This window comes from Sinomicrobium oceani (assembly GCF_900119185.1).
Lineage (GTDB): Bacteria > Bacteroidota > Bacteroidia > Flavobacteriales > Flavobacteriaceae > Sinomicrobium > Sinomicrobium oceani.
In genome coordinates this window covers 1-40753 of the sequence record NZ_FPJE01000037.1, presented here as the reverse complement: position 1 = coordinate 40753, position 40753 = coordinate 1, and the positions used below count along the sequence as shown (strand labels likewise).

Annotated in this window: 29 protein-coding genes; 11 read left to right on the top strand and 18 right to left on the bottom strand. The window is 42.9% G+C overall.

Going from position 1 to position 40753, the window contains the following annotated elements; all coding sequences use genetic code 11:
• The 14 genes from BT112_RS20450 to BT112_RS20375 all read right to left on the bottom strand — a co-directional run.
• Positions 1 to 2726 (bottom strand): DUF6443 domain-containing protein (locus BT112_RS20450; RefSeq protein WP_245777081.1); only part of this gene is annotated, 2726 nt, incomplete at its 3' end.
• Positions 2727 to 2747: 21 nt separating this feature from the next.
• Positions 2748 to 3611 carry a DUF6443 domain-containing protein gene (locus BT112_RS21705; RefSeq protein ID WP_175545840.1) on the bottom strand — a complete coding sequence of 288 codons (864 nt, stop codon included), beginning with the start codon at positions 3609 to 3611 and terminating at the stop codon, positions 2748 to 2750.
• A 688-nt stretch (positions 3612 to 4299) separates the two neighbouring features.
• Positions 4300 to 8130 carry a DUF5977 domain-containing protein gene (locus BT112_RS20440; RefSeq protein ID WP_139276326.1) on the bottom strand — a complete coding sequence of 1277 codons (3831 nt, stop codon included), beginning with the start codon at positions 8128 to 8130 and terminating at the stop codon, positions 4300 to 4302.
• A gap of 238 nt (positions 8131 to 8368) precedes the next feature.
• Positions 8369 to 9238: a coiled-coil domain-containing protein gene (locus BT112_RS20435; protein ID WP_072319319.1), complete on the bottom strand. Its 870-nt coding sequence runs from the start codon at positions 9236 to 9238 to the stop codon at positions 8369 to 8371.
• Between the two features lie 2 nt (positions 9239 to 9240).
• Positions 9241 to 10131, bottom strand: coding sequence for a hypothetical protein (locus tag BT112_RS20430; RefSeq protein WP_072319318.1), 891 nt, complete (start codon positions 10129 to 10131; stop codon positions 9241 to 9243).
• 1478 nt (positions 10132 to 11609) lie between these two features.
• Positions 11610 to 11972, bottom strand: coding sequence for a hypothetical protein (locus BT112_RS20415; protein ID WP_072319315.1), 363 nt, complete (start codon positions 11970 to 11972; stop codon positions 11610 to 11612).
• Between the two features lie 3 nt (positions 11973 to 11975).
• A complete protein-coding gene (locus BT112_RS20410) occupies positions 11976 to 15572 on the bottom strand; it encodes a DUF6443 domain-containing protein (RefSeq protein ID WP_072319314.1) in 3597 nt (1198 codons plus the stop codon).
• Between the two features lie 6 nt (positions 15573 to 15578).
• Positions 15579 to 19088 (bottom strand): RHS repeat domain-containing protein, encoded by a 3510-nt coding sequence (locus tag BT112_RS20405; RefSeq protein ID WP_072319313.1) that lies wholly within the window; start codon positions 19086 to 19088, stop codon positions 15579 to 15581.
• A 277-nt stretch (positions 19089 to 19365) separates the two neighbouring features.
• Positions 19366 to 19569 (bottom strand): hypothetical protein, encoded by a 204-nt coding sequence (locus BT112_RS20400; protein WP_072319312.1) that lies wholly within the window; start codon positions 19567 to 19569, stop codon positions 19366 to 19368.
• A 1356-nt stretch (positions 19570 to 20925) separates the two neighbouring features.
• On the bottom strand, positions 20926 to 21471 hold the full coding sequence (locus BT112_RS20395; protein ID WP_072319311.1) for a hypothetical protein: 546 nt from the start codon (positions 21469 to 21471) through the stop codon (positions 20926 to 20928).
• Between the two features lie 2 nt (positions 21472 to 21473).
• Entirely contained in the window at positions 21474 to 22112 is a 639-nt protein-coding gene (locus BT112_RS20390; protein WP_072319310.1) for a fibronectin type III domain-containing protein, read from the bottom strand.
• A gap of 210 nt (positions 22113 to 22322) precedes the next feature.
• Positions 22323 to 22841 carry a C40 family peptidase gene (locus tag BT112_RS20385; RefSeq protein WP_139276325.1) on the bottom strand — a complete coding sequence of 173 codons (519 nt, stop codon included), beginning with the start codon at positions 22839 to 22841 and terminating at the stop codon, positions 22323 to 22325.
• The gene (locus BT112_RS20380; protein WP_072319309.1) at positions 22760 to 23224 is read right to left on the bottom strand and encodes a hypothetical protein; all 465 of its coding nucleotides are present in this window, start codon (positions 23222 to 23224) and stop codon (positions 22760 to 22762) included. Before BT112_RS20380 ends, BT112_RS20385 begins: the two co-directional genes overlap by 82 nt.
• Before the next feature lie 552 nt (positions 23225 to 23776).
• Positions 23777 to 24040: a hypothetical protein gene (locus BT112_RS20375; RefSeq protein WP_072319308.1), complete on the bottom strand. Its 264-nt coding sequence runs from the start codon at positions 24038 to 24040 to the stop codon at positions 23777 to 23779.
• A gap of 517 nt (positions 24041 to 24557) precedes the next feature.
• Between BT112_RS20375 and BT112_RS20365 the strand changes: the two genes are divergently transcribed.
• The 5 genes from BT112_RS20365 to BT112_RS20345 all read left to right on the top strand — a co-directional run bounded on the left by BT112_RS20365 (position 24558) and on the right by BT112_RS20345 (position 29362).
• Positions 24558 to 25967 (top strand): helix-turn-helix transcriptional regulator, encoded by a 1410-nt coding sequence (locus tag BT112_RS20365; protein ID WP_072319306.1) that lies wholly within the window; start codon positions 24558 to 24560, stop codon positions 25965 to 25967.
• 315 nt (positions 25968 to 26282) lie between these two features.
• Positions 26283 to 27323, top strand: a complete 1041-nt coding sequence (locus BT112_RS20360) for a helix-turn-helix transcriptional regulator (RefSeq protein WP_083565012.1) — start codon at positions 26283 to 26285, stop codon at positions 27321 to 27323.
• 163 nt (positions 27324 to 27486) lie between these two features.
• Positions 27487 to 27933, top strand: coding sequence for a MauE/DoxX family redox-associated membrane protein (locus tag BT112_RS20355; protein ID WP_072319304.1), 447 nt, complete (start codon positions 27487 to 27489; stop codon positions 27931 to 27933).
• A gap of 78 nt (positions 27934 to 28011) precedes the next feature.
• Positions 28012 to 28251, top strand: coding sequence for a DUF6520 family protein (locus BT112_RS20350; RefSeq protein ID WP_139276324.1), 240 nt, complete (start codon positions 28012 to 28014; stop codon positions 28249 to 28251).
• Positions 28252 to 28309: 58 nt separating this feature from the next.
• Positions 28310 to 29362: a hypothetical protein gene (locus tag BT112_RS20345; protein ID WP_072319302.1), complete on the top strand. Its 1053-nt coding sequence runs from the start codon at positions 28310 to 28312 to the stop codon at positions 29360 to 29362.
• Here the strand turns inward: BT112_RS20345 and BT112_RS20340 are convergent, their stop codons facing one another.
• From BT112_RS20340 to BT112_RS21940, 4 genes are all read right to left on the bottom strand, one after another.
• Positions 29363 to 30904 carry a peroxiredoxin family protein gene (locus tag BT112_RS20340; RefSeq protein ID WP_072319301.1) on the bottom strand — a complete coding sequence of 514 codons (1542 nt, stop codon included), beginning with the start codon at positions 30902 to 30904 and terminating at the stop codon, positions 29363 to 29365.
• A gap of 39 nt (positions 30905 to 30943) precedes the next feature.
• A complete protein-coding gene (locus BT112_RS20335) occupies positions 30944 to 32344 on the bottom strand; it encodes a RagB/SusD family nutrient uptake outer membrane protein (RefSeq protein ID WP_175545839.1) in 1401 nt (466 codons plus the stop codon).
• A gap of 18 nt (positions 32345 to 32362) precedes the next feature.
• On the bottom strand, positions 32363 to 35383 hold the full coding sequence (locus tag BT112_RS20330) for a SusC/RagA family TonB-linked outer membrane protein (protein WP_072319300.1): 3021 nt from the start codon (positions 35381 to 35383) through the stop codon (positions 32363 to 32365).
• A 107-nt stretch (positions 35384 to 35490) separates the two neighbouring features.
• Complete coding sequence (locus BT112_RS21940) at positions 35491 to 35655, bottom strand: hypothetical protein (RefSeq protein ID WP_175545838.1); 165 nt, start codon at positions 35653 to 35655, stop codon at positions 35491 to 35493.
• A 362-nt stretch (positions 35656 to 36017) separates the two neighbouring features.
• Between BT112_RS21940 and BT112_RS20325 the strand changes: the two genes are divergently transcribed.
• The 6 genes from BT112_RS20325 to BT112_RS22130 all read left to right on the top strand — a co-directional run.
• A complete protein-coding gene (locus BT112_RS20325) occupies positions 36018 to 36545 on the top strand; it encodes a hypothetical protein (protein ID WP_072319299.1) in 528 nt (175 codons plus the stop codon).
• Positions 36484 to 37491 (top strand): MrcB family domain-containing protein, encoded by a 1008-nt coding sequence (locus BT112_RS20320; protein WP_175545837.1) that lies wholly within the window; start codon positions 36484 to 36486, stop codon positions 37489 to 37491. The genes BT112_RS20325 and BT112_RS20320 overlap by 62 nt, the downstream gene beginning before the upstream one ends.
• Positions 37492 to 37763: 272 nt before the next feature.
• Positions 37764 to 38612 (top strand): DNA adenine methylase, encoded by an 849-nt coding sequence (locus tag BT112_RS20315; RefSeq protein ID WP_175545836.1) that lies wholly within the window; start codon positions 37764 to 37766, stop codon positions 38610 to 38612.
• A 6-nt stretch (positions 38613 to 38618) separates the two neighbouring features.
• Complete coding sequence (locus BT112_RS20310) at positions 38619 to 39068, top strand: hypothetical protein (RefSeq protein WP_072319297.1); 450 nt, start codon at positions 38619 to 38621, stop codon at positions 39066 to 39068.
• Between the two features lie 4 nt (positions 39069 to 39072).
• Positions 39073 to 40191: a DGQHR domain-containing protein gene (locus tag BT112_RS20305; protein ID WP_072319296.1), complete on the top strand. Its 1119-nt coding sequence runs from the start codon at positions 39073 to 39075 to the stop codon at positions 40189 to 40191.
• 377 nt (positions 40192 to 40568) lie between these two features.
• A partial coding sequence (locus BT112_RS22130) for a helix-turn-helix domain-containing protein (protein WP_217652453.1) occupies positions 40569 to 40753 on the top strand: 185 nt, incomplete at its 3' end.

Sequence of the window (40753 nt, the reverse complement as noted above, 5' to 3'; positions counted from 1 at the left end):
TACACATTTTCGGCGATAAGTTCGCCGGGAATGCTGATCGAAGCACTAAAGCTGGCGCTACTGGTGGCCTTAAAATGGAAACCGGGTTTTAATACAACAGAACTGCTGGCTATTTTACTCTGATGCCCTGTAAGCTGTTCGTTCAATTCGATATTCGCAGCCGAGGCTTCTTCCGTACCGCAATCGCCTCCCAGGCATTGTAACTGCCGTAAAAGCCGGCCTGCATGGTCGTATTCGAAAATATCGGTAGTCACTACAGGGGCATTACTGCCTTTGGTATGGGTGGTCCGGGTTTTTAGTACCTTACCGGTAAAGTCCAGCAGGCTTTCCACCACATCGGTAGTGTTCAGGTAAGGGTTCCTGCTGGCCGTATAGATCAATCGGCCCTTGCTGTCATAGGCATTCAGGGTGGTGATCCAGTGATCGGTACCCAACACACGGACCTTACTTCCCGTGGCCATTGTTTTGGTTCTTTTGTCCACAGCCTGTCCCAATACATTCGTGGGTTTGGTTAACCCGGCCAGGTCAAAGGTATAATCGTCGTAATAGTTGATCGTAAGGATCGTATCGTTCAATCCTTTAGGAGCCGCTCTATTACTGTAGTATACCGGGGTCTGTTGGTCGGTATAAAGTACCGGGGAGCCCAGACGTTCTTCAAACTGCCAATAGGCCGTGGTATCATTTGCCGTACCTTGCAGCGATTTTCGCTCTGCACTATTCTTAACTGTTCCCGTATAGGCGACACGACCAAAGGCATCATACTTGGTGAAAAGCCATTGCCCCTGGGAATCCAAATAGGCATCCTGAGTTAGTATAGGTTGGTCCAGCGTATTGTAAACGATAGACTCCCAGGCTTTACCAGGAAGCTTCTTCTCGACCAAACGGTTCCTGCCGTCATATACGTACTGGTAGCACAACTCGTTGCGCTTTGTAGCATCAGGAAGGGTGGTATGGGCCTCTGCCTTGGGAGGCAATACATAGGTCAGGTTCCCGTAATCATCGTAAACGTAATACGTGTCATGAGCCAGATCTGTATTGCCCGATACCGTATAGCTCCGTTTTAAGACCACACGGCCCTGCTTGTCCTTAAACTCCTCTGTGGTATGGGCCTTGCCCGTTCCGCTATGGTTCTCATCGCGGGTTATTGTTTTATACAATTGTCCCGCTCCGTAATACCCGTTGTTTGCCGAAAACAATACCAGGGCGGGGATATAGGTAAATACTCCGGCAGGTGCCTGGGTCTCGGTAATAGTTACCTCGTAAAGGCGTACTTCCTGCCCGGTATTGGTATCGTAGTCAAACTCCACCTCATGGCCTCCGCCCTGTCGCCAGTCCTTACCCGGGGCCGCCTGCTTTTCTACCCTGTTCAGCGGGGAAGCCTCTAACTGCTTCTGGGCATACGCATTGACCTGCGAAACCGTAAGCCCCGTAAAATCTGCAGGGTATTTTGACTGGTAATACGCCTGGGTACTCCCTGCTACATCCCCGCTACGGAAACTACCGTAGCTGTCCGGTGCGGGATCAGGCACAAAGGGTAGGTATTCCTTGTCCTGACGGCCAAAGGCATCATAACCGATATGCGTGACTATATCCTGCATCCCCGGGGACTGACGTATCGCTACGCCCTGCTTGGGACGACCCAGACCGTCGTAATACACAATGGATTCCTGAACATCCCCGCTTTCTTCAATACCATCCGCTGTGGTCATGGCTTTCTGATAGGTACGGGTAAAAACATAGTTCTCATTACTGAAAGCCACTTCCTGGTAGCTCTCATCCGGACAACCACCGGCTTCTCCGTACACATCAGGGCAGAGATCGTCTCCATGGGCTACATAACCTTCCTGTTCCGTACAAGCGACGATCGTATCGTTAGGATCTCCGAATCCGTCACCATCTTTATCTGCATACCAGGTTTTTTCTTGTGTTACCGTGTACGGTATCGTCCGGGAAGCACTCCAGCAACCCGAGCTGTTATGCCGTGCCCGGAGGTAATACACCGTCCCCGTGGTGCGGGTGATGCTTCCCGAAGTATTCGAAGTACTCGTTCCTGTTGCACTACTCTGCCAGTACCACGTAATCCCGCTCGGAGGCGTGCCCCGGGTGAGTACCGTATTGCCGCAGTTGTTGGTTACTGAAGGCGATGAAGGTACTCCCAAAAGATCATTCGGAATGGTCACGTATACAGCTCCCGAGCCTTCGCTCCACACTCCATTACTGTTTCTGGCCTTGATATAATAAACGCCACTGCCTTGCTGCGCCGTATACGTACTACCCGAACCCAGGTTCGTGCTCGTACCATTACCGTTCTTGCCCTGCCAGTACCAGGTGACCCCGCTGGGAGGGGTGCCACTACGTGAAAGGGTTGCTTTGTCGCAATCCGTACTGGTGATCACAGGATGGGCTGGTGTTTTTGGAGGAACCCCGGTGATCTGCACTGCCAGGGTCAGGGTACCGGTAGATGAGGAATTAAAATATACCGTACCGCTACTGCTATCCCCATGCCACTTAACCGAAGCACTGGTCGACGTATAACTTTGTACTGTACCGCCCTGGGCACTCCATTGCGCATCGGAAGTATTACCTGCCCGCATTACCGTATAAGTACTCGTGTTTTTGTAAGGAACCTGTGTAGGTCCCTTTACATAGGCGTTCTGCCCAAACACCGGAAATACAACAAAAGAGGACAGTATACTTAAAACTAATAGTATCGTATTTTTTTGCATAACTACATATGATCAGAAAAGTTAGTCTTTATAATGGTATCGGAACTGCTCTAACAAGGAATTGGTCTCATCACGGATAAACTCCAAACGGTTAAAATCGTCATAGCTATACCGCATGGTCACACCACGGGGGTCGGTAATACTGGTAACCCCTACTAACGGATCGTATGTATAGGTTGTAACCATCGCGGCGGAGGAAGCCTCTAACTGCTTCTGGGCATACGCATTGACCTGCGAAACCGTAAGCCCCGTAAAATCTGCAGGGTATTTTGACTGGTAATACGCCTGGGTACTCCCTGCTACATCCCCGCTACGGAAACTACCGTAGCTGTCCGGTGCGGGATCAGGCACAAAGGGTAGGTATTCCTTGTCCTGACGGCCAAAGGCATCATAACCGATATGCGTGACTATATCCTGCATCCCCGGGGACTGACGTATCGCTACGCCCTGCTTGGGACGACCCAGACCGTCGTAATACACAATGGATTCCTGAACATCCCCGCTTTCTTCAATACCATCCGCTGTGGTCATGGCTTTCTGATAGGTACGGGTAAAAAGATAATTTTCATCGCTATACGAAATATTTTCATAATCAACAGGACATCCATTATTATCCAAAGGTCCGGAAGCAAAAGGGCACTTATCATCATTATTCAATATATAACTATTGGGTCTAAAGCATCCTTTTTTTGTATCATTCGGATCACCAAGTCCATTTCTATCTTGATCTGTACACCCAATAGTTTCAGGGTTAATGGCTTCATTACTATCATCACAATCTTCATTATTCTCTACCCAATCCGGATTAGGAAGAGTTTCCAGATGAGGAGTAGCATACATATCTCCATAACCGTCACCATCATTAACTGGATAAAATTCAGCCAAAATTTTTTGCTCCTGAACTACTGATAATGTTGCCTGAGCAAGCTTACCATTTACTGAAAATTGAACAGTAAAATTTCTTTTTACTATTGAAGAATTAGACTTGCAGACGATCTCCATCGAAGTACTTCTGACAATATTTATTTCTATCCATTCGGGCAGTGCATTATATACCGTAATGTTCGCATTAATACACGATGTTCCCGGCCGCAGAATTGTTAGGTTTTGAGAACCTCCTTTTGCTTCAAAAATCACCTCTCTTTCCCTTAGAGAGACTACATCCTGACACTTTTTAATAAGATCTTTTTGCCCATATAAATAACCTTTACATGTACTCAACATACAGAGTATACTAATAATATATATGCTTTTCATATTTATTCTCCTTTATAGTGATATTTATATTCTTCTAACAGTTTTCCTTCTTCTTCCAGGATAAAATTCAATCGATTAAAATCATCGAATTCGAAATAGGTAGCATTCCCTTAAGGATCCTATTTACTGATCATCCTGACCAAAGGGATATAGGTAAATATTGTTATCTGAACTTGAGGCAACAACACCCGCAAAATACTGATTTTAAAAATGTTATTTTTATCACACTCTTTCAAAACGGCTATAGTGGTTTACGGCACCTGCACTTTTTTCATAGTTTCTTTTCCTGTTTTGACAATTCATCAAAATATGCCTCCTAGTTTAACATGCCCATTGATTTTTCACTTGGAAAACCTACATTAAAAACATTTACATTACTGAATTGTACATAGGTGCCCACAATTGCCGTTCGGGCTCCCACATATATTTGACGATTAATATTCGAACTGATATTCTGAACCGTTATGGTATAGACCCCTTCCGGCAATACCAGCGAAGAATATCCCGGAGGACAGGTATAACTTTTTATGACGCCATAATTATCCTTGAAAGATACTCCGAAACTATCCGATGTAGAATTCGAAAACGAGAAACTCACCGCCTGGCGGCATGTACCATTGGTATTGGCATAGGCCTGTCCATTGGCATCAATATCAGCCTGTGCCATTGCATCTACCGTTTCTTGAGAAATCCGAGAATAGTACCTCTTAGCTGGAACTTTATATACTTCTTCACTCGGTATCTCACCGGCAGGACAGTTATTTTTTGTGAAAATTTTATGTACAGCTACGTTGTAAAACCCACAAGCACCATTAGCATTGGCATTGGCTTGTCCGTTAGCGTCAATTTCAGCCTGTGCCATAGCATCGGCATCTGCTTGTGACATAGTGGATGTATATTTTCCAAGAGGAACAGTATATGTAACCTTTGACCCATTCACCCCGACAGGACAGTCATCCTTTGTAAAGGTTTGCTGCTTTTTGGCATTCCTGTAAAAACATTCCCCGTGCTGGTTGGCATAGTTCTGCCCATTTGCCTGCATATCAGCCTTGGCCTTAGCATCTGCATCTGCTTGCGATATGGTAGAAAAATACTTTTTTGCCGGCACCCGATAGGTTACGCTGGTACCGTAACCACTGGTACAGTTTGTCTTTGTATAACTTTGGCTTACATAACTATTAAAATACACGCCTGACGAAACTCCACTACCATAGTTGTATTTATAATTCTTAACAACGTTCCTATTATGGTCTTTCACACTAATCAATCGTTGATAGTTATCGTACTCATAATACATCGTCATTCCCTTTGCATCGGTCTGACTCGTCATTCCGACTAAGGGTTTATAGCTAAAAGTAGTAACCTGAATATCTTTTAGTCCTTCTGCTCTAAGAGGATTAAGAAAATCGTTGACAGCATTGGCACTTGGCGGAATGCTCGCAGAAAAGGTTCTAACTGCTGTCGCACCTCCTAATAGGGTCTCTATTGTATTATAATTTGCATTTAATACCTTCGCAACAGGATATTGATTTTTATAACTCCATACATAGCTCTCCGTGGGGCCATTCTCCTTGGCTACACTAAGCAAATTACCAAAATTGTCATAGTCGTAAAAACGGATCTTTGTTTCATAGGGTAGCGACCCGGTCCTGGTTTGTATTATCTGGGGATAAATCTGGGGAACTGATGCCCCCCAGTTGAAGTAATTTATCTTAGTTGCATTGATTACTACATTATTTTTTAACTGAATTTCTTCTACAGGATAATTCAACATATTGGTTTCAGGCCTTACCATCTGGGACAGCACCGTGTTGCCCGAATAGTCAAAAGGATATTTAGTCTGCATCCCCAAGCTCCCTCCGTCAGAGGCGCTACTTGTAACAGAACTGACATACCCCCGGGAATTATAAATATACGAGGTAAGAGTGGAATTGCTCATACCATCTTCATTATAGACTGTTTCGGATGAACTACTCAAATACTTGTATCCAGCCGTAATTTGATATTTACCGAAAGCATAGGGAAGATTAGTGGGACTCCCGGTTCTCAGTACAGCCCACGGTTCTACATATTTACCTGAAAAATCGGGATCAGGATCAGGAGCAGGAGCCCTCTGTGGAAAAATATTAACCCGATCAATATGTAATCCATAAATTTTTTCTGTTATCTTAGTACCGTAATTGTTCACGGTTTCTTTTACCAGCTGGTACGGACGATTGTTAGCTATATTCTTATATTCTTTCCTATTAATCAAAGAAGGTTTATTCCAATAGTTATAATTCACAATATGTTGTCCGCGAATTGTCAGTTCATTCCTGCTGTTTTGAAAACTCTGCGGGGTCCAAGGTTGATAATCATAAGTATATACTATTTTTCCGGTATTGTCCTCTGGTGTACCAAGATATTCGGTTACCATCTTATAAGTTACCGGCCTGGTGGCAAGCTCTTTTAACTGAGGAATAAAATCATCATAAAAAACCCGTTCGCGGTAAGAGCTGTTACCATAAGGATTCAAAGGATTTATATCACCATTTGGCATAAAGTAGTAATAATGCGATTCCTTTGCCATATTACTAATATCTGGTACCAGATCTATAGTGCCGTAACCGTTTCCATCCTCTCCATAAACGAAGGTACGGTAGCTTGTTGTCCCGTTTCTATCATTGGTTTTGATCTGTTGTATGCGAATTCCGGGGCCATCCTTTACTTGAGAGGATGAGTAATGTTTATACCGGTTATTCTGATAAACAAACTCTGAACTACCTCCCGTGGGATACGTTATTTTTTTCAGCACACCTGACAGGAGCCCTGTAAGCTTTGGGGTTCGGTTGGCAGAAGTACTCCCTATACTATGATCGAACGAAATTGATGCAGAGGTGACCCATTCCAGATTCGTATATCTTGGAACCATATCATCCCGCCCTGATACATTATAGTAGCCCCACCAATCACGATGGTGAAGATTTAAAACACCTGATGTCGCTGCTGTCGGGTAATATTCAAACGCATAATTTTCTATGGCCGAACCTGTAGCGTCCTTAAAAACAATATTATCAAGTTTATTGGTGATATTGCTGGACGTTCCCGCAGAAGAAGCATCTAATCTGGAACGGTTAAACTGGATGCTCTTGATAGGTTTATTACTACTGTCGAACACCTGAATATTATCAATCTTATCGCTGCCGGAAACAAGGTTAAAGACAACCTTGCCATGCCTAAAATTAATTTGTTGTAATCTTGGAACAGCATAAAAGTCATAGTTAGTTGAAAATAATGAATTTTCGCCTACTATATCTTGATCACCATTATTTACCTTATCGATAGCGGTAATTGTATGGCTTATCCTTGTCCTTGTTTGATTAACCGAGGTATAGGTAAACGAAATGGTATCGGCCTTATCCGCAGAAATAATTTTAGTCAGGCAGTATTCATTTTCAATGACAGATCCATCGCTTCCATTATAATGTCCCATAGGGGTGAATTGGTAAAGAACTCCTTTATCGTCCAGGATGTCAATTCTCTCCAATATACCATAGGGACTGTCTTCCGCTCTGTAAACCGGTGTTATGACATAGGGTTTAGAGGTTGTTAACAGGATCGGGGTTTTTACATTGTTTATATCCTTGAAAATGAATTTGCCACTGTTGTTGCCAAAATAATAGGAAAAGATGTCGTACTCACTGTCTTTCCAATTACTTGGAAACACTTCTGTAGGGTTAAGCTTATAGTGGACAATCTGCTCTAAATAAGCACAGTCATTTTTATTTGTGAGTCCATCTGTTTTAAAGGGGTACGGAAATTTATACGCTCCAAAATCTGCTGACCCCTTTACAGTTCTGGAGATCGTCCCGCCTGCATTTAGCGTCCAACCAAGCGATATGGCTCCGTCCTGGTCATCTACCCTCCTACCAGACGCATGATAACTCAGTTCAAGAGGCACCCTTAAACTGCCGCTCTTGATCTCGTATAATGGTATATTTATTTGGGGAAGCCCTGTTGAATAATCGACCGGATAGGTCTGATATCTAAAGAGCGAAACAGCATCCGGGGAGGGTGGAATGGTTTTCGGTATTTCTTGTGCAAAACAATGTGACGGGTTGATGATCTGCCATACAAACAACAATACATATGTGATTACCCTTACCACACTATGCATTTTTGCTCTAAAAGACAACCGGGATAAGCTCGCGGAGACATCAGGTATTCTGTCCGGATTAAACGTCTCCTTTAAAGATATCGGGGACCGGACCGTTTGATCGTTGTTGTGAATTTTGGTGGTTATGAACATTTCGTTTTTTTTAATAAACTTTGAACTTTAAATTTGGATATTAAGTCTCTTTTAGAGTATGTTTAAATACATAAATTTCAGTTTCATAATGCAATTTTTATTTTTCACTTTCTTTAAGTGCATCGATTTCTTTACGGAGCTGTTGGTTTTCTTTCTTTAGCTCTATCATGTACAAAGTCAATTCCTCGATCTTCTGCAACAATTTGGCATCCATCTCCCCTAACAAAATGCCCCGGGCCTTTACTTCCTCAGCACTTGGGATCCCCTTTAAATGCCCTTTTTCCCTAATATGCTGTTCTACTTCTTCCAAGGTGGGAAGGCCATAACCTTCTTCAAATACAAAATCGCTCCAGCCGTTCAGATCTACTTTGACTTCCTTGCTGTGTACGACGCCATTTACCGATAGTTTGGCATCGGGAGTAGTGGTATTGATACCTACATTACCGTTATATCCCAGATAAAAGGCTCCTTCTCCGTAATTTACCCGGCCTACCGTGGCCGAAACCACAATATTGCCACCGCCGCCGGGTAATGTTCCTTCTATAATACTCCCTCCACTCCATACAGATTGATCCTGGTAAACGGATAATACCGGAATAGCTGTGGTAAAATAAACTTCGAGATAAGAATTAGTTCCATCGTAAGTAATTCGAACTTTAGACCAAAGCCCCCCATTACTCAATGAAACCACATTTAGTCCTCCATAATCCGTAGACCATCCTTTAAACCAGGAAATTTTCACAACCCTCGGCGTTGTAGCTCCTCCTTTAGTGAATAATACTATTTCATTGTATCCCCGGCCCGCTGATGCATCCAACAGGGCCACCCTTTTCCACCCGGCAGCATCAACGGTAACATTTTTAGTGACTTCCGCTTGGGCATTTCCCTTAAAAAAAACGATGAATAGCAGCCCGACCCATAAAATCTTGCTCGTTATTGTACGGGACCTAAAACATATTCTTTTCATTCTTATTTCTTTTTAAGCTGGTTAATTTCCTGCTGTTGTTTCCTGGTTTTTTCTGCTAAACTGTCAATCCTGGTATGCTGCTGTCGGTTTTCTTTTTTCAGTTCCAGGACATACAGGGTTAACTCCTCGATCTTCTGCAACAATTTGGCATCCATTTCCCCCAGGAATATCCCGTTTTCCTCAACCTCCTTTGCACTGGGAATATCTTTTAAATGGCCTTTTTCTTTAATATGCAACTCCACTTCCTCCAGGGTAGGAAGCTCATAATCTTCCGCAAATACAAAATCGCTCCAGCCGGCCAGGTCTACCTTGACTTCCTTACTGTGTACTACACCATTTACTGCTAACCTGGCGTCCGGACTGGTTGTCCCGATACCCAAATTTCCATTCTGAATGTAATGATCCCCTGAGCCGGTCAACTGAAGCTTTCCGGATGAAGCGACATCACTCCGGGAATCCAATAGTGTCCGCCAATTGTGGAACCCGCCGGTTTCCCCGGTTTCTGAGGCCCCTCCCCTCCAGGCACTTGTCCTGAAATACATTCGTTTATTAGCGCCAATATAAATATCACTTTGCCAATGACTACTCTTTCCATACATAGCCAATAATGTCCCATAATGGTTATTGTCCGGTGAAGTTCCCCCTGGACGGTACGTATGATAATCATCAAATAACCGGATACTCATAAAGGGTAATTGGGTCCTTGGAGCAAGCGAAAAGTCATATGGTGTAGGAGGGAAACTATAAGTTTCAGCACGTACCTCACCGACTACATCCAGTTTTTTAGCCGGAGCCGTCGTTCCGATTCCCACATTCCCGGAGCCCGGAAATGTATTGGTCTGCGCATAAAAGGTCATAGGGATCCCTAAAAGAAAAAGTACAATTCTTTTCATAGAAATGCAGGTTTTATAGCATCATTTTATTACAGTCGAAAAAAAACATAAAAGGTCCGAACCCGCTTTGCACGGGGAAAACCTTTCTAACGTATATGAGGGGGGGTAAAACAGCAGCTTATCGCCACAGTACTATTAAAAAAGAGGTAATTTTATTTCATTCGCTTTTATGTTTTGTTTACAAGATTGTTATTCATCCTTAAAAGGATCGTTCTTTGGTACGGTAATATTATAGAAAAACAAAATAAACACCAAAAACTTCTGCACCGCATTTATAAATGAAGACTACTATTTTCTCCTGATGGAACTACATCATGAAGTTTATTAAAATATTGATTATACATACTTTAAATCCAAAAAAGAATACATCGTCATACTATGCTAAAATATTTCTTATGCCCGTGTTATTTATTTGAACTCAAAAGAAAGAAATACTTCATAATACCTGTTACGGAAATCCACAACTGGACTGTTAAAGTTTTTCAGATCCAATCCGATGTACGGTTATCTCTCCGGCGAGCTCCCCCGGTTTTTACTTTAGAAAACAGAAAAACGACTGGTTACCACGCTCAGCGAAGATTTTGCAACTTCGCTGCCCAAACCTTCACTGAAAAGAAAAAAATGAAAAATGCCTCTCCGGGGTGTATCCCGGTTACTCACAAGTCGTACTTCATTTATTTCCGCAATGACCTGATCAATTAAAAGACTTTAAACAAAACTATCATTAATGCTCACAAACATAGGTTTGGGAGCTCCTCAGAGACCTGTACGGAGCACTTGCCAAAGTAGGAGTGCGATGTATTGGCCTGTCATGGATGTGTAGTGAGCTGCGAAGTCGGAGACGTTCGCAGAGCACGGAACATTTCGTAGAGCGGGGTGAGCTGCGAAGTCGGAGACGTTCGCAGAGCCAGCAACACTTCGTTGAGCAGGGTGTATCCCGGTTACTCACAAGTCTTACTTTATTTATCGCTGCAATGATTTGGTTAATCAAAAGGCTTTAAACAAGTTACAAAAATGTGGTTCAACATCATTTTGGAAGCCCCTCAGAGAGGAGCATGACGTTTTGGCCTGTCCTTGATGTGCAGTGAGCTGCGAAGTCGGAGACGTTCGCAGAGCTCGGAACATTTTGTAGAGCGGGGAACAGACAACACTTTGTAGAGCGGAAATAGAATCTCCGATTTGGAATTTGGATTCCCATTCTGACTCCACTTGAAAAATACAATTTTCAGTTCTCAGTGTTAATATATTGTGGTTCATTTTCTGCCTATAGATAGAGTCCACACGACCTACACAATTTATTTCCTTTCTGGAGCTTAAAAATATTTCTCCACCCGTCCTATCATCTGTTATTACTCCCCAAAATATCCAACCAAAGAGGCCAATGATCGGAAAAACCATCATAAAAATCAAAAAATACTTTACTTTATTATCCCATTCAAGATCACTCACAATCTAAAAATCATCATAATCTATTTTATTTAAAGTTTCACCTTTAAAATATCCATTAAAGTCCCGTTCCGATAATGTTCTATAATCAATTCTCCTCTTTTCTTGGATATAGAGTCTCCTACCTGAAATTTGTTTTCCCACAAAGGAGTAATTTCATAAATACATTGATTAACCTTAAGTGTTAAAATGTTATGATTTTTTTTCTGATGGTAGATAGAGTCTATTATTCCTATACACTCTTTCTTTCGTTCTCGTTCTAAAAATCGTTCTTCAAAACTTCGATTATCAAAAAGATTAGGAACAAGAATACTGGAAAATAAAAGTACTAAAGGTGTAAGACATACTAAAATTAGTAGCATTTTTAACCAAATTGAAAGTTGAACCTTCTTCATAACCTATTTAAAAACTGTTGTAGTTCCATAAGAATACATCGCAGACAATCTAAGTCCTCTACCTATTCCAAGGCCTCCTTGATTCGTTCTATAACCAGACCGATGATCTCCAAATTTTGAAGTGTTCATTTTATCATTAGTATGCCAACTGTCATGTATACTTCCTCCTACATGTCTGCTGGCATCAATTCCCATAACTGTTATTCCAGCATTATAACTGCTACTATTCCCTGCAAAATTACTGGTTAAAAACTGATTTGTCCCCGTGGGCGTCGTAGTTCCGCTATCCAAACTCACCCCCAAACCAAGCCCAATATTCCCGTCAAAATTAAAATAAAAGTTACTATTTCCTACGGCATCATTTACTATTCCAAAAGCAATACCAAAGCCACCTAAAAATGCAAAACCGGCTGAAATCTGAAGATAGTCTCCTCCTGTTTGTTTTGGCTTAAATGTAGAGCCATAAGCATTTGCAATAACCTGTTTTGAATTAACTCCTAAGGTTGCTTCCCCTTGAGTAACGCTCCCATCATTATTTAAAGTAACCGAATCAACGGTTTCTCCGTTCTTCACTGTAGACACTGTAGCATTAGCCCCCACATACTTTGCATCTTCTCCCTGATACTGCTCTGCTGTAGCCTGATCTGTTACCCTATCATCCCAAATATATTCGTTTTTTACTTTTACCCATTCTAATGCAGATTTTCCTGTAGGATCCACAAAAAAAACAGGATTATTATTTTGAAATGAATAAGAAGATAAAGTATAAAAATCTTCAGCAAGAGGATCTAATGTGAGAGTTCTGCCAATATCAGGCATATAATTTCTGGCGTGAAAATCATAAACATTCAGATTGAGTTCTTCTTCAAGCTCTTTTCCGTTATATTTCCATTTCTGCGCCACACTGTTTCCAACGGAAGAGGTTTCACCGTTATATCCTTTATGTTTGAACCCAAATGGGTAATAATTATTCTCTTCTATCATTTCCAGTTGCGGAGTGCTTGTCGTTCCTGTGTTTGCATAGGACAATCGCACGTTCCCTAAATGATCCTTATACTGGTAAATATATGTATAAGTACCACTCTCTTTGGTTACATAACCTTCCGGGTGACTGAAAAACTGCAACTGCCCGTTTTCATAGATATAGTTCCCGGCATACTCCGTTGCTGTCACAGAACTTCCCTGGGTAACCTCCTTCTTTAATTTAGTGCCCAAGGCATCGTAAATATACACAATTTTATTGCTGCCGAAGCTGACCTGTGTTGGTAAATTCAGATAGTTGTAGGTAATACCCGTGATACCCTTGTTCCGATCTCGGGTTGTGTTACCATTAGCATCCCGGGCATAATCGTTATCCGTATTGGTGCCGTCTTTAAAACCATAAACCGTGTTGGCAGCATCACTTACTTTTACCAGAAAGTTGCCCCCGTTATGGTAGGTATAGCTCAGGTCATCCATCAACCCGAAGGAAGTGGCACCGGCATTGACATGACCATTGCGCTTTAAAGCTATGATATTACCATTCTTATCATAATTCACATTTAAGAGACTGTAATTATTATTGCTATGAATGGCTGTCTTTATCCGGTTTAAGGCATCATAGGTGTAATTGTAGGTCTTTAACCCCTGGTCCTGGTTTTTGGTCTTCCATTGGGTCAACGCTATATTACCATTGTACAAGGGGTTACTGCCTTCGTTATAGCCTATTCTAAAGGCAAACAAGGAATTGCCCAAAGTAGCCGGATTGTTCATGCCTTTTAGCCAGCCTCGTATATTATAGGTATAATCTATAGTCTGCAAAGGCTTACTTTTGGTATTTCCTACTTTCTTCTGCTCCAACTGCCCTAATTCATCATATACATTTTCTGCAATAAGCTCCTCCGCCTGGTTATTGATTTTTTGGGTTTGGATCAAAAGCCTGCCCATATGGTCGTATTCGAACTTGTCTATCGTAACTATAGCGGCATTGCTCCCCTTGGTATGGGTGGTTCTGGTTTCCAGCACCTTCCCGGCAAAGTCCAGCTTGCTTTCTACAATATCGGCAGTATTCAGGTAAGGGTTTTTGGTCGCCGTGTAGATCAGCCTCCCTTTTTTATCATAGGCGCTGATCGTGGTGATCCAATGGTTGGTATCCAATACTCTTGTCTTACTCCCTGTAGCCAGGGTTTTGGTCTGCGTATCTACCGTTTGTCCCAGTACCGTAGTGGGTACCGTTAACCCGGCAAGATCAAAAGTGTAGTTGTCATAATAATTAACAGTATGGATCTCTGCCATACCTTGCGGAATAGCCGCATTGTTATAATACACCGGGGTGCCGGCATACGTGGTGGGGGTTCCGGTTTTGGAGACATATTGCTCATAGGTATCCGTATCATTGGCCGTGTTTTGCAGGGCGGCCCTGGTGCTCTCGCTATGGTGAAAACCCGTATAAGCTACCCTCCCAAAAGCATCATACTTGGTAAAAAGCCATTTTTTATCGGCTTGTAGTTTGGCATCCTGGGTCATCACAGGCTGGTCCAGGAGATTATACACGATATACTCCCAACCCTTTCCTGGTATCTTCTTCTCCACCAGGCGGTTTCGCTCATCATATTTATACTGGTAGCACAACTCGTTGAGCACTGTGGCGGTGATACTGCTCCCGGTATTGACCTTGGGCGGGAGCACATAGGTTAAATTGCCGTAATCGTCATAGACATAATAGGTGTCGTGAGCCCCGCTGTTATAGGTCCGTTTTAAGACTATACGGCCCTGTTTGTCTTTATATTCTTTGGTTGTGCGGTTGTCCCCATCCGCCGGTTGCCAGTTTTCATCCTTGGTTATTGTAACATAGAGCTCTCTTGAGGTATAATACCCCGAAGCCACCAGAGATGGGGTAAAATCGGATGTCAGCGATACCTCATACAAGCGGACTTCTTCATTAGCATTCGTGGTATGCTTATATTTAATGGTATGATCACTATCCCTGGAAGGATCGGCCTTCCAGGGAACTCCCGGAGGGGCTATTTCCTCTACCACGTTCAAAGGGGAAGGCTCAAAAACCTTTTCCGTATATGGATTAGTCGTGTTTTCGTATTTTGTTGTATCGTAAAAACTGTTAGTCTGTGATAAGGCGCTACCATTGAACTGTCCTTTATTCTGACCGGCCCGGTAGGGAAGATACTCTTTGACTTGCCTGCCATACGAATCGTATTCAATATGGGTAATTATGTCATGTTTATCATTAGAGGCCCTGACAGCCACTTCTTGTTTAGGTCTTCCAAGACCATCATAATATATCACTTTATCGATGACGTCCTTATTCTCCGTGATACCTGCGCTACTGGTCAATCCCATCTGGTAACTTCGGGTCAAAATATAGTTCTCCGTATTACTGATGGCTAAAGGAATATAGGCATCCGATATTACTTTTGCCGAAAAGGTACTCCCCGCCCTTAGCCAGGTATTTGGTTTTAAGGTAATGCTCTGCGTAACGATATAATTCCGGGTTTGACCTGACTGTAGGGTATCATCCTGTATTACTATCGTTGCCGGTGGGTCCTGGGCAAACAACCATGACACACTAAAAACAAAATACAGAAATAGTAATTTAGTTTTCATGTCCTGTTAGTTTTTATAGTGATATGTATATTCTTCCACCAGTTTTCCTTCAGCATCTTTTATGTATAATAATCGTCCAAAAGTGTCGTAATGATACGTGGTTTTCAACCCTTTGGCATCAATAATACCAGTAATTCCCACCAAAGGTTTATAAGTATAGGTGGTAAGTAAAGCATCCTCCATAGCTTCATGGTTTCTTAAATCCTCAAACAAAGAAAATAATGAAGTTTCACTGGTTGTGTTTCGTATAGCAGATCCCAGATCAGAGGGAATACTAACATAAGCCTTGCCTTCTATCTTGGCTACGAGGTATTGATCAAAATATCCCCACAAGTAACTGGTTGAGGGGCCGCCCTTTTCACTTATTTCAATAGGATTTCCGTATTGATTATGTAATTTGAAATTAATCAACTCATAAAAGGACTTGTCCCCTTTAGATTCTTGAATGATCTTAGGCAAAACCATTGTAAAATCGTCCAGCCCTTCTTTAATATAGTAGTTCGTTAATTTCTTATTATTCGATAGCACTTCATTCGTATTAGGGTCGATGGTTGCGGTCTTAGTAAGAACAGGACTGTCCAGGTACCGATGAAACTCCTTTAACGATTCTATAGCGGCAATTTGAGATTGCTCTTGCAGGGTAATACCTCCTATCGAAGCCCCATTAAGATCGTGGGGGTAGTAATATTCCGTTTCGAAAAGATCTCCTGAACCTGTAGAAGTTCGTATTTTCCTTAAATGCCTATATCCGGAAGCAAGTAGCTCATACTGATAGTCCTCAACTTTTTCCACATAATAACCCGGATTATCCTGATCATAAGTTTTGGTTATTATTTTTGTTACTTTTGCCCCTGCATTTACTACATGATGGTATTTCGCCCATGCTATTTCACTTTGATTAAAAGAATTCCCATGTAATGTTTCATATGCTTTATACATTAAACCGTACACTAATTCATTATCATCCCTAAAACCATCATATAAAAAAGTCTTCTCTACTTTTTTCCTGCTGTTTTCCGTAAAGTCTGTTATTTTCCATATCAACCCGTGGTTAAATGAACGGCTTGAAGGCGGATGGCTATTCGGTGGATAGGGAATTATTCCGGCATTTCCTGTCTGAATGTTTCCTTTAAATGATCCGAAAGGCGAATTATTATCAGCAAAATTTCCATCGTCTCTAAAAATGCTTTGTACATATGAAAGGGGAGGATGAACATATATATTTCCATACAGATTACCCATGGAAACCCCCTGTTGAACTGGTGTACCAAACGATCCCCTGTAAACTTCAGGATTGGAAAATTCATATTCCCTCCTGCCCACACCGGATATTGATTCTGTAATTTTTGTATAGAGAACAGTATTTCCCTTCTCATTGGTTATTTTATTGTAAGGATGTGAGCTGCGTTTTGTATACTTGTTCCATCGGTCGAATTCGGTTTGGACATACTGATTATGCAGTTGATCAAATGGCCAATTAAATCCTTCCGGAGTGTAATAAGCTGTCTCCCGATACGTGCTAAAATAACTTTTCATCACATTACCCCCCGGTCTAAAAAAATAATTCGTTCCCTCCGCAAATAGAGGAGCACTATATAACTGTCCCGATGAGCGTTGATTTCCATTGACAACCTTCGTATACGAATAGTTTTTGACTATTTCGCCGCCTTCGCCATCATTGTGTTTGATCTGTTTCAGCCTTAATCCACCCCCATAATTAGTCTTATAAGCGTACTCGTCGTAATATTGATTGGGTTCAAAAACATATTCCCGATATCCTTGGGTAGCAAATGTGATTTTTTGGAGCATTCCTGCCAGAATTTTAGACGGACTTACATTCCTGTTCGCTCCGGGCAAAACAAATTGATTTTGAGCCAGACCTGGAATAGGGTAAATTCTATACCTCCCAAAACCCGAATTCGTCGGGTATACATAAAGCCTGGGGATCAGGCTCTGCGCTCCATTGCCATTGTAATATCCCCAAAAATCCTGTTCATACGAAAATCGGTGAGGTAATGTATTCGAATTATAATCGAAATCATATAAGTTGATTTTTTCTGAACTCCCTGCGGATTCTTTTTCCACTTTGTCCAAAAAAAGGCGTTTACACCATCGGGGATCTTCGACATTGGACGGACATATATTTGCATCCTGATAATAGTGATAAAGCTTGTATTTATACAAAAGATTATTAGTACCTGTTTTTACCTGTATTTCAGCCAATCTTTTCCCTCCGTCTGAATCCAGCCGGGTTCCACTGTTAATAAAATCGATTCCGACAACACCAGGAATACTAACTCTTAACAGGGATTTTTCACTTACTTCATAGCTGGTCCTACGATCAATATTGGGATTGAAGTCCAGCAGTTGAAATTTATTCCGGTTTGTATCAGTGACACAGCTTCCTGTTTCACAATGTCCCTTATACACGGGGATTCTTGGTTTCTCCTTTATGGTTTGGGTTTCATAATCAAAATTGACTTGTCTTCCGGTTGGAGAAATTATTTTTGACAAATGCCAGGCGGATATGTACGATGGATACGTTTCATCCAACACAAAAAAGTTTTCTCCAACGATAAAAGGGTCATCCGGATCATCTGAAACGCCTTCCAGATAGAATCTTTTATGGGTTGCCGTTGTTCGTTCGGTGTCCTGATCGTAAAATATATACCGATACCCCTCTGTATCGGTAATGGTAAAGTTCTCTATGTACTTTTTGAAATCTATAGATTCAAATTCTGAATGCGGACAAAAATTAGCATTCTGTTGGGGATCGGTTTGAACATTCGGTTGATCTATAATAGAATATTCAATTTTGTATTTCTCATTTCCTAAAATCTTGGGAGTCCCCTCCTGTGTAAATACAAAATCAAAGGATTTTCCGTTGACATTAAAATGGAAAATATCTGGCTCAAAATCCCCTACCATACTATTATCAGGCCCTTTCAGAGAATTAATAGCTGTTCCTGCATATTGTTTTTCAAAATAACGTTCCGAATAGTTATTGCTACTACCTGTATAGGCTCCATCTACATCCGGAAAATTACGAATGTTACAATTGGGATATATTTCCGGGATATGTAACCAGCCCACCGTTTCCAACCCCGTAGCAGGACAAATATTAACCGGAGTTTGAAAATAATAAGCATCATCCGGTATATCTCTTACTGTTCGTGTAATAGCCCCTCCACACATTAAATTCCATCCTGTTCCTACATTAGATGCTCTACCATCAATACGTATCCCACCAGTGTTATAGACCAGATTTATGCCCAATTTCAAATCATAACCATTGATTTCATACAAAGGCAAAGAAATATGTATTTTTCCACTATTATTAACATCCGGATACGCTATATAATTTTCGAAAAAAGATGCTGTAGGTGTGTCTACGGAAAAATCAACATTGTCAGACCCAAGGCCTCCCTGGTTGGTTCCCAAATAATAACTATTTACCTGGGACACAACAAAAAAAGGAGAAAGGAAAAGACATAAAATGATAAGACCATGTTTCATGTTTAAAAAGTATTTATTTTTCTTCTTAGTTGTTAATTCATCTATACTTCTGCATTATTTTTTACAGAGAATTTTAAAGTACTAACCCATAGATCTAAAAAACACCTCCCAGACAAGTGCTATCTGAAAACTATTCGTCTCAAGATTCCATGGAGAAATCAAAATTTGCATTACTGATTATTTTTAAGTTTTTTATTTCATTTTTAAGCTCCGTCAGGGAAACTATGTCCGGAAAGATTTATCGTTTACCGTAGATTTCAGAGTGAAGTCCGTAGCCTCACTGGTTCCGGTTTGAATGAATTCCCATGCACGTTTGGTCTCTAACCGCAATACGAATGCCCATCTCTTTATTGGAAATCTCCAGCTTACCTCCCGGGTTGGCTATCCTTATCCCTACATTGTCGGAAGCCGGGAAAGTATTGATTCGGGCATAAAGAATAACAGGAGTAATCAAAAAAAGGAATAGTAATATTCTTTCCATAAGTATACAGGTTTATAATTAAAGCCTATGCAAGCCATACCTGTTCCTAAGCCAGGAAAGGCTTCCTTTTTTGTTAGGGGGAGGGGGTAAAAAAAGTCCTGATAATTAAATACAGGTTTAAGGGGATAGGTCGTTTTATTTCATACACTATGGTAATTTTGGTTTAAAGCGATGGAAAGATATTTGATTTTATCTTCAACAGAAACGGAGGTACGTTATCTTTTGGTTAATGGTTTGTTGTTTTTATGAAAAGAACTGGTTTTTTCCCCTAAAATTGTGAAGTTTTACAAAGAAAGTTGAAATGGCTACACCCCTTGAATAACCTCTCATCTCTCACCACTTTTGTGAAGTTAAATATAAACCAAGGCTGCGAAACATCGTTTTGGAAGCCCCTCAGAGACCTGTACGGAGCACTGGGTACACTTCATAGCCTGAGGTATATCCTTCGAGCGTCTACTTATTATTTCTAAATCTCAATAAACAAGCGTCTCCCGATCCCGATACACATCGGGATTATCGGGAACGAACCCTGCCTAAAGCAGGGTGTAGCAATCTTATGAGGTAAGCGCATACCAGCTACCAGATCGCCGACGCCTTAGTTTATCCCGGGCACAGCCGAAGGGCTGGCGAAGACGCTTTCCGTCGGGTTTGGCCATTTCTTAAATCTTATATACAAACTGTGATTGGCATCATGTACAGGGCCTATCCGGATGCGGAAAGCCGTTAAAAATCCCCGGCTTAAAGTCCGAAAAACAGCCATTAAAGCAATCTCTTTGACACCGGAAGTAGTTGGTTGAGCGGCTAAACCATTCCCTTTAGCCGCTAACCGGTTTGCTTTCGATGCCATACACCACTACGTTGACGGTAAACCCAGTTACGTTAACCGTTAACCCGTTTACTTCTGATGTCATACCCAACTGCTTTGACGGTAAACCCGATTACGTTAACCGCTTACCGGGTTGCTTCTGATGTCATACCCAACTACTTTGACGGTAAACCGGGTTACATTAACCGCTAACGGGTTTACTTCTGAGGCCATACCCAACTGCTTTGACGGCAAACCCAGTTACGTCAACCGCTAACGGGTTTACTTCAGACGTCATACCCAATTGCTTTGACGGCAAACCGGGTTACGTCAACCGCTTAAGGGAATGGGTTTACGGTGCCATGAAGCCCTTTAGCGGTAAAAGGGAAAGGGAAGGAATGCGTAAGCAATCGGGTTAGCAGTTAACCCGGTTGCTTATGAATGCATACCCAAACACAAAAGCGGCGAACTTCATCAAGTCCGCCGCTAAACAGGTTGCTTTAGCCGCTAACCCATCCTGGTCCGGTGTTAACATAACCTCTTACATGGCACTATCCGGGCCTGCCGGGGAATAAAAACCCCAGTAGTTTCCGCCACCCGAAATACTTCCGGGTGACCCGGGCAAGAACGATAAAGAGCAGGACCGCGATGGCGATCCACCACCGGCTGGCGCGGCGGGTGCCGGTACGTGCTACGGTCTTTACCTCGTGCTGCTGCATTTCCCGGGTATCGCTGCTGTCCCTCAGGTTGTGTTTTTCCTGCCGGGTATGGCTGTGGTGTTCATTTTGCAACGCGTCGTAAGCCATCTTACGCCGGTTGTAGATCACCACCTTTTCGGCCTGCCCGCTAAAGCCCGAATCGCGGTGATAGCTAAACCGGCCTACAGGATGGATAGCCACGGCTTCCAGTTCCTGCCAGGCCTGGTGTACCTGTACCACCCACACGCTGTCGAACTGTTCGACGGACATGGCGCGGAAGTCAAGTATACGTGCTTCCGAACGCTGTTTGATTTCGCTTTGCCGGTGGTGCCGGATACTGCTACAGGCCACCACACAGCAACCTGCCCACAGGATACATAGCTTTTGCAGGGTGTCCATAATTATTCCTTTACCGTGGCACGCATGGAGGATACCGGGCTCCAGGCGCTTACGCCGTTCTTGTTGCGCGCCCGTACCCGGAAATAATACGTCACTCCGTCCTGTACGGGGGCATGGAAATTACCTCGTGAACTGGACGTCCGCCCGGCAGGCTGCCATAGGGGCTGCCCGTTCTCGTCCAGCGTATCGGCGATCTGTTTCTCGTATTCATAGGCTTCCCGGATAGCCGGGAACTCCAGCAAGATCTCGTCCGGTCTCCGCGATGCGCGGATACGGGTCCATTCACAGGAAGAAGGGACACGGATACTCCTGGGGCTGGCTACGGGATAGAAGCCTGAACTGAGCTGTACGGAAGCCAGGCCGGTAACATTATTGATATACGTCGTTACCCGGCGCATCATCGTCACCAGGGCGGCGCGGGCTTCGTCCTTTTCCTTGGTCTCCCGCAGGTTGCCCCCCGCGGCGGTAACCGCCTGCTTCTCCAGGTAATCCTGCGCTACGGGCTGGTATTCCTCCAATGGCGGGTCCAGGTCCGGAAAATTCGTATTCGTGCTCAACGCATCTAAAGTACGTGTGGCCAGTACGGCCAGTTCGCCATCCGTGAGATGGGCATAGTTCGTGATTAATTTTGGTCGTCTCATTTTTTTAAATTTTTAAATGTTAAACATTTGGGTTTTTAGTTGATGAGTTGGGGAGTTTTGGAGGAGGTCCTTCTTAACTCCCGAAATCTTTACAAGTATGCGTCTTTGCGAGGGCTTTGCCCGTGGCAATCTCTTCAGGCTGGCAGCAACTCCCAATGGCAGGCGCATACCAGCTACCAGACTGCCGACGCTTCGCTGGCAGTGACGGGGCTAATCCGCCGTCCACCGGGCAATAACGCTAAGGGTACGTACGGGACGGCGTTTGCGTACTACCGCATTGTTGACGTTGCCTTCTACGGTACAGGCCCAGTTGCCCGACCACCGGTCGATAAAACCGGCGTGGGCGATACGGTCCAGGCTGGTATTGTAAAGGCCGAAGACATCGCCGACACGGGGCGTTTTCCGGGCCTTCCCTCCTTTTCTGACCGTCCATATCACCTTGCGCTGCGGGAACAGCGAAGGGCTCCAGGGCGTGCGGGGTGCGGTGTAGCCTGCCTGGCCAAAGCAGAAACTGACGAATGCGGCGCACCAGTCGTAGCCCTCATCCAGACCGGTATAGCGGAGGTATTCCGCCACCCGCCTGCCATCGTTATGCCCGGTGGCTTCCCTGACCCCCACTTCGGCCGTGTATACCCGGCGCAGGGTGCTTACATCATTCGCGAAAGCCAGGTGGCCATACCCCAGAACAAGGAGATATAACCACCCAGGTACATACCTACGTGTTGCCATGGGGTTAGTGTTATGGAATGTGTGATAAAGGAGCTATCCAGCAGCCTTATAAAGCTGCGGTACAGTTGTGCGGCCAACAGGCCCGCCAGCAGGTGGCAGGCGGCTGCGCCCAGTAGTACCAAGAGCAGCAGGCTCAGCGTGCCGGCGTCTACTACGGCCGCCATGGGGTCTGCCAGCCGCAGCAGCGGGCCGGCATACAGGAAGGCCGAAAGCAGGGCAAGGATCAGGACCGCCTGCCTGCCCCAGCTTCGCAGGTGCCGGTATCGCGGGCCCTGGGCCTGGTCGTGCAGGAAATCGACATAGTCGTCTTCCCACGTTACTTTCCGCAGCCGGAACCGTTCCGGATGCGGGGGTCTTTGGGTTTCTTTTGGTGTGTGCATCATTGTATATGTTTTATGGTTATTATATTGACTCACACAAACATAACAGGGCCATAACGGGTATCAAAATTCGCGGACAACTACGAACAGGTACGAACAACTACGGACAGTACTGTTCGCGAAAAGCAGGGGATTTTTAGTTGGGGAGTCTTGGAGTCCTGGAGTTGGGGAGTTTTGGAATTGATGAGAAGTAACGTTTGGCAAAGAATCACAAATCAAAACAATGCAATGCGCCTCCCGATAATTATCGGGAGCCAGCCTTTCGGCCGGGCTCAGGATACCCACCTGCCGGACAGGCAGGAACTAAAGCGTCGGCGATCTCCTGGCGGGTATGCGCCTGCCATCGGAGTATGTTGTTAGCCTCCATGAGATTGCCGCGTCACCTCCCTCCGGTCGGCTCCTCGCAAAGACGTGTACTTGTTATGGTTTTAAGCGTTGAGAAGTAAACCCCTCCAAAACTCCGGGACTCCCCAACTCCAAAACTAAAAAAAACCGCCCTGCACCATGCAGAACGGTTGTATTCAGAGGCTCTTCGCCCGGTCAAGTGGTTTTGTCTTATTTGTTTTGCAAGTCCTGTACGGCCTTGCGGTCGAAGTAATCGCGGTTGCCGATACGGAATTTGGGGAACAGGAGTTTGTTCTTGACGTGTTTGTAGAAGGTCGTCCGGCCGATGCCCAGCTCCCGGAGTATCCAGGTAATCTCCACCAGTTCGGGCAGGTCCGCCTCTTTCGGGGAACGGGGCCCGAAGTGGTCCCGGAGCAACGTCCGGATCTCGCACAGTTCACGCAAAATCAAATGGGATATATCGGTAGTTTCCATAGGTCAGATGTTGGTGATATTCAAATTCCGGCATTGCTGTGCTACCGTGGCAGCATGCTTTCACCGGGACAGGTTCGGGCTATGTTTCAGCCCTTTACAGTGCATTATGATCGTGTAATGAAGTCTAAGAGACCGTATCTAAACTATAAAAAACGGTTAAATAAACCGGCAAAACCCCGTTTTCGTCCTTAAAATAATCCCTCCTGCGCCTTTTTACTACCCGATTGCACCATATTTTTCCCCGAAAACATACGGAAAAACGGGACTGCAGCACGGAGGCTGTAGGAAAGCTTATGTTTTTATGACTGATTTTTAGTACTTTGGCAGCTTGTTGCCTGGTATACGACAACATTTATTTTATGCCGACATATCGGTAAACCCGTTTGACCCTAACTCCAGATCCTGCCGGCCAGGCAGGGGAATCTGATTTTCCGCTCCCGAGAGCTTTCGGGAGCGGAAGATCTACCCGGACCGAAATTTGTCATGTACTAAAAATTGCTGTTGAAAAAACGCAAAAATGCCCGAGTTCCTGGAAAATAAATATGCGCGTTTGTGGATAGACCAGGGTATCCTGTTTGTAACCTATAAGCCGGATACCGTCCTGGACCTTCGTGCTGCCATACGTTTAACTTCGGACCGGCTTTCTCTTCAGGGGGAAAAGGCATATCCTGTTTTTGTAGATTTCCGCGGGGTAAAAGACCTTACCCGGCAGGCCAGGAACTACCTTGCGGGCGAAGGTGCCCTGTATATCCATGTTCTGGGTGTTTATACCCCCTCTCCCCTGGGCAGGCTAATGGCTTATTTTTACATAAAAGCCAATGCCCCGGCCATTCCTACCGGGATATTTCCCCGCAAAAAAGAGGCTTTGCACTATGTAAAAACCACCGTCCGGGGCGAAAACGACCCCGGGGCTATCCGAGAACAGCACCGTATACACCGGGTGTACCCGGATAATTTCAAAGCACAGATAGCACACGTAGAGGATATGTTCCTGGCCCTGGCTACGGGAAATTTTCAATGCCGGATAGAACGCTCCTATAAAGACGACCTTTCGGAATATATTACGGTATTGCTGAATATGACCGCCGAAGAACTGGATGCCGCCTTTGTGCCCAGGACACATGCCCAACAACTGTGCGGGGATTATCTTTGGGGCCGTACGGCTTTTGTCCTGGACAGGCACCTGCAAATCCGGGAATTTCACCCGGAAGTGATCAAAGCCCTGGGGCTGGATACCGGTACGATGGCGGGCTTGTCGTTTCCTTCTTTACTGGCCAAAGATTCCCGCCATACCTGGAATGATGTGGTAAGCCGGCTGCAACAGGAAACAGACCGGACCGTTGTTTTATATGTAAAGACCGGCGGCGGGTTGTTGCTACCGGTATCCTGCCGGGTTTCTGTCCTTTACGGTACCGATCCGGAATCGGGGCAGGCCCTTTCGGTAAGCTTCCTGAACACGGCCTACGACCGGGACGAGAAAAACCAGCCCTTACCCGGTTCCCGGGCTGAGCCGGGGGGCAACGCCCCTGCCGTAAAAAAGAAGGAAACCCGCGATACTATTGCGCTGACCGCTGCCGACCGGCTACTCATCGCCAGGGCCCGAATCTACATCCTGCACCATGTAGATGAGCCCTTGTTGTCCTTAAAGGAACTGGCCCATATTTTTGCTACGAATGAGTTTAAACTGAAATACGGCTTCCGGAGTATCCTCGGCACTACGGTTTTCCGCTTCCAGAGAGCAGAACGCCTGAAAAGGGCAAAGCTGCTTGTACTGAACACCAATGTGCCGCTAAAAGATATTGCCGGGAGTATAGGTTATGCCAGTACCTCTCATTTCTATAAAGCGTTTAAAAAAGTATACGGAGAAACCCCGCATAAGTTCAGGAAACACCTCGGAGCCAGGGAAATTAGCGAGGGTTTGGGGTAAGGTTATTCGGAGATCATCAAACGCAGTAACTTAACCACCCATACCGGGGCTTCGGTACATTCCGTACTTTGACAGGCTCAGCAACCTACGCCGGAACACGCAGCCACCTCTATGGCGTTAAAATTCATATTTTCAGCGATCTACATCCATTTATAACCCGTTAACCACGAACTACAAAACTACCCCACTAAAAAACCACCCCCAAATACTCCTTTTCGCACCACAAATAATCCCTGCCCGGCCACGAAGATGTTTTAATTTTATAGTCTGAAATCAAAGGAGGATACCTGGTCTTCCTCTTTTTATGGGAATTCCATGAACGCCTGGCCGGATATTCCCGGTTTGTGCGTAAACCAGCTAACGATTGCCCCCGTCATTACCAAACAACCCCTAAACCCCAATGCCATGACCACACCATACGACCTGATCTTTGAACCCCAAGAATTAGTATCCGCCGGTCCCGTCGAAAGACTGCCCGGGTGGTGCCGTTTCGTCATCGCTTTTGCCAAACAGCGCCATTACTACCGTTTGCAGGATATGGAGATCGTAAGCCAGCACATGCCTTACGCTCCTTTTGATATAAACCTGACAGAACTTAAGGTGAGCAAAAGCACCCCGGTTCGTTTTAATATTCGAAAAAGGGCCCTGTTCCTCTTTTTTATAGTACAGGGTGGGTATTTTCTCTCTACGGGAAATGATATTCCCATGACACGCATCAACAGCAATACGTTTTTTATGCTCTACTATGACCCGGGGCGTTATGTAGCGCACATGGACAAAGGGCTCCATAGTATCGTATTGGTCAAAACAGACCCGGAGTGGATAGACCGCAGTTGTACGGGCCTTCACCACATACGGCAACTGCTGGAAGGGTTCCGGGAAAGCAACATGCCGTACGATATCCTGTACCCCTCCCGCATGGACCGTAAAGTGCACCGCTGGCTTTATAAACTTTATCATTATTCCGGGGACAATTTTGGGGTATTGGAAGGGAATATCCGAAAATATATTTCCCATATACTCGGCCACTACGATGCCATACTGAAAAATAATCCATACGACCTCGCCTACCGGGTAAAATCTTACCTGGACGACCACTACCGGGATCGTGAGCTGAACATGACATTGCTGGCTTCACATTTCTGTGCGACCAAGCGGACACTACGCAATAACTTCAAACAGGAATATACCATGACACCCCATCAATATTACAGCAGGCTACGGGTTACTCATGGGCTGGCCCTTATGCAACAGTATCACTACACGACACGCCAGGTCTATGATAAAATAGGTTATGGCGATGAAAGTTCGTTCCGGTATGCGTTAAAACAGTTCCGAAAAAACAAGGAGCAGTAAGGCCTCGTTTATATTTTAAAATAAATGCGGGGAAAACGGAAAGATCTGTGCAGAGGTTGCACGATTTTTACCGTTTTCTCCTTTAAAACCCCAAATCCCCCCTTTAATTTTACAGTAGCAAAAGGGACTGTTAGCAGTATAAGTCTCGTAAAACTAAAGGATTATGCGTTTTATTTTGAGATATAGGCCTTGGATTGTAGAGACCATCTGCTTGTTGTTTGTTGTCCTGTTTACCTATGCAGCGGTGAGCAAATTGTTGGAATTTGAGAAATTCCGCGCACAACTGGGGCAGTCGCCTTTGCTCACGGCTTTTGCAGACATGGTGGTATGGACCATACCGGCCGTGGAACTCGCCATTTCGCTTTTGCTTTTTGTGCCACGGTTCCGGCTGGGGGCCCTCTATGCCTCGCTGAGCCTGATGACCCTCTTTACGGCCTATATCGTAGCCGTACTGTACTTTTCGCCCTATGTCCCCTGCTCCTGCGGGGGTATCCTGGAAAACCTGGGGTGGACGGAACACCTGGTGTTTAACCTGGTTTTTATAGCCCTGGCCATTGCAGGGATAGTACTCTACACCACACCCGAAAAAACGAATACTACCCGAGTATAATATATGTATTGCGCAATACAGGCGGGGGAAGCCGAAAACCCGGAAGACAGAGTAGGCACTAATCTAAATTTTTCAATGATGAAGAAATTCAAATTTCTTTTAGGAAGCGCAGCTTTTCTCGTAGCTGTTGGCGGGGCATTTGCCAGTAAAACCATAAATAATGCTCCTTCGCTACAACAATTGTACGAAGAAATAGGCGATGATTGTGATCCATCAAATTGTGCAGCGACCAATACCGGTCCGCAATGTGATGCTGTTTATTTCGATGATGAATGTACCGATCCCGTAGGTTTTGATACATTCAGACCGTTGCCATAATCTTTATCACCAGGGGATTTTGGGCCTTGTTCCGAGATCCCCTTTTAACCAAATCCTCATGAGAAAAAAACTGCTGACCATTATCACTTGTATATTTCTGAGTATACTTTCCATGTATGTATTTCACCGAGAGTCCAACCAAGTATTTTCCAGGAAAGGCGATTTTGCCCGTTTTTTCCCTCCACATTTTATTACCTCCCGGAAAGTGTTTCATATAGAAAACATCTTCCAACCTATTATTTTGGGTATTACCCGGGAATATATTTATATAGGAACTTCCACAAATCCCGAATCCTTTAAAGAAATTAATTATAAAACGGGAGACATCACTTCATTGGAATTAAATGTAAATAAAGATCAGAAAATTGCCTGGAGGGCGCTGCGTATAAAGATTAATTCTCAAGGCATATATCTAAGCGAGGGGATCACTCCAAGCATATTGTACAGTGATTTAAAAACGCTTCGTCCGGTACGCCTACCCATTGACAGTGTCCATTTCAGCCAATGTCTGCCCTTATCTCCGTCTTCATTTGTCTTAAAAACCTATGACGCCAAACTTCAGCAGAATATACTGGCTAAAGAAACACTACACCCGATAACCGTTAAACGAATGCCAAATATCCTGGAAAAACAAGTAGATGGTATTTTCTGTACAGACGGGGAGCTTCATTATAACCGGAAAAACAATCATCTGATTTATGTATACCACTATCGCAACCAGTTTATCGGAATGGACACCGATATGAATATTCTCTATAAGGGAAAAACCATAGACACCGTTAGTCATGCTAAAATAAAAGTAACCAAAATAAGGGCTGAAGGTAGTGATCGCTTTATCCTGGCAGCACCTCCTTTAATCGTAAACAAAAAAAGCTATGCTGACGGAAACCACTTATTTATTCATTCTAATTTCATAGCTAAAAACGAGGAGATTACCGATTCCCGGCACAAATCCGTCATTGATGTATATTCACTAAAGAACCAGCGATATATCTATAGTTTTTACATTCCCGGATATGACGGGAAACAAATCAGGGATTTTGCAGTATACGACAATGCCCTGATTGCTTTATATGACAACGACATCATAGCTTTTGGGATAGCTATTTAATCATTCTATTAAAGCTTCCTCTATGAGTGCTATGAGTGCTTTCATTTTTTTATCATCGCCTTGTTTTGGCGGGGCTGCGGAATATATGTTCCCTTCTTTATCTATCAACATGGTTGTTGGTCCGCCACGAATGCCATAATATTTCATAAACGGATGATCAAAACCTTCTCCGTTAGTATATAAATTAACATATTCTTTTAGCCCATACTTCTCCCCTTCTACACTCTTAAGCCACCGTTCCTTGTTCTTGTCCCCTGAAATGGAGACAAACACAACCTCAGGATTATCCCTGAACTTCGGGTAAACCAGTTTGTCCACTTTTTCGGCAAGGGACGCACATCCCCCGCATCCCGTAAACCATATATCGATATACACTACTTTCCCCCTGAAATCGCTTAAGCGTACCATACGACCCGTCGTATCCGGCAAGGCAAAATCAAAAGCTGCCACCCCTTTCGTCTTCTTTCCATACCAATCTTCAATGATCTTTCTCAAAGAAGGCGTTTGAAACAGCACATAACTTTCCTTTAAGCATGCATTTAAACCATCCGTATCCTGTACTTTCAAATTTTGCAGGTTAAAAAGAAGTAATTTTTCCCGCAGTATTCCCTCATATTGGTTCTTCCATACTGCACATAAATCCCCGAACCGTTTGACATATATATTCTTGAATTCATATTCTTTTTGTTCCGGGTGGGTAATACAGAGTTCTGCAATAGTTTTTAACGACAAAAAGCGAATATAAAACGGCGACATCGCCAACAAATCATTATCAATACCGGAAATTCCGGACTGATCGATCATTTTACGCAATTCCGATATTTCATCTTCACCAACATTTTCGTTACTTAAACGCAAATACCAAAAATCTTTCAGGTGACTATTCGTATCCCCGATGATATCCGCTTTTATGATTTGGTATATTTCCCTACTTAAACCTTTCCTGTGTTTATTCAATTCACCGATTTGAACATCTATAATGGAATCGGCCAACTCTACTCTTCTCCTGTACCTGTCCAGCACATTCAGATCATAGGTTTTTCTCCTTTCGTCATACATCCTTGGATTGGCCGTATATCCGTGTTGGTCTACGGACCATCTGCATTTGAATTTTTCAGCTCCTCTGCCGGAAAAGGAGAACGAGGTCTCTTCTTTGGTCTTGTCAATGACCATATGAATACTGTCTCCAGGTGCTATAAGATAATTTCTCAAGGCATCATTGAACCGGGAGCCCATTTCCCCGGGTCTTTTGCGAAAGGCGAACAATGTTATTCTTCCGGGTTTGTCGATGACCGGAGACCTATACTTAAATTTTCCATCACCGTCTGTTTCAACAATAATTTCATTTCCTCCTATTTTGGGATTAAAAGGGATTTCTCCTTCCAGTATGAATTTTACACTATCTTTTGGTATACTACCGATTATCTTTCCCGAAATATAAACTGTTCCCGGACCGGAAATAGTTGACGATACGTGTTTTTTACAGGAAATCGCAGTGAGCAACAGGAACAGTAAAACGAATAAAAACTTATATTTTTTCATATACAGACACATTTATAATTGGTGAGTTCGAATGATGGACTAATATCCCGGGTTCTGGGTAATTGAAGAGTTTCTAAGGATTTCATCTAAAGGTATGGGGTAAAATATATCGGTGGTTTCCCAATGCGGTTTTACAGCTCCCAAAACAGTATCGGAATTTTCCGAACGCTTAAGGTCCAACCAGCGATGGCTCCATTCGGTAAAAAGCTCTACCCGCCGTTCGCGCAGGATAGCCTCCAAAAGTCCGGACTTACCAATACCGGGGTCGGTATCTGCAATAAGGTCAAGATTTGCCCGCTTACGAAGGGCATCCACATCTTTAACAGCGCCCTCAATCTTATTTTGCTGAGCCCGTGCTTCTGCCCGGATCAGGTATTGCTCCGCAACACGCAACACCATGGAATATTCTGACAGTACAGTCCCCAATCGTATTTTATATTTATGAGGATAATACCAGGTATCACCATCTTTGGTTATACTTCCCACCCACTTATTTTGTCTTTCATCCCCGGCCTCAAAGGCATGCACCATGCTCTCACTCAACCCTTGTGTGGACGGAGGAGCGGAAACCAGGATAAACCTGAATCCCTCCCAGGTATTTATTCCGGGTTGTACCGGCATTAACTGCCAGATGGCTTCCCTGCTGTTTTTCAGGAACACCTCGTTCAGGTTTTCCGGTAATTCATAAAGCGGATTATCAATAACCCTTGTTGCCTGTATCTCTGCATTTTCCCAGTCCTCCATATAGAGGTATGTTCTTGCCAGCAAAGCCGTAGCGGCCCATTGGTTAGGCCTTATACGTTCGCCTTCCGAAAAGGCATAGTCTGCCGGTAACAGCTTTTGCGCTTCTTTTAAATCAGCAACAATCTGTTGGTATACTTCGGCAGCCGGCATCCTGGAGCGCACTGAATTTTCACGATAATCTGAAGTGAGATGAAGCGGAACATCCCCGAAAAAATTAACCAGGTAGAAATAACAGAAGGCACGAATAAACCGGGCTTCTCCTTCTAATTGCCGTTTCACTACCGGTGTAATAGCTGTTGTTTCCAACAGGCCTTCCAAAACCACATTGGCAGTGTAGATATACTGATAAGGTTCATTCCAGCAAAACAGGCGGACGGTCTGGTCTGTAGATTGCAAGGTGTTTTCAAAAAAATCATCAGAAAAACCATAACTCACCAATTCATCGGCAGACAACCCGCCCAAAACACTTATGCTGTTGGCGAAACCGCTGGCAAAACCGGAGCTGGCCATCATCCTGGCATATATCCCGGTAAGTACGGCGGTAGCGGTTCTGTCATCTTCAAATACTGTCTTGCTCACTAATTCGGTCTTTGGGGCATCTGCTTCTACAAGGTCTTCACACGAACACAAGAACATCAACAGCACGGTTATTGTGAACAAAACCCTATACTCAGCAATATTGTCGATTCTCATCATAAAACAGTTCATTATGGGTTAGAATATAAATTGAACGCCTCCTGTTATTACACGTAAAGGAGGGAGGGTGGTATATGAATGATTTTCCGGGTCCAGCCCCGCAAAGCGAGTCAGCGTCAAAAGGTTTTGCCCCTGCATATAGATACGCACCATCTGAAATGGCGTGTTGACCACTGGCAATTGATAGGAAATAGCCAGGTTTTTCAAGCGAACGAATGAGGCATCTCCAAAAAGATAATCTCCCTGCAACCTGGCAGTTCTGTATGCTTGTCCCGCTTCGCCCGATTGTTGTGTAAACTTCTGGATTCCTGTTCTGTCTCCTTCGTGTTGCCAGCGTTCCAGAACCTCTGTCGGTTGGTTGCCTAAAAAGCCCGGGGCAGAAGAAAACATGTTCAAATAATTTCTGCCCGTCTGTTTTACAAACTGGAAAAAAACATCCAACTGCCAGTTTTTATAGGTTATACTGTTGTTTAACCCACCGTAAAAATCCTGTGTGATTTCATAGATGGCCCGCAAATCATCAGGGGACGAAACCACACCATCCTGGTTTACATCTTCAAACTGATACACCCCGGTCCCGGGGTCTACCTCGGTATAGTGAAGTTTTTTCTGGATAAACAAGGATTTACCGATCTCATATTGCCTGGCGTGCACGGAAGATTCAAAACCCGGGTACTCTAAGAGTTTGTTGCGGGGAACCGTGAAGTTTGCCGATGTTCTCCATTGGAGATGATGCGTTTGGATATTTGTGGTGTTCAATTCCACTTCCCAGCCCGTATTTTCCACCAAAGCAGAGAGGTTAGACCGTATGGCAGCAAAACCGGTACTTGGTGGTAAAGGCAGATTTATGAGCTGGTTACCCGACCGATTCCTGTAATACCCAATACTCAAAAAAATATGATCTTTGAAAAATCCTAACTCCAGGGTCCCTTCCAGTTTTCGGTTCTGTTCCCAGGCAAAATCCGGATTAAACAAACGGGTAGGATACAATCCTATATCGGCATGGTATGGGAAAGAAGCAAGGGAATACGTATCCAGGAATTCATAATCACCGATCTGGTCGTTCCCCGTAACTCCATAGCTGGCCCGTAGTTTTCCGAAACTCAAAAAAGGAATACCTTTCCGGATAAAATTCTCTTCGGAGAACACCCATGCTACGCCTACCGCCCCAAAATTGGAAAACTGCTTCCCCGGGCCAAAACGACTGCTCCCGTCCCTGCGACCGGTAAGGTTGACCAGGTATTTGCCTTTCCAGTTATAATTGATACGTCCGAAAAAAGCATTATAACGATATTTATTATATTCGGTAGTTTCAACCCTAATATCCGAAGCTGCCGCCATGTTCTCTATCAGGGCATCACTGGTAAACCCTGTAGCTGTTACCCCCTTTCGATCCCTGGTATTCTCCTGAAAAGTACACCCGAACAATATATTTAAAGTTCCCTGACCCCATGTTCTTGTATATTCCAATTGCGGTTCCATGATCCAGCTTTGGTACTTTCCATCTGCAAAACCAGCACTGGCTACAGGATCAAGAACAGGGTTCTGAGAGCTTGCAGGCGCTGTAGAGCGTTCATCATTCGTCATATTGGTATAGCCCAGGCTGATTTTAGTACGTAACCCGGGCCACAGATCATAATACAGCACGGCATTCGTCATAAAATTTAGTGCTTCCTTCCTATATTTTCTTTTTATAAAAGTATAGGGGTTATTCATTCCTGTCCCCTCCAGGGGAAACATCAGGTTCCCTTTTTCATTTATAAATGCCGGGACATTTGGCGGGGTCATCAGGGCATCCCGGGTTAAATCCTGGTTCAACAAATCACTCTCCTCCCTCGTAAACCCCATCGTCAGCGAAATCCCGAATTTTTCATTGGTAGAAGTATGGTTAAGGTTAGACTGTAACGACATCCTTTGGTAATCGAAGTCACCGGGAAAAACCGTGGTTTCCTTATAATAGCCGCCCCTTACGGAGAAGCGGGTGTTTTCGCTGCCGCCGGATACCGACAGCCGGGCATCGGTGGTATAGGCCGTGCCGCCTATGAGTTCTTTTTGCCAGTCGGTATAGCGGTTTTGGTCCCAGAGCAGCAGGTCGGGGGCGTTGGTCTCCGTGGGGGTTACGCCATCGTTGGCAAAGGCTTCGCGCCGCATGTCCAGGTATTGTGGGGTGTTGAGCAATTTCATGGTATGGGCCACCTGCCCTACCCCGGTTTGCATGTTTACCTCAACACTGGTTTTGCCCGCCTTTCCTTTTTTGGTGGTGATCAGCACCACGCCATTGGCCCCGCGCGAACCGTAAATGGCCGTGGCATCGGCATCCTTAAGAACTTCTATGCTTTCTATATCGGCCGGGTTAATGGCGGTAAGCGGTGTAATGGTGGCCGGGTGGGTGATAGACAGCCCCAGCGAGGCCACCGACTGCGACGTAAAGGGCACCCCGTCTACAATATACAGCGGGTCATTCCCGGCGGCAATACTGTTCTGCCCCCGTATCCTCACCTGGAAGCCACCGCCGGGCACCCCGGTGCTCTGCACTACTTCTACCCCCGGCATCCGCCCCTGCATGGCCGCCAGCGGGTTGGACACGGGTTGTTTGCCAATGTCCTCCGCACGAATACGCGAAATACTCCCTGTCCTTTCCTTTTCCTTTACCGTATAATACCCGGCATTGACCGTAACCTCCCCCAGGGCCATGACATCTTCCTGCAAGACCACATCAAGAGTAAGCCGCTCCCCTACCCTTTCTTTCCGGGTTTTAAACCCTACAAACGAATACACCAGGGTATCCTGCGGGATGGCTGTAAGGGTATAGGAACCGTCAAAACCGGAGATCGTACCCTGCCCTTTGCCGGATACAATAATGTTTACACCACCTAACGGCTCGCCGTTACTGTCGGTAACCGTCCCGGTTACCTGGTGTTGGTCATTAATTTGTAAGGAGGGTAATGCCATAGCAGGTAATGGCAGGCTCAGTAAAATAAGGGCAATAGTTATGGGGCACCAACGGGACAGGCCCGCTAATGTTGCATGTTTCATCATGTTAGCTTTTTATAGTGTTTGCTAAAAATCCCATACCCGGTTGGGGTAAGACGTATGGTATGGTTTACCGTAAAAAGGGGTGTGAAGGTTGCGGAAGGGCAAGCCGGTTACTGGCCCGGGACTCCCGGAAGGACCGGGATATCCAGCCGGTCTATAAGCCCGTGGAGTTCTCCTATCAGGGCTTTATTACTTTGTTCTAGTTCCCGGAATGTGGCCATTTCGGCGCTCCATTGCTGTTGGAGTTGTCGCAGTTTTTTGTTTGGTGTTTTCATAATATATGTGTTAGTATGTATGATATTGTGCATTAAGAAGAGTACTAAAAACACCACCAAAAAGGTGGGCGTGGAACTCAACTTATCGCATTAGAGGTACTGGTATACCCTGTGTACAGATAAGAGAGCCCACGCCCGGGTCGTGAGCAAACTTACTTATCCTCTCGTACACATAAAAATTACCAGTTTTCTAATGCGAGATTCAAAGCAATTGCTTCTAATATTTTCTATTTGAAGAATTGCAAATTTAAAGCTTAATGTTCATGCATCAAACTCTTAATAAAAGCAAATATACAAAATAATCTATTTAACATCAAAAAATTTAAATTGAAATAGATTAAAATATTGATTCAATTTGTTCAATGGAGAAATTTATCCAAGAACAAAGAAAAAAAATAGGGCTTAGAATTCAGAAGATTATAGATATTCTGGATTTAAAACCAACCCAATTTGCTGCTTTAACCAAACTTACTCCTAATACGATTACTCATATTTCCTCTGCTAAAGGGTTCAACAGTAATACCATACTCCATATTTCATTTTATACGGGAATGCCCTTAGATGTTTTACTTGACCTCTCTTCAAATAAAATAGACAAAAAAACACTTGTTAAAAATTTCTGGCAGAATGTTGAAACCCATAATCCTTCTGCGTACAATAAATTTAAGGAGAAACGATTTACCATTGTAGAAGCAATAAAAAAGTTAATTGAAGAAGCTTCTTTTTTTGACAAACCTAAAAAAACCGGAGAGGTTCGTGAATATTTAGAAACAGAATATTATAAAAGTGCCAGTAGTGCTACCATTAGTCAAGCATTAAACAATCTTTTTGAAGAAGGATTACTTCGAAGAAAAAAAATTGGCCTCAGGAATTATGCCTACTATAAGTAGGTCTAAATTCCAAAGTACAATAGACGTTATGTCAAACTTGGAAAACATTTTACAAGAACCTCTTGAGAACTACCAAATAGAAAAATCGAAAAGTTTTGCTGGAAATGCTCTTGCTCACAAGTTTAGACATGACTATCCTGCTGCCATTGAAAACCTTCTAATTGATAAAACTCGTTATAAAGTTATTGGTTCTCCCGGTAAAGGAAATTGGACGGATTGCCCTTGGATAGCTATTCTGGATACACTAATAACAGAAACCGCCCAAAAAGGTTATTATCCAGTTTTCCTTTTTAAATCGGATATGACCGGGGTTTACCTATCCTTAAATCAAGGCGTCACCGACGTGATAGAAAACTATAAGCGAGAAGCCAAAAGCGTTCTAAAATTAAGAGCTGAAGATTTTAGAGCTAAGCTCAACTACAATGATGCAGAATATTCTACAGAAATAAATTTAGAATCTAAAACAATAAATGCAAGGCATTACCAAGCCGGAAACATTTTGGCCAAATATTATCCCAAGGATAATCTCCCCACAGAAACAGCATTAAAAAAAGACATTAAAACTTTTCTCGAATTTTACGAAGCCTTAGCCTATTCCGATACTTCTTTTAGCAGTCATATCGAACAAAGCCACTTCGAAACCAAACAGATACGGCTGCATTGGCGGATAGAAAGAAATACCTCCCTCTCCAAAAAGGTAAAAAAGCTAAAAGGCTATACTTGTGAGGCCTGTAATATGAACTTCGTGGACAAATACGGAAGCCTTGGAGAACAGTATATTGAAGCACATCATCTAAGACCAATCTCCGAATTAGAAATAGGAAAAGTGAAGATAGATATTGAAAATGACTTCGCCGTTTTGTGTAGTAATTGTCATAGTATGATACATCGAATGGATGATCCTAGTGATTTGGAGGGGTTGAGGGATTGTATAAAAAAATCGTAGTCTGCCATTATATTATTGATATTTTCCTATATTTATAGACGTATTGATGACTTTTTGATAAAGTAGCAATGCCCCCCCCTACTTTTGCCCGGAATGAGATTCTTTTTGGGTGGTTTTCTTATTGGTTTTTGGAAAAACGCTTAGGTTTATGGGATTCCGTAATATCAAAATTTCAATTTACTGTACATTGCAACATATATCTTTTTTGGAAAAGAAGTATCTTGGTATTAAAAACAGATAATATTCTTATCCCTTACTTATTCGACATAATAATGAGAGAACAAATACATATAGAAAGTACAATTACTAAAAAGTCTCTAAAACCATTTATTAGGTGGGCCGGCGGTAAGCAAAATCTAATAAATGAAATTTATAAAAACATTGATTTCAGTAATGTTGATAGATTTTTTGAACCCTTTTTAGGGGGAGGTTCTTTCTTTCTACATGGAAATTTCAAGCAGTCTTTTCTTTCAGATTTAAATCCTAATCTCATTAACTGTTATCAACAAATAAAAAATAATCCACAAGCAGTATATCAAGGTCTAACATCATATAGCATTCCTGTAACCCCTGAAAAGTATTACATAGTAAGAAACGAATTTAATTTCCATAATGGCGAACAAACTTTGGAACAAGCAATACGCTTTATATTTCTGAATAAAACTTCATTTAATGGGATCTACAGGGTAAATAAATCTGGTTTATACAATGTCCCATTTGGTAAACCAGAACCCGCTTTTCCTTCACTTAAACACTTAATAAATGTAAGTAACAAACTAAATACAGCGGTTATTTTTACTGCATATTATGATGAGATTGGTGAGATCGCCAGAGAAAATGATTTAATCTACTTAGACCCTCCGTATCCAAAATTGTCTGATACGGCATATTTTAACCACTACACATTAGATAAATTTGACATTACAGAACACATAAAATTTGCCCAATTTGCCAATGAGATGAGAAATAAAGGATGTAAAATTGTTATTTCCAATGCTGACTTACCCGAAATAAGAGAATTGTTTTCATCATGGAATATTTTGGAATGCAGTACCTATCGTTATATATCCTGCAAAAAAGAAAGAGTAAAAATTAAAGAATTAATAATAAAAAATATTTGAGATAGAATGAAAGAACATCAAGAAACATTTGTATTCTGTCTTGTAAGTTTATGCGGAAATTTACTACCCATTTTATTGAGTTTACTTTACTATACTGCTAATATGAATATTTGGAGTGGATGGGAAATTTTCTATAACGATGGCCAATTCTACTTATATAGTGCTTCTTTATTAACTTCAACTGCCTATATTTTTTACACCTATAAAGTCCGAAATACAGACAGTAATTCTATACTTCTTCTAATTACCTGCTTTTTGGTTCTTATCGTCTCCATCTTTTATGCATGGAAACTTGCCGGTTCTAACAATGATTTATCGTTTATAAGGGTTTCATCTATAGCTGTATTTATACTCACAATATTACTTTATTATTACTCTAATTTATTACAGAATAAAAAAATTGATGTAATAGCTGCACAAAAAAAAGGAGTTCAGGAAATTTTAGATAAACTTTAATATCATGATACTGGCCGAGGATCAAAAAATAGAAATAAAATGCCTCGAGGTTAAGCAACCTATTGGCACATACTACATAGGTGTTATAGGACATGAAGATCTAGTAAAAATATCTTATGCTGATATCCGAAGACTTGAAGTTGGTGATGAAAAAAGGGAAGTAGAAATATATTCTGGGATTCAAAGAGAATTATCTAAAAATAGAGTAAAAGAAATCAGCAAATACGTAAATCTTATTGATGCTACATTTCCATCTTCCGTTATTCTTCATATCAACGAAAAAGATGTAGAATATAATAATGAAACAAAAATAATGTACCTCCCTTTTCGTGATAATGTAGCCAAGGTTCTTGATGGTCAGCATAGAATAGCAGGATTAGAGAATTATGAGGGTACAAAAGATGGCTTTGATGTAAATGTAACCATATTCATTGAAATGGAATTAGAAGATCAAGCTATTGTTTTTGCAACAATTAATAAGACACAAACTAAGGTCAACAAATCATTAGTTGCTGATTTATTTGCTTTTGCCAAATTTAGAAGCCCTCAAAAAACTTGTCATAATATTGTTAGAGCTCTTAATCAAAAGGAAGGTAGTCCATTTAAAGATAAAATAAAAATTCTTGGAACTGCAGATGACAAAGAAAAAGAAACCATCACTCAAGCTACCTTTTCAGAGAAATTAATGCAATTTTTATCTAAAGATCCTATGGATGACCGAAATACATATAAAAAAGGGAAAATTCCTGAAAAATATACAGGAATAGAACTAGAAAGGAGACCTTTAAGGAATTTATTTATTGAAGAAAACGATGCAGATATTGCAAAAATAATATGGGAATATTTTGATGCTGTACAAGAAAAATGGCCGAATGCCTGGTGGGAAGTTAAAAGAGAAATGATTTTAAACAAGTCTACTGGTTTTTTAGCATTCATGAGATTCTTTAAAGATGCTTATGTCAAAAAAGGGGAAATAGGATCTATTGTTTCTAAAGACTACTATAAATCCCTCTTTGACAAAACAACCTTGAAAGAAAAAGACTTTAATCGTGATAATTTTCTTCCAGGTTCTGGAGGACAATCAAAACTCTATAATCAATTAGTAGAAGAAACAGAGATATAAATAGTAAATTATTCTTAAGAAGGTAAAATAAGAAGCCTAACCATCCTAATAAAAATTGGTTATGGGCTAGTAACATTCTTTAAAAGAAAAACATAAAGGGCAAACTATAAATTATCATTACAAATATATTAGTAAATAGATGGCATTTTTAACTGACTATCAAGTCAATGAAATTAAAAGTAAACTTACAAATGATAAATCTACTCTTGGAAAGTTATTCAAAGTGCAAAAAACGGATATAGTATACCACTAAAAACGGGTGAAAGTGAGCATAGCACAGCGGGTGAAAGTGAACCACCTAAAACGGATGAAAGTGAACCACTAAAAATCGATTCTATTTGAAGTGTGCGCAATAGTCTTTTTTTGTTAAAAAGATTATGGCCAACAAACAAATAGAAATGCGAAAAGTAAAAAAGATATTCAAGTTATACAGTGCCGGGGTCAGTAAGCGCCGGATCAGTTCCCAGTTGGGGATCTCCCGTAATACCGTAAGCAAGTACATCGCTTTTTTTCAACGTTACCAGCTGACCTCTTATGAAGTAGAGGCCATGACCCAGGAGGA

Coding starts and splice junctions, on each gene's coding strand:
- BT112_RS20410 (WP_072319314.1), bottom strand. CDS start 15,572: ATGAAAACTAAATTACTATTTCTGTATTTTGTTTTTAGTGTGTCATGG.
- BT112_RS20340 (WP_072319301.1), bottom strand. CDS start 30,904: ATGAAAAAATATAAGTTTTTATTCGTTTTACTGTTCCTGTTGCTCACT.
- BT112_RS20310 (WP_072319297.1), top strand. CDS start 38,619: ATGAAAGAACATCAAGAAACATTTGTATTCTGTCTTGTAAGTTTATGC.
- BT112_RS20350 (WP_139276324.1), top strand. CDS start 28,012: ATGAAGAAATTCAAATTTCTTTTAGGAAGCGCAGCTTTTCTCGTAGCT.
- BT112_RS20405 (WP_072319313.1), bottom strand. CDS start 19,088: ATGAAACATGGTCTTATCATTTTATGTCTTTTCCTTTCTCCTTTTTTT.
- BT112_RS20360 (WP_083565012.1), top strand. CDS start 26,283: ATGAACGCCTGGCCGGATATTCCCGGTTTGTGCGTAAACCAGCTAACG.
- BT112_RS20335 (WP_175545839.1), bottom strand. CDS start 32,344: ATGATGAGAATCGACAATATTGCTGAGTATAGGGTTTTGTTCACAATA.
- BT112_RS20430 (WP_072319318.1), bottom strand. CDS start 10,131: ATGAAAAGAATTGTACTTTTTCTTTTAGGGATCCCTATGACCTTTTAT.
- BT112_RS20330 (WP_072319300.1), bottom strand. CDS start 35,383: ATGATGAAACATGCAACATTAGCGGGCCTGTCCCGTTGGTGCCCCATA.
- BT112_RS20355 (WP_072319304.1), top strand. CDS start 27,487: ATGCGTTTTATTTTGAGATATAGGCCTTGGATTGTAGAGACCATCTGC.
- BT112_RS20385 (WP_139276325.1), bottom strand. CDS start 22,841: ATGGCAACACGTAGGTATGTACCTGGGTGGTTATATCTCCTTGTTCTG.
- BT112_RS20345 (WP_072319302.1), top strand. CDS start 28,310: ATGAGAAAAAAACTGCTGACCATTATCACTTGTATATTTCTGAGTATA.
- BT112_RS20415 (WP_072319315.1), bottom strand. CDS start 11,972: ATGAAGAAGGTTCAACTTTCAATTTGGTTAAAAATGCTACTAATTTTA.
- BT112_RS20380 (WP_072319309.1), bottom strand. CDS start 23,224: ATGATGCACACACCAAAAGAAACCCAAAGACCCCCGCATCCGGAACGG.
- BT112_RS20305 (WP_072319296.1), top strand. CDS start 39,073: ATGATACTGGCCGAGGATCAAAAAATAGAAATAAAATGCCTCGAGGTT.
- BT112_RS20365 (WP_072319306.1), top strand. CDS start 24,558: ATGCCCGAGTTCCTGGAAAATAAATATGCGCGTTTGTGGATAGACCAG.
- BT112_RS20400 (WP_072319312.1), bottom strand. CDS start 19,569: ATGGAAAGAATATTACTATTCCTTTTTTTGATTACTCCTGTTATTCTT.
- BT112_RS20435 (WP_072319319.1), bottom strand. CDS start 9,238: ATGAAAAGAATATGTTTTAGGTCCCGTACAATAACGAGCAAGATTTTA.
- BT112_RS20315 (WP_175545836.1), top strand. CDS start 37,764: ATGAGAGAACAAATACATATAGAAAGTACAATTACTAAAAAGTCTCTA.
- BT112_RS20375 (WP_072319308.1), bottom strand. CDS start 24,040: ATGGAAACTACCGATATATCCCATTTGATTTTGCGTGAACTGTGCGAG.
- BT112_RS20325 (WP_072319299.1), top strand. CDS start 36,018: ATGGAGAAATTTATCCAAGAACAAAGAAAAAAAATAGGGCTTAGAATT.
- BT112_RS20395 (WP_072319311.1), bottom strand. CDS start 21,471: ATGGACACCCTGCAAAAGCTATGTATCCTGTGGGCAGGTTGCTGTGTG.
- BT112_RS20390 (WP_072319310.1), bottom strand. CDS start 22,112: ATGAGACGACCAAAATTAATCACGAACTATGCCCATCTCACGGATGGC.
- BT112_RS21940 (WP_175545838.1), bottom strand. CDS start 35,655: ATGAAAACACCAAACAAAAAACTGCGACAACTCCAACAGCAATGGAGC.